Raw genomic sequence first — 56,372 nt, forward strand, 5'->3', positions numbered from 1 at the left:
TCCCCTGTAGTTCAGTTGGTAGAACGGCGGACTGTTAATCCGTATGTCACTGGTTCGAGTCCAGTCTGGGGAGCCATAGCTTATTAGCGTGAAAGTTAAAATGTAAGTTGCGATTCCCCTGTAGTTCAGTTGGTAGAACGGCGGACTGTTAATCCGTATGTCACTGGTTCGAGTCCAGTCTGGGGAGCCATTTATAGCATTTATCGATAGATCTTCTTAATATTAGCAAGATTATCAATACAAATCCTACCCGTTCTTTTATTAGTAACTCACTTGTTTTAAAAGAAAAAATCTCATTTCAACTTATTTAACTCCCTTCCTTACTAAAAATCACTCTGTGCTTATCATAATACTGACTACGACATAACCTATTGTTAATGTTTTCTGACTTCCACCGCTTTTTTAGACTATTTTTGAAGCGAACCTTTAAACCTTGTTCTGAATGTGTTGTTTAACGGGCTGGAAAAGCTGATAATAGAGGCAATATTATCTTAATTATGAAAAAAGATGAGCGAGTATCTTCTACTATTGATCAGCACTGTACTGGTCAACAACTTTGTATTGGTCAAATTTTTAGGCTTATGCCCCTTCATGGGGGTATCCAGTAAACTTGAATCCGCTATTGGCATGTCAATGGCAACAACCTTTGTATTGACCTTAGCCTCGATTTTAAGTTACCTCGTCGATCATTATTTACTACTGCCTTTCGACTTAGATTATTTACGCACGATGAGCTTTATATTAGTCATTGCTGTCGTCGTTCAATTCACAGAAATGCTAGTACAAAAAACCAGCGCGGCATTACATCGCGCCTTAGGCATTTATTTACCTCTCATTACCACTAACTGCGCTGTGTTAGGTGTCGCATTACTCAATACCAATGAACATCATAACTTATTTGAATCAGGGATCTATGGATTTGGTGCCGCTGTCGGATTTTCCATGGTCTTAATCTTATTTTCTGCTATGCGCGAACGGCTTGCAGCGGCTGATATTCCCAGTCCTTTTCGAGGCGGCGCAATAGCAATGATCACCGCAGGACTAATGTCCCTCGCATTCATGGGTTTTACAGGGTTGGTTAAATAGTGTTAACAGGTATTTTATTCGCCGTCATAGTGCTGACATTATTAGCATTGTGTTTCGGTTTTTTACTGGGGTTTGCCGCAGAAAAATTCAAAGTTGATGGGGATCCACTCACAGATCAAGTCGAGGCCTTACTACCACAGACACAATGTGGCCAGTGTGGCTATCCTGGCTGTCGACCTTACGCTGAAGCCATTACCTCTGGGGACAAAATTAACAAATGTCCTCCCGGTGGCACAGCCACAATGGAAAAGCTGGCTGCACTAGTAGGCGTCGAGCCTGAACCTTTAAATCAAGTAGAAGAAAGCAGCGTTAAAAAGGTCGCCTTTATTCGCGAAGAAGAATGTATTGGCTGTACAAAATGTATTCAAGCATGCCCTGTTGATGCCATTTTAGGCGCAGGGAAGTTAATGCACACTGTGATCAGTGATTATTGCACAGGCTGCGATCTTTGCGTAGCCCCCTGTCCTGTAGACTGTATTGATATGATCCCTGTAAAACAAACCCCTAAAAACTGGAACTGGCAACTGAACTCTATCCCAGTCACTGTATTAGAAGAGGATAAGTCATGCTAAGTTTACTAGAACAAATCGATAACGGTACACTATGGCAATCCCCAGGTGGGATCCATCCCCCACAGTTGAAATCCTTATCTAATACAACAAAGATAACAACACTGCCTTTAGCAAAAGAATACATAGTTCCCGTACCTCAATTAGGCGAACAAGCGACTCTCGCGGTCAATATCGGCGAACATGTCAACAAAGGCACAGTACTGACTCAAGGGCACAGTGCAGCTTATCTCGCCGTTCACGCCCCCACCTCAGGTACTTTGGTGGCCGTCGAAGAACGAGCCAGTAACCATGCTTCGGGTCTGCCAGTCTTAAGCTGTATCATTCAAGCAGACGGACTGGATACTTGGCGCGCTCAAGATCCCCTTCCCCATTACCAGTCAATACAAAATGACGAAATATTGGCCCGCATAAAAGAAGCCGGAATTGCGGGTTTAGGAGGCGCGGCCTTTCCAACTCATATTAAACTTAATCCTGTTAGTGATATTGAACTATTGATCATCAATGGTATTGAGTGTGAACCTTACATCACTTCAGACGATCGTTTAATGCGTGAGCATAGCCACGACATTTTGACAGGGATCGCTATCATACAAAAACTGGTTGAACCCAAACGCATCATTATTGCCATTGAAGACAATAAGCCTGAAGCGATTAACGCCATGGAAAAAGCCCTTAAACAGCATTCCATTAATCATCCTCACATTCGTATCACCCCTGTGCCCACTAAGTACCCTTCTGGTGGGGAAAAACAGCTAATACAAATTTTAACAGGCCAAGAAGTCCCTTCTGGTGCCATTCCTGCACAATTGGGCATGTTAGTGCAAAATGTCGGCACCGCCTTTGCTATTAAAGAAGCCATTATCGATGATAAGCCCCTTATCGAGCGTGTCGTCACCTTAACTGGTGGACGAGCTTCAAAGCCAGGCAATTACTGGTTACCCATAGGCACGCCAATCCATCATATATTGGCTTTAGGGCAAACAGGCACTTCCTCACAACCTATCATCATAGGTGGCCCTATGATGGGCTATATGCTGCCTAACATCGACGCTCCCATCATTAAAGGCACCAACTGCCTATTGCTACCTAGCCCGACAGAAATGCAAACAGAGCAACAAGAAAAGCCCTGTATTCGTTGTGGAGAGTGCGCCCAAGTCTGCCCAGCGTTATTGTTACCTCAGCAACTTTTCTGGCATGCTCAGGCAAAAGAATACGAGAAAGCCGCCAGCTATAACTTACAAGACTGTATCGAATGTGGCTGTTGCAGCTATGTGTGCCCCAGTGATATTCCTCTGGTCGAATATTATCGTGTCGCCAAATCAGCCTTACGGGAGCAAGCTAAAGACAAACAAGAAGCCGATTTAGCCAAAGAACGTTTTGATGCCAGAACCCAACGCTTAGAGGCAGAAAAAGCCGCTCGAGAAGCAAAACAACAGCAAGCCGCATCCAAACGTAAGGCTACTATGTCAAGTACAGACAGTGATGTGATTGCTGCAGCCATGGCTCGTGTAAAAGCAAAACAGAATAAAGAAAACTCAAGCGATCCGCACATGGATCAAAATACTCCTGTCAATTCAGCAGACAAGAAAGCACAAATTGCCGCTGCACTTGCACGTGCCAAAGCTAAAAAGGCTCAGGCAAAACAAAGTGTCAACCAAACTGAAGCTGTTGATACTGACGCATCCCAGGCAGCACAGCCAAATACGCCTGCCAGTGATAAAAAAGCGCAAATAGCTGCCGCCATTGCTCGAGCTAAAGCTAAAAAGGCTCAAGCAAACCAAAGTGTCAGCCAAACTGAAGCTCTTGATACTGATGCATCCCAGGCAGCACAGCCAAATACGCCTGCCAGTGATAAAAAAGCGCAAATAGCTGCCGCCATTGCTCGAGCTAAGGCTAAAAAGGCTCAAGCAAACCAAAGTGTCAGCCAAACTGAAGCTCTTGATACTGATGCATCCCAAGCATTTCAGGCATCTCAATCACCACAGCCACATACGCCTGCGCCTGCGCCGTCACTAAATACTGATCCCACCAGTGATAAAAAAGCGAAAGTTGCTGCCGCCATTGCTCGAGCTAAAGCTAAAAAGGCCCAAGCAAAACAAAGTGTCAGCCAAACTGAAGCGCTTGATACTGATGCATCCCAAGCATTTCAGGCATCTCAATCACCAGAGCCACATACGCCTGCGCCGTCACTCAGTACTGATCCTGCCAGCGATAAAAAAGCGAAAATTGCTGCCGCCATTGCTCGAGCTAAAGCTAAAAAGGCTCAAGCAAATCAAAGTGTCAGCCAAACTGAAGCGCTTGATACTGATGCATTCCAGGTATATCAGTCATCTCAGTCACCACAGCCACATACGCCTGCGCCGTCACTAAATACTGATCCCACCAGTGATAAAAAAGCGAAAATTGCTGCCGCGGTCGCTAAAGCAAAGGCGAAAAAAGCACAACTTGCATTACTTGAACAACAAGAAACACAAACTGACATCACTCAAACTGAAAATAACCACCAACCAGCAATACCGTCATCAGCCACCGAGTCACTGACAAAAAACATGTCCGTTGCCAACGGTACAGGAATAGACAGCGGTGTTATCGATAAAAAAGCGCGAATAGCGGCTGCGGTTGCAAAAGCGAAAGCAAAAAAAGCACAAGCTCAACAAGAGAATAAGGATTAACCGATGGCGTTTAAAATAGCCTCGTCACCTCACCTGACGCAACATAATCAAACTCACAAGGTTATGCAACGCGTTCTATTATGCGCTTTACCTGGTGTTGCCGTGCAATGCTACTTCTTTGGTTTGGGGAGCTTGATACAAATTATATTAGCCATGTTAGTGGCTCTCATTTGCGAAGCAGGAGTCCTCTTTCTTCGCAAACGCCCTATTAAATCAACACTAAATGATAACAGCGCCATACTTACCGCGTTATTATTAGCGATTTCCATTCCACCACTCGCCCCTTGGTGGGTTATCGTTATTGGAACCATGTTTGCGATTGTGATAGTCAAACATCTCTACGGTGGACTCGGACAAAATATTTTTAACCCCGCGATGGCGGCTTATGTAATGCTACTCATTGCCTTTCCGGTACAAATGACGACTTGGGTACCACCAAGCTCTATTGCACTCAACCCTGTCGATCTGCTTCAAAGCGCACAGTTTATTTTTACCTCTATGTCACAAAGCAGTATCGATACTTATCAATTAGGCATCGACGGTTTCTCTATGGCCACACCACTGGATACCGTAAAAACCAGCTTATCCAGTGGACACACACTGGAAGAAAGTTTACTCAACCCCATTTTCCATGATGGATTACCCGTAGGCTGGTTATGGGTTAATCTGGCTTACCTTGTGGGTGGACTGACAATGTTAAAGCTGAAACTTATTCGCTGGCAGATCAGCCTAGGTGTGTTAAGTTCACTGTTTATTCTCAGTAGTATCGGCTTTTTACTGAACCCTGATTCACATTTAGGCCCCATAGTGCACCTGTTTAGCGGCGCAACCATGCTCTCGGCTTTTTTTATTGCCACCGATCCTGTCACCGCAGCGACCAGTGTCAAAGGCCGACTCATTTTTGGCGCTCTGATTGGTACACTTGTCTATCTCATTCGTAGCTTTGGCGGTTACCCAGATGCTTTTGCCTTTGCGGTTTTACTCGCGAATCTCTGTGCCCCCTTTATTGATTACTATGTTAAACCTAGGGCCTATGGCCACCGTACGAGTCATTAATGAAACACACCGATAAGAGAATAGCATTGTGAAAAAGTCCATGATCAAAAACGGATTAATCTTAGGCATTTTTGCCTTAATCTGTACGGCATTAGTCGCAGTGGTTAATGAATTAACCTCAGCACAAATTAAACAGCAAGAAACCCAGGAGCTCGGCCGCATTTTACAACAGATCATTCCGGCTAAACTGCACGATAACAGTATTGCAAAATACTGTATTCGTATCACAGCACCAGCCGCATTAGGCACAAGCGATCCCATGCCAGCCTATATTGCCACCTACAAGGGACAAGCAACCGCCATCGCCATGGAAACGATTGCCCCTGATGGATATAACGGTAATATTCGTATTATTGTCGGCATTGATTCAAACGGCGTCGTTTTAGGCGTACGAACGCTAGCGCAACAAGAAACACCCGGTTTAGGGGATAAAATTGAGATAAGAAAATCCGATTGGGTCAATACCTTTAAAGGCAGAGTGTTAAATGCTAGCACTGCCTCACAATGGAAAGTCAAAAAAGACGGTGGCGATATCGATGAATTTACTGGCGCAACTATCACGCCAAGAGCCTATGTCAAAGCCGTCAAAAATACACTCAACTACTTTAACCAACATAAAGCAAGCTTACTCAAACAAGCACCCAACTGCGAGACACAAGAATGATTAAATATCAAGCAGTTATCAAGGTAGCTCAAACGCCTAGAACGGCGATCAAATTAGCCAACAAGACGGCCAATAGTGGAACAGCATACAATTTCGAGACAACACTATGAGTGAATATAAAACAATTGCCTGGCAAGGGCTGTGGAAAAACAATCCAGGACTGGTTCAACTGCTTGGGCTTTGCCCTTTACTTGCAGTCACAGCAACCTTGACCAATGCATTAGGCCTTGGCTTAGCTACATTGTTAGTCCTCATGGGATCCAATATTTTAGTGTCTTTGGTGCGGGATTTTGTACCAAAAGAGATCCGTATTCCGGTTTTTGTCATGATCATTGCCGCTCTGGTGACAACAGTGCAATTACTGATTAATGCCTACGCTTATGGATTATATTTATCTCTCGGGATCTTTCTACCCCTCATTGTGACCAACTGTGTCATTATCGGCCGAGCTGAGGCCTTCGCCTCTCGTAATAACGTCTTCAAAGCCGCTTTTGATGGCTTTATGATGGGATTTGGCTTTACCTTAGTACTGGCTGTTTTAGGAGCAATACGGGAAATATTAAGTCAAGGCACCTTATTTTCAGGCGCCGATCAATTATTAGGCCCTTGGGCCAAAGGATTAACCATTCAACTCTGGCAAGTGGATACCAACTTTTTACTCGCCATGCTACCGCCCGGCGCTTTCCTTGGCATGGGACTATTGATAGCCTTAAAAAATGTCATTGACACCCAATGGGCAAAACGCCATCCCGTCACTTCTCCAGATGCCCCTAAACGCGCACGGATCACAAAAGTAAGTTAATTCAACATGAACAATGAAAAACGCCGAAAAATATTAGAACGGCTAAGAGCGAATAATCCCCACCCTAAAACGGAGCTTAATTTTTCAAGCCCTTTTGAACTTTTAGTGGCTGTCACACTCTCGGCACAGGCCACGGATGTCAGTGTCAATAAAGCCACTGATAAGCTTTTCCCCGTCGCCAATACCGCCCAAAGCATTTATGCCTTAGGCGTTGATGGTCTCAAAGAGTACATTAAAACCATTGGGTTATATAACACTAAAGCCGTTAATGTGATAAAGGCCTGTGGCATGCTCATAGAGTTATATGATGGTGAAGTACCTGAAAATCGAGAAGCCTTAGAAGCCCTGCCGGGAGTTGGACGAAAAACCGCTAATGTAGTGCTTAATACCGCGTTTGGCTGGCCCACCATTGCCGTCGATACTCATATTGACCGCGTGTCTAACCGCACTAAATTTGCCATAGGCAAGAATGTAGTTGAAGTTGAGAAAAAGCTGCTAAAAGTTGTCCCCGCAGAATTTAAAGTGGATGTGCATCATTGGCTGATCTTACACGGCCGCTATACCTGTATCGCTCGCAAGCCCCGCTGCGGCAGCTGTATTATCGAAGATCTCTGCGAATTTAAGGATAAAGTTTACCCTGAGGAATAACGCAAGATCGCCTTAATACGCAAATACACAGACTTGTCTCCCATAAAAAATGCGAGTCTGTGTTTAAAAAGCGACCTGAAATAACCTTCATTTGTTCGCCGCACATTTGCTCACCGTAATAGCCCTGCAGCCTCATTGTTCCTACTTCTAATCAAGCTCAGTATTTTAAAATTGAAACAGCAGTTAAACCTCATATACGCCGAATTTAGAAGCAATGTTCATCATTGGCTGCTTACTCATACTGCATGGCCGCTATACCTGTATCGCTCGCAAGCCCCGCTGCGACAGCTGTATTATCGAAGATCTCTGCGAGTTTAAGGATAAAGTTTACCCTGAGGAATAACGCAAAATCATCTTAACACGTAAATACACAGACTTGCCTCCCATAAAAATTGCAAGTCTGTGTTTAAAGAGTTATTTGACTTAACTCTTGATTAAAACAACGCAGTGAAAAATAGAGAAAAAAGAATCGCAATAAACACGACCGCCCCTATGGCTATTTTAAGTTCTGTTGGCATCACACCCTCCTTATTTATCGTCCTTTACACCAATTCTTGTATTTATGTATTCATGTCCTTTTCTATCCTGACACAGACTCTAACCTATTACGGTACTATGATAAATAAGCCTATAGCCGTAACAATATTCAGCCAGTCATAGCACTTTATAATATACAACCCGTCATAACACTTTAATTTAAATTATCCGTCTTAACCCACTCTGTGGGCGCCATTTAAACTGCTCTTTATTATGCTGATTTTCAACACTCACTTGAGTAAAACTATTAATACTAGAATAAGCTGAAAAAATTTGATTAAGTACCGCGCCAAACAAATACATATCACCAAGACAAGGAAAACCGTCAGGATCTAGCTTAATCTTCACATCAGAGCCTCGAATCATCACCCCTTTATATAGCCGATTAACCGGCTCTATCCACACCTCTTTTATTGCCTCTGTTCTTTTCGTATTGGCCAAGACTTTTGCTCTATCTGCAGTATCAATAAATACGTATAGCTTCAATAATGCCGTTAAGTTTTCAGCATCGGCTAATGTCAACTGATTCAAGTACAAATGTGATAATAAGCGCCAAAGCGTGTTCTTTCCTAATGGGCTTTCAATGGGAGCCGTTGGCGTGAGAATATTGGTAAACTCGACTAAGGCTGGCGACGACTCTGTCGGCAAACAAATATCACCAAATTGTAACTTTTCAGGTAAAGAAGCATTAGAGCAGGTCACTTTTATTGATAGCATTTCTCGATTTATTTTTTCCTCTGACGCCGGATAAGCAACGGATAAAAAGACTTCTGATCCAAAATGTAATCTTGCTTTTCGTCGCCGAAGTGAATAAACAGGCACCAGCTCAGCTTGGGGATTAAACATAGTAAATGGCTGATAGACACGCTCTTTAACACTTCCCTGCACAAAACCAACAACTTTATCAACCGCATAAACTTGATAGCCATCATGTCCACGGGTACTGGGCGTGATCTTATACTCTAAACGCTTATGATCCAGCAAAATACTGCTGGCATCGTGATTGAACAAATTAATTGCCGGCACGCAAAAAAGTAATAAATCATTGGTTGTAAATGAAACGTCATCCACGTCACTTTTCAACATCAATTCTATTGTAAAACCTTTTACGCCATCAAATTCCTTCAACCAATCTAGGCCTAATACATCGAAGAAGAGAAATTTTTGGGGTAATAAAAAATATTCTTGTAAAGAGCGAAAAGCAGGAAAGGAGTTCTTAGGATAGGGAAGCAAAGGTGAATCTTCAAAATCGGGAAATAATTTCAGATGATCTTTAACGCTTAAGGTGCGTTTGGCCCCGCCAGCCCTTAAGGCTAGCCCTCTGACTTTATTGTTTATCACCGAAAATTTATTCACTGCATGGTTATAGGAACCCGCAATATGAAATCGCAGCGACGACAGGTTTAAATCAGCCAAACTCCCCTCATCCACTGTAATATTAATGGAGAGTTTATTACCCTCTTTATTCACACTGCTGACATGTAAAGGGTGTAAGGTGATCTCATCCGTTGTGGTAAATAAACAGCTCACCCCATCCACTTCTTTCGCTGCCAATTCAGTCCCAGACTTCACAGTCACAGTATCAGTGACACCACGTTTAGTATTAAAGCGCATTATCGTCGCTGAGGGTAAGGGGCGCAAATAATGAGGAAAAATAAGCTGGGTTAAACCATGGATCACCTCAGGGAAATCATCATCTAACCTTTCTTGTACTAACCCCGATAAAAACGCACTCCCTTCTAGCAAACGCTCGACATCAGGATCGGCATATTGTCCAGCAAGCATGGGGGCTAATGCGGGATGTTTAAGTGAAAATTCTTTCCCTAACTCATGTAAATAAGATAATTGCTGTTGGTAATATTTATTAATCACAATATTGCTCACCTATCAAAACAGTCATTAAAAAGCTGAGAGCAGCCTGAGTGAAAAAATGCCATCCCTCATAACTTATTTTGCGAATTCAACTTTCAACCATAAAATACTTCACTGATAAGATAAGCCAGTGAGATCCCCATCAAACAGTTAACGGCTAAAATTCACACTCAATGTGTTACCGCTATGGGATACATGAGGTGCGCGAGACATATCAGACTCTCTTAACCACAACACGCTTCGAACAAAACCATCATATTGAATTAAAACTACTTTTTCTACAGGCCCTTTTTCAAAGCGCCAAATATTTTTCGTATCAATTCCCCAATTCCCTTGAATATCTAATACCCAAGCTTTTTTCTTATTCACAAAAAAGCCAGTCCACCTAACTTTTTGATAAGATAATTGAAATTGAATCGTATCCGCCTTATTCGATGCCTTATAAGACACGTTTGTCACATAAGCTCCTTGCTTAACCGGCGCTTTTCCTGCTTGCTCAGCCACTTTATCAGTGACTGTCGATGGCGCTTGCTGAGTCTCAGGCACAGATGCTGCGGGTTCACTAATGGTTTGTTGAGTCACTTCCTCTTGTTTAACCGCATTATTCATCGGTGCACTGGCAACACTTTCTTCTTTCACAGAATGGGTATTTTTCATCACATTCTGACCGAACTCACTATTGTGTTCAGATGCCGTTTGTGACTCTGTTGGCGCCTGTTTGTCACTAGGCGTAATAAAAAATTGTGATTTTAATGCCTCATATTTTTCTGCCACAAAGCCTCTAAATTCCGTCCCCATACCCAATTGAGATTCGATAGCCGACTTTATAGGGATGGTATTTAACCGGTAGCCAGAGCCATAAATAGTGATAAAAACAGTACAGATTACGACAAAAAACCAAACGCCAAATAATACCAATGACACCATACGTTCGTACGTTACTCTCATAGTTACCTCACTGAATCTACTGAACACTCGGCAATAGTCAATGGCACACTTAAACTATTACTTTTTGCCAGTGCGATAATCGGTACGCCACCATTAATCTTATAGCTCAAGGTTAACCACTTCATTCCCATTTGCGTCAACTCCTTCTCATGCACAGGAAAATCAGAGGGTATAAAGGTTTTCTGACCCGTTCTAAAATCAGTCAAAAACTGTTGAAAACCTAACTGTCCTGAATACGTCTTAGTGACATTCAAGCCATCGAAATTAACATCTAAAGTTGTGGTTCCACAATTGGAAGGATCCCAATTGAATGTCTGACTCGCATAAAAATTATAATTATCAAGTGAAATTTCGCCTGACGCGCATTGAAGCTTTAATGTCACAGATTTAGGTTTTAAAGTCGCACTTCCATTAATGCTCATAGGCACATTCGCTATTGTCACATTATAAGAACTTTGGACTTTCTGCTCTAAATAAGCCCCTCTCTCAACAAATTGAAAGAAGTCCGTTTTAAAAGGAATGGATAAACCTTGAAAAGATTTCGGATGCCAACCATCGGCACGACGCTCAACAAAGCCTTTTGCTGGACCATCAATAAACTTCGACAGTAACCCACCTTTAGTAAACAAACGTGACTCTTGTTCATCAGTGGGAATGTATTTTAAAGCACCATAAACATCACTTTCCCAATAATTTTGCAATGCACAAGCGGCTAACTCCATCTCAGCAGATAAGACAAATTGCACGCTATTTCGATAAATATCACCCGCATCAAATTGCGTATTTTTATCCTCTAAAATTCGATCTAAACTATCTGCCGCCATCATAGTTTGCGTAATAGGAGACTTAGGATCGCTATTGGATAAAACCTTTGACGCACTATTGAATGAGGCATTGATGGTACTCACATCAGGCACGATATCAGAGAGTCCCTTTTGAAATTGCTCATAAGCAAGAATACCGTCATTCACTCTCTTAAAATAAACAGGATCGGAGATGTTACTGACCGCACCAATGATGGCATTCACGCCTTTTTGAATATCTTTCGACTCATTCTCTTTTTTCTCCCAATAATCCTTAATAATGGCTTGAGATAACATTAAATCATCAAGATTAACGGAATAAATAGGCTGTATGGCTTGCAATTGTTCAAGCATTTTTTTCTGCATCAGCATATAAGGGTTATCTTTACTCGCCATGCGCTGCATGATCAATCTTTTATCTTCAAGAGTAAGGCCTTTAGTTGATACATTAAATTGCCGTGCAAAAGCTTGCCATTGCTGCACATATTCCGCGCCATATAAACTCCAAAAACGATTGATTTGCACTTCAACGGTTTTATCATTACTGGTTGTCTTTAAAATCCTAATGAGTTTTTGAATCGCGCTATAGCCATCTTTGGTATAGGCCCCCGATAAAGAGCTATTAGATTTAAATGTTTGAGACCAAAAGTCAGCCGCTTCCACTGCCACAGAATTATGAGCCGATCCCGCCCAAGTGGTGATCCAATTCCAATCTTGACGATTTAACACCACATCGCTTAACGCACTGCGCGTCGTTGAAGCCAAGTATTGCAAGGTCTCAGGATCCGTTTGCCACCCGATATATGCATCATACAAAAGGGCAAAAGTAGCCTGGTAAGAAATCTCAATCCCTAACAAACGCTTATCTAAGGTCATCCACTCTTGATAGCCTAATCCATCTTTTTCATGAGGGATTTGGCCCAACTTTTCTTCAATTTCTTTCAATCGCCAAGCGAGATGTACGATCGTATCACCCACAATAGGCGATGACGTTTCTTTTTCCACGTGTTTTAAATGAGAATATAAGATTTTATCCGTTGCAGGCAAGACAGAATCAGCAAAACGTTTCACCAAAAATGCTTTTGACTCTTTAATCGCGCGTTTCAGCGCCCAATCTAAACCAAACTGAGGAATAGGCCAATTATTATAAGCCTGTTCAACATCCGTAATGGTACTGCGCAAGCTTCCCAAAGCCAGAATATCATCTAACACCTGACTATTAGGGGTTTTACTCGCTTGAACTTGTTCCTGTAATTGCGCCATTAGCTCATGATCTTTCGAAAAATTCAAACTGGCAATGGCCACAAAACAAAAAGTTAATAATAGAAAGGTAACCAATGCGATATTGGCACTGATTGTCTTCCACCTTAAAAACTCTTTAATGGGTTTAAAGACATTACGATGGGTTGGTAACACACTAGAGAAAAAGTCATACAAAAATAAACCACTGCCTTTATTCTCATCTTGAATGTCAATCCCTTCCACATCAGGCAGTAATTCACCAATAAATTGACTCTTTTCTTCACCTGGCTGAACCGCACTGGAGAAATACAAGCCTTTCAATAACACCGCTTCATGGTATTTACCGCTACTAAAAGCGCTATTAATAAAAGTATTTAACGCGCCTTTTAAAGCGAATAACTCAGAAGACAATAAAAAGCGTTCGCCACCTTTAATATCATCCAACACTAACAGGTGATTATCCACTTTATTGGTAATATCTGCGACGGCTTTATCCACAAACCCTGTTATATCATCTGTATTTTCAGCCGTATAACCAAAAGCCTGTTTCTGATCATCAGCAGAGAGTTGCTCAGCAAAATCACAAAAGCCGTAAATCATATCGGCTTTAGTCACCATCAAATAAACCGGAATGCGAGCGCCCATAATACGCATCACTCGATTAATTCGACCACCGATATGGCGTCCGTAGTCTCGTAATGCTTGCTCATTATTATCGAGAAGTTTTTCAACGGGTAGAGTGATCACTAAACCATTTAATGGCTCTTTTTTTCGATATTTTAACAATAAGGCTAAAAATTCAGACCACTCTTCATCATCTGATTTTTCCGTTAATGGCACAGCATAACGCCCCGCGGTATCAATGATAATGGCTTCTTCAAAAAACCACCAATCACAATTTTGCGTATGCCTTGCGCCGTGAACAGGCCCGACACCAGAAAGAATGGACGTCAAACCAGAGCGATAAATCGCACTAGACTTACCCGAATCTGTTTCACCAAAGACCACAAACCAAGGCAGAACATAGAGGGGGTTGCCTAAATTTTTTAACCTTGAATCCCTTAATGTATTAACGCCTTCCAGCCAGCGTTCTTGTAATTGTAACTGTCTGAGCCTGTTTTCTTCTTTGGCCGATTCAATCAAACTGTTGTCATATTCAACAACTCGATTGACAAAAGCTCGCTCCCTATGCCTTAAAATATAAACACGAATTAAATAAATTAAGCCAACAATGCCAGCAATTCCAGACAAAATGGCCGCGCCAATCCACCATGGCCACGCCTTTAATGAGACCAAATAGAAAACGCCGCCAGACACAGCCACAATTAAGATAATGATGAATAGAACCTTTAATAAGGTCCATAAGAATTTCCTCATTAAATGCCCTCTCGTGTTGGTAAACTAGTAAAGTACATATTTATCGCATATGGTTGAATATAAATAACAAGACTCATCTTATTCTGCCCCCATAAAGACTAAACTAAGTTAAATAGCAGAACTTGATACAATATAAAGATAAGTGCTGAGCCCAAAACAGCACTCAAAATCAACATCAACATAAAAAAGTCTAACCAACGCCATTGAATTAAAGGCTGACTTTTATCCACTTTCGACAGTGTATTAAATAATGCCCCTTCTGTGTCTGGCGCCAAAGCTTCTACGACATTTTTCTTAATGGACAATAACTCTTTTTTATCACTTTCAAAATATTTACCTTCCACTCCCATCGTTAAACAACGAGCATAAACATGGAGTACATTCTTGATGGCTTGTTTCGAATAGGCGTCATTGGGTGTATCATCAATAGCATAAAACTGACTTAAGATATTATCTAATCGGCTAAAAAATTCTTCACCACCACAATGTGTATTAAAAAATCGTGCTTGTAATGGCACCCAAGGTTGGGATTTTGCCCACTCAGACAAGAGTAATTTCTCATCAGCCCAAGTGTAGATAGCGAATTTCGCATCATCAAAAAAGTCATCTCGACTAAACAACTTCTTGGCTTCTTTATCAGCCTTTTCTCTATAAGTATCTAAATACTCGGCAATGTCATTTTCAGGAATACTATATTGACCATTATGTACAGACAGAACTGCTGACATAAAGGGTTGATAGATACTTAATATGTCCATAATTAGCCTCGAGTGACGTAAAGTGTTGCTTGGCAATCAGCATCACTAACCCAATACATACTTAACTTCTTATCGTCTCGAACCGCATTCCACAAAGGAGAAGAGACATCAATTTCGCAATACACACCTTGCTCATTTTGCGGTAAGCTCATAGGCCTGTCTTCAAGCAGTTTTAGCGGGATCCCTGAGACAGCATGCGCCAATAAAGAGGATAATGATCCGGTAGAGGATAAACGGATCATGCGAGATAATTGTTCATTAAACTGTGATTCTGTCACGCCAGTAAAGAGAATACAGTAGCGATACTCTTCTTTCAGTGAACCATCGGGTAATGAAAGAGACCAAATCCCTTTTTGCTCCTTAAAAGGAAGTACATACTCGGGGCCCACCATAATGCCCTGTAAAGAGCGATCAATTTGCTCAACCAATATAGAAAAAACATAATTGAGTTCAGTATGTTTATACTGAGGCCAACGCTGATTAAGTTCATCATCCGCCACTGAAATATCAACAATAAAACTACTCATTTCAGCGACAATTTCACATAAAGCTGACCACACATCGCGAGGATGAATGACAGGGGTTTCAATCACATTCTGTATTAGCCAAGCACATCGATTAAGAGAACGAATAGCCAACAAAATTTCATATTGACCTTGAGCACTTTGTTGGCCGAGTGTATTAGGCTGTTTAAAACGCTCTAATTGTCTCGCTCTAGAGACGACTTTGGCACTCACTTCTTCCAATAAGTGATCTAAACGTGGCCACAGTCTTGCGTTGACTAAAGGAGGAATAAAGGATTTATGAAAACGAATGTCATTACCATCTTGTTCTAAAACCGCAATGGGCATAAGCATATAATCACCTGCCGCTTCGATTTCATCTTCCCAAAAAAACTTCAATAGATATTTTAAGGGTTGAGTATGACCTTCAACCCCACTTGAATATAAGTCGGGCACGGTTTCAGGCGTTTCATTCACAATAAAACGAGTATCCAGTGTGGGCGATAAAGCTGAGTCATCAACCTCAACAACATTGCTTCTTTCGCTATCCCATTGTTTTAAACCTAAATAAACCTTAAAAGATTGTCCCGTTTTTACCCACTCATCATCAAAATAACGTGAAATGACTTCCGCATTATCAGGAATACTGCACAAAGAACCATCTTGAAAAAGGATTTCGCCACTGGAAAGCACCAAACGCTTATCCAATAATGCATTAGACTGTATTTCTAAGGACAGCACCCCCCACATGTCATTATGGAGTAATTGGGCTGTTCTTGACATTTTTTGCTGATGAAATTGAGACTCCAGCTGGAAATGTTGTGGCTGTAATAATAAGCCCTGATGCCAGTAAACCTGTTTATTCACTTTCAAATGGTGACCTCACTTACTGTTTTTTTTAACTTTATCATTTTGACGTAATGTATCTTCATTAAAGGTCAAAGATACAGAGAGTACTTCGGGGGTATACCAATCTTTAGACCACCACCACATACCCGTTTCAGATTTCTGTACTGGCACATCATAAATCGCTGTCGTATTGGATCCTTTATTGGCATAGCCCGCCACCACAGCAAAAAATTTCGTTTTATCGAAACGATCAAAACTGCCTATCCATTTTGAATCAGGTTGTAAAAAAATACGTTCACTTTGCGTCACACTGTTATCAAAACGATTGCAGGCCAACATAATATTGATACCATTAGCCGTTGAAGCATATTCGACAAATTTCGCCTTATCAGAAAGCTGATAGACACATACCATTAAGCTGTGAGCTTGTCCGTCATACCAGTTCAATTTATCCGTTGATGAAACACTCATTTTTATTGCTTTAGGTTGCCACTGCCACTTTATTGCATCCGGACTAGAGGCAGGTGTACCAGCCGTTTGCGGTTTAGGCTCACTGGCGCACCCCACCAAGAATATTGAGATAAAAAAAATGAGGTATCGATACATAATACTGTTCCTTAAAATATTATTTCTACATCGAGTCTTGTAACATGACTAAAAATAACACCGATACAAGTCTGCATTCTCATTCTTAATCGGGCTTTCGCCAAATAACATCGACTCAGGGATCCCTTTAATTCGAATATAATAACTCTCTCCCGCAGCTAACGGGTTTTCGACACCCCAGCCAACAAACTCAATGCCATCCACTTCCAATTTCATTCCCTTGTAAGGATAAGACAAGATTGCCTTTTGTGGTAGTTTACCTGAAGGCCCCACACCGTGAGCATCAATCTCCGCTCCGTTGAGTGCAACCATAGCACCTGACCACTCTTGATTCATAGGGCCCACTTCAAACCAAGTTCCCACTCCCATCATAGCATGGCAATTAAGTCGATACTCAGGCTCAATCACAGGTAAAGCCTTAGTAGTAGAGGCTAACACTTTTACACCTAAAACCGCGCTACTGACAAATTCACACGCAGAAATATATGTCGATGCCGACACAAGATCCGTTTGCGCGATGCCAGTAATAAACACAGGAAAAGCATCCCCTTTCAACAGCCTTATTTGCATTAAAGTCAAATTCAATGAAAAACGATTCTGTGCATTATTTAATGATGCTGGAGACATCAAAATAACCCAAACATCTGCTGTTTTTAATTCTTCAGTGGGCAGTTCCCACCCTTTTTTATCGTCATATTCAGGCCAAAAATGACCGCTCACATCCAAACCATATTTATGCAGCGCAGTAAACGTCGCTTTAGAGGCAGCTTCATCCCTATCAAATGCACTGATCCAAACTTTTTTTTTCATGAATTATCCCCTAAAACACGTTATTTATATACCAGCACTTTCACCCAGAGTCACCATAGAGGCTTGATGAATTGTCAGCGCCCCTTCCATCAACACATTCACCGTAGCCGTTGCAGGATTACTCATAGTGCCTTTGAATATATTCGAATATGAAATAGAACTCACAGCAGTCCCTACAAGTGTATTACAAACATCAGGAAAACATACATTCATGCCACCTAACGTCGTATTTGCAAACACCATTCTCTCCTAGCTTAATTCAATCCATTAAGCTAGCCTAAATGGATTTTTTCAGCATCCAGCACCATTTGCTCATCTGCAGTAGTCACCACATTTTCAGCATGCACCTGAAGCTCACCTTCCACTAAATGACGACTACTGCCTGTTTGTTTCTCATCATGATCACGAATAACCTGAAAACGTTCACCTAAACGAGAAAGCCACATCTCAACAACATGATCCACTTTATCAGCGACGACATTCATCAATTTGCTGATCACATGGGTTTTATTCGCCACTAAACTCGCATCTTGACTTTGCACTGCTAACGTTTGACTACTACTGGTAATCGCATCCGCTTGCAAATTTATATTATTCATGGCTTGGGTCGACACATCGCTCCCCGATAAGTGTAGATTACCCTTTACACTGAATGATAAATCGCCTTGATGATTGATTTGAGCTTGATTAGGATCTTGCTGTATTAAGACTGACAACAACCAACCTTGATGATTCTTATCGATAGCCACAAGACAAAGATCCCCTTCACTGGGTTGTAATAAACACCCAGCAGCCAACTTAACCGAACAGGGTTTGCCAACCACAGAGACGGTAATATGCCCTCTATCCGTTGCTGTACTTTCAGACAAAGACACAACCGTTCCCGTTTCCATCTCAAAATGACTTAAACTGCCTTTCACAAATGGTATTGCATTCATTTTACACCCCTTTAGACCATTGCTCTGCTTCAGCTCTATCCGGATCTGTCCCAGTCGCACCTAATTTATTTGCATTTCCCCAATACGTATTTTGCATTAACGTCTGGTGAAACTTTGCTCCCATTAAATAAGCCCCGCTAAAATTCGCTTCCGTTAAATTTGCATGGGCAAAATCAACATACTCCGCGGTTATATTTTTGAAACACGTTTGGTAAGCCACCGCCGAAGTCCAAATAGACTGAGATATATTCGCGCCAGTCAAATTTGCTTGAGACACATCAGCACCTTCAAAACAACAACCATTACATACCGCAGCCTCTAAATCAGCCCTCGATAAGTCCGAGCCCATAAAGGCACTAAAACTGGCTTGTACACTACGTAATTTAACCCCCGTCAACACACTTTGATTGATATAACAATGGGCTAAATAACAATCGCTTAAATCCACCTCATGTAAATCACATTCATTCAATTGTAAGGCAAAAAAGTGCACTTTTTCAAAATGGTTTGTCGATAAATCAATATTGGATATCGAAGACTTTTCAAAATGGGTGCGCACAAATATAGAATCAGTCAAGGTCACTTTTTGAAAAGCTGATTTTTGAATGTGGGTATCAATAAAATGAATATGCGAAAGCTGCGTTCCCGTCATGGCTAAGGTTCTTATACGAGTAGCACAAAAATCAATGTGTTTTGCGCTGCCCTCTTTAAACACACTTAAGTGATGTACCGCCCCATTAAAGTTCACTCGCTCTAATTCACATGCCGTGAATGCGACTTGCTTACATTGTATTTCTTCAGCATCGACATTATGGAATCGGCACTCATCAAAAATGACCCCTTTAAGCTGACTTGCTGACCAAACTGTTTGTGCAAATTCACAATTTTTAAAACGGCATTGACTGAAATTAACCCCGAATAAATTAGCTTGAGTAAAATCACAGTCAACAAAAATCACTTTCTTTAATGTAATACCAGACCAATCTTGTCCACTAAAATTGACATTTTGATGATGGCATTGACGCTGCAAATTATCGACAAGTTCAGTCTTGCTCATTCAAGTACTCCTGCTTATTCGCTAATAAGGTTGCCTTGAAGTTACACCCTTTAACTTGAGTACTGCCCACGACCACATTGCGTAAATCACTATTGTATAAATTACTTCGATTTAACGATGCGGCCGTTAAAGTCGAACGCATAAAGTTCGCTTGCATAGCGTTCATGTCATTCATTTGCGCCCCTGTAAAATCACTGCGCATACACATGGCTCGCTTTAAATTAGCACCATTAAAATCAGCTTGAACAGCTTGAGTATTACCCATATAAGAACGGGTTAAATCACTATTACATAAACTGGCATGAGATAAATTAACATCGGCTAAATTCGCCTGACTCAAATCACACTCTTTCATATTGGCATTCACCAAGGACGCAGTGCCAAAACGCGCATTGACCATAGCGGAGCCAGAGAAATTAGCGTCATTCATTGTCGCCCCCCAAAAAAGAGCTGAAGGCAATTTCGCATTTTGCCAATCACTTTTCAACGCAGAAACCTTAAAGCACTTGATCCGCTCAGCATCGACTCGTTTGGCGCTCACATTGTCCATCTTGGCATGTAAAAATGCGCCTTTTGTTAATATGCTATCATCAAATTTGGCCGACGAAAAATTCGCTTTAACCGCCATGATATTCTCTAAATTCGCATATTGAATGCTAGCATCACTAAAATCAGCCGCTTTCACCATCGCATTTTTAAAATTGGCACTGGATAACTGCGCTTCCTTAAATTGACTCTCACCTAGTAAGGCTTTTTCAAATGACGCCCCATGGGCATTCACTTTATCAAAAATAGCCTTACTTGCAATCACATTAGCAAACTGGCACTTTTCTAGATTCGATTGCGTAAAATTCGCTTCATTTAATATTGAACGAGAAAAATCCGCACCAGATAAATCTAACATAGACAAATCCACATTCGATAAATCTTTCTCAAAAAAAGATAAACCTTTTTCATGAAAGTCAATAACTTGTTCTCGAGTCAGTTTTTCAAAACGTTGATTATCGGTTTTTTGCTGTTTTAATTGCGCCAACCTAGGCTCAGCCTCTTCAGCCAAAGCTGACAACTTATCTGTGACACCTGTGAAAGTATCTCCAGCGGCTTTGAGTTTATCCAATGCCGCTTTATCGGTGATCTTTTTACTTCCTGTTGCAATGGCCTTTTGTGCATCACTGCCCATTTTTTTCACTTCAGCCGCAAGAGACAAACCACTTGGTGCAGGCGCTTTGACATTACTCAGTGCATTCAATACTTTTTCACGGGTTGCCGCATTCGGTACATTATCAAACTGAGACTTTGCCTTTTCAAATTGCGAAAGCACCATTTGTTCAGGCGTCATGCCTGCAGGGATCCCCATTTCAGCGGATAATTTATCTTTTTGAAAAGCATATAAGGCGTTAATATCCACTTTAGGTAAAGGCGGTTTCTCTTGCTGCTTATTCGTCGACTCAATCAAAGCCGCCATATCATTATCAACTGGTAATAACTCACTAAACCAAGATAATAAATCAATGGATTTTCGATAAGCATTCTGTATTGAAATATCATCTTTCAAGGCGATCACGCTAAGATCAGGAAAAGCCTCTAACCATGGGGCAGTATCTTCTATGCCTTCTCCATATAAAAACAAGACATGACATTCATCAATAGCCGCCTGAGCCTCATCAGACAAGGTTTCCTGTACACTTGGCATTTCAATCACATTCGCCATCATGTGTAAATCTTGAGCCAATAGCCAGCCCATGGCTCTATCTTGACAAAGGATCACAGGATTACCAGGCACAATATCACTATGCCACCCCTGAGGCTCACTGCCTTCAAGCCAAACGCTATTATCTGCATTGAATAAACTGGGCCGACTCATCAATGCACTGAATTCACCCTTTCGATATTCTGGGATCAGCCACCCCGCAGGCACAGTTAATACTTTTCCAGCTTCCAGCCCCCATTGTTCACTGCGATATAACACCGGTGATGCTAAATAACCTAGCATAAGCTTTTGGCTATTAAGCATACGTAATCCCGCAGAGGTTAATGTTTTTGCTTTCGGCTTCATCCCTTCAATCGCTAACGCAATCAATTGGCTTGCTTCGTCATGCCAAGGGTTATCAGCCAATGGGGACTCAATTTTAGCAATACTCGCTGCAATCTCTTTTTCCGCTTTAGCTAATTTAATGGCTGAATCAGATGTCGTTGCTTTGGGTAATTTAATTGACTTTAATCCCTTAACCGCTTCACTTTGCACATTTTTAATTTGGGCATCCATGGCCGGCATTTGGTACTTCATGGATGCAAACTTTGTGATCCCTCTGTCAATACTCGCAAGTGCATCTGGCGGAACAGGCATAGTGGCCAATTTTGCTTTCATATCGATAAGTTGTTGCATGCTTGCATCAAGACGCTTTGGTGTTTGGGCGATTAAATTGTCAATCGACGTCTTAGGTTTAGGTATCTCACCTTTTGATTGGGCCACTTTAAAGTCAATATAACTGGGTGTGTCTTTTAAGGTTTTCTTGCCATCTTTTAATAAAATTTTCGCTTCTGCAAATTTTTCTTTCGCTGCTTTGACACTTTCCGGCTCCATGGCCTTTGATAATTTATAATTCGCAATATAATTCGCATAATAAGCGAGTGATTTAGGCTCACTTTGATATTCTTCGGAAACCAGAAGTACATCTTTAACATCTAACGCTTCGGCATCATTAACAGCAATCGCCCCTCTAAATATCATCACTCCTAATTGCTTTTCTGGGAAAAACCAAACCGTATCGCTTTGCAATTTAACTTCAGAAACAGCATATTGATTAGCTTCAAGTGCATGGCGAATAAAGGCACGAGGCTGATGACAAGGTAATACCCCTGTGATGGTTTCATACTTAGGATGAAGGTTAATTAAGCGGTAATCTTCCCCACCAACAAAATCAGCCTCAACGCGCTGATCTTGAGAAGACTGATTAAAGAACAACCAATTAAAGTCATTAGGAAAAGCAGGCCACTTCTCTCTAAACCAAGTATCATTGTAAGTGCCCATGCAGGCAGCACGAATAGGATGATCGATGGCTAATGGTAAAAATGAGGCGGGTTGTTGATGCAGGCTTTCAGATACAACCTCTTTATTATTGTCTGCATAAAAAACATTAGCTAAAGGCGCATTTTCAACGTATATTCCTTGACCTATGGGATTTTCGGCAACCTTCTCTCCTCCCCAAGCAGCCTTCCAAGTCAAGGCTTTTTCAGTAAAAGGCTGAGCATCACTTGGGACCAATTTATCTTTAATACGTACCCAGTGCCTATCTCCATACACATCTAATTGTTTTTCTTTACCTGCCAAAGAAGCGGCAACACGAACAACTTTCCTCGGTGTTTCACCACTAAAAGCCTTTCCCGATAATAACCATTCCGCTTGCACTTTAGGTAAGCCTGCGTCAAATATCTCACCATTTAGACTTTCTGTGACAATTGGCCACAATGATTGCTCATCAACAGCTTGATTGGAATTCAATAAATCAAACCCTAAAATCATACTTATGGAAAAGTGCGGTTTACCATTCAACTCAAAGGGAACAAGAAGGATGGCATGTTCATTACTCTTTATTATTCTCATACCTTATAATTTCATACCTTTACGCTATATTATTGATTGAATGCGGTGTGTTATTAATTATGCCCTCTTTAGTGTATTGAGTGATGAAAAAGACTTGCTACCCATTACCAAGAAAGATAACACGCTTATTTTTGACATTCACTATATTCACCTTACTGATGAAATAAAACAACCTGTTATCGATATTTTACGGGCAAAATTTAATCATTACAGTTTCTTTTAACCGAGTATATACACAAGACAAGACTAAAGACGAATAAATACAATTGCATTGCTATAAATTTAAATAAAAATAAACATTTAAATTACAAATACAACAAAAATAAAGCAAAAAAAATATTTTATTCGACGCTAACATCACTATTAATAGCCAATTAACACTCACAACATCATGTATTAAGTAACCTGAACTCGGGATAAGCAGCGCCGCTTAATAGCACTATTTTTGCCCCTATCTGTGTTGTGCTTTCTACTAATAGCCCGCTATTAGATACGAAATCCCGCCTTGATACCGACAAAAATTGCAGTATTAAGCCAAGTCCGAAAATAAAGAATGACCCAATTTTATTCAATTTTTTAATATTAAATGGGTTACCTCACATTTTTGACACTCATTATCCCGAGTTCAGGTTAAGTATTTTAATGCACAGGCAATACACAAAACTGGAGTAATAAAAATGAACAAAAAAGATGAGATACAAAAAATATAAATTGCTTTTAAATAAAACGCATTGAGCAGGGATATTGAGTATTTCTCCATTATCCATTATAAGAAATGACGTTCACTATATCTGTGTCAGTGATATCATTTAAAAAAGGGCGTTCACTATTTCTTGTCAGTAATATCCTTTAAATATCAATCACCTTTATCTAAACACCCTTCAAAATACATGACCCATTGCAATAAACATAAGCGCCAATGATGAAAAATGATTGACCATCAGTTAATGCATCACCCTCAATTTATTGAATACTTTCTTCAATGCAATAAACCGAGGGCTTTTTTATTAAATCAAACGTTATTGTGAGTACACTTTCTCACCAGCAACATAAGTCGCGACGACATTACGATCATCACCCAATAACATTAATGCAAATAGCTTCTCTTCTAACGTGTTAGTATCTTGATAGCGCAGTCGTTGAAAATCAGTGGCCGCCCAATCAAGAACAACAAAATCCGCTTCTTTACGACGGCTAAAATTACCAATTTTATCCTCTAAACTCAACGCTTCAGCGCTACCTAATGTGGCTAAATACAAGCCTTTAAAAGCTGACATTTTTTTAGATTGTAATTGCATAATGCCATAAGCTTCACTCAAAGAACGAAGTTGAGAAAAGCTTGTCCCCGCGCCAACGTCTGTGCCCAATCCCACTCTCACATGATGCTCTTCCGCGACGCCTAGCTTAAATAAGCCACTGCCAAGGAACATATTAGACGTCGGGCAAAATGAAATCACAGAATCAGTGCGTTCAAATTCATCCCATTCTTCATCGGTTAAATGAATACTGTGAGCAAAAACAGATTTATCACCCGCCAAACCATAATGCTGATAAACATCAAAGTACCCATTCCTTGCTGGAAATAACTCATTGACCCAAGCAATTTCATTCGTATTTTCAGATAAATGTGTATGCACATAAACATCAGGATATTCAGCTTTTAACCGACCCGCAGCGGTTAACTGCTCTGGCGTTGAAGTGGGTGCAAAACGCGGGGTAATGGCATATTGCAGGCGCCCTTTATTGTGCCATTTTTCGATAAGCGCCTTGCTCTGCTCATAGCTAGAATCAGCGGTATCCAGTAAATAACTCGGCGCATTTCTGTCCATCATCACTTTACCCGCAATCAGGCGCATATTTAACTTCTCTGTTTCCTCAAATAATGCGTCAACCGATTGCGGATGGACAGTTCCAAAGACAAGCGCACTGGTGGTGCCGTTTTTAACCAACTCATTTAAGAATAACTTTGACACTTCTGTGGCATGTGCCTTGTCCTCAAACTGCCTTTCCGTCGGAAACGTATAGGTCTCTAGCCACTCCAATAATTGCTCTCCATAAGAAGCGATCATTTGTGTTTGTGGATAATGTACATGGGTATCAATGAAACCGGGCATGATCAACTTACCACTGTAGTCTTCGATACGTGAAAAACGCTGAGAATGACGTTGGCGATAAGGCTTAGCGTCCACAATTTTGCCATCTTTCACCACCAGTAAGCCATCTTCAATATATTCATAGCTGTTCTCCACCTCCGTTGTTTGGGCAGGATCACTTAAAAAATGCAGAATACTGCCTCGAACACCATAGGTTTCAGCAAAAGATTGACCCGCAAACAAAGAAGCAACCAGCAGTGCTCCAAATTGAGTACGAAATAACATAATACAACTCCTAAATAACACAAGATAACCCTCTATATTCCACTTTCAGCCCCCTTGCGCAGTCATCACTTTAAGTAGATCAAAGCAAGACAGGCAATATCAAAAAGCGCAACAAGGATACATATGTAACACAAAGTTAAAATAAGACTTTGCTATAGAATGAATAAATTAATACGATATTATTGATAGTTAGCATGACTTTTATTCAATAACGCCAGTCATGACTCCTTTATCCATTGCATTAACCATGGTTACATTTGTAACAATATAGTTATTATCTATTGAAGTGTGTGACTGCTGTCAAACTAATGAACATTGCCACCTCTTTATCGCCACTGCTGAACAATCAAGCTATTAAGTGACATATTCAATGTCATATCACTCAATGCCGTGATCCTTGAGAAAAATGCCCTCCTTGCTTAATCACTCGTTGACGTTTACGCTTTCTCTAACAGATGCTCTGCGACCGCCAAAGGATCCTTATCCTATGCATCACCTTTTAGCTAGCCCAGAAGCTTGGGTAGCGTTAGCCACATTAACCGCATTAGAAATTATTCTTGGAATCGATAATATTATTTTTATCGGTATTTTGGTGGGACGACTTCCCGTTCATCAACGGAATATCGCTCGAAATATTGGCTTATTATTAGCCATGTGTACACGGTTATTATTATTATTTTCTTTAGCCACCATAGCCTCGTTAACCACACCTTGGTTTAGTATTTTTGAACACGGTATTTCGGGAAGAGACATCATCCTCATCGGTGGAGGCATGTTTTTAATGGCCAAATCAACCCATGAAATTCATAATAGCTTTAATGAACATGGAGAAATCACAACCACTCGAATAGCTTCTAGCATGGGGTTGGTCTTATTACAAATTGCCGCACTGGATGCCATTTTTTCATTTGATTCTGTACTCACCGCCATTGGGCTAGTGCAAGATCTGCCTATTATGGCAACAGCCATTATTCTCACTGTCATTGTCATGTTATTTGCGGCTAAAAGGATCAATGAATTCGTGGATGCCCATCCCACCTTGAAAATGTTAGCCTTGTCTTTTTTGATTTTAATTGGACTGACCCTTCTACTTGAAGGGGTCGATATCCATGTCCCTAAACCTTATATTTACTTTGCCATGGCTTTTTCTGTTACCGTTGAAATGCTCAATATTCGTTTACGTAGAAATAAAATCAAACGGCATCAAGTTAAGCACATTAACAACAAAGAAACAGAAAAGTGATCTTGCATCTTCAAGTATCACGGGTATCGACAGTCACAGTTGCTGACAAACCACTGGCTAAATGTTGAGTATGATCAAAAGTGATCCGCACAGGAAGGCGCTGCACAACCTTAGTAAAATTCCCCGTTGCATTATCCACAGGCAACAAAGCAAAGGTTGAGCCTGTTGCAGGAGAGACACTGCTCACTTTCCCATAAAAGGTTTTATCAGGATAAGCGTCAAGATTGATTTTCACATTTTGACCCACTTTCATTTGCGCTCGCTGGGTTTCTTTAAAATTAGCCACAATCCAAACGGGCTTGGCTGACACTATGCTAGCTATCGTTTCCCCTGATTGCACCATAGTCCCCACTTGCTCACTGCGATCACTTATCACACCATCAATTGGAGACACAATACGGGTGTAACTGAGATTTAACTTGGCCTGCTCTAAATTGGCCTTCACTTCAGATAAACTGGCTTGAGACTGTTTCACATTACTTGCCAAGACTTGCAATTGATCTTGCTGCGTTTTTAGACTTTGGCTATCTTTTCGATACTGAATTTTTGCTTGGGTATATTTAAGTTGCTCATTATCAACATCCCCTTGCGCCACAAAGTGCTTTTTCAATAAAGCCATATAACGCTGGTATTGCTGCTGAGTGTAACCTTCATTAGCTAAATCTAACTTTGTTTGTGATTGAAATTCTGCGACTTTACTCAACTGCATTTGATATTCCGCTTTCGCATTGTCAATTTCTGACAAGGCTTGTTCGACATTAGCTTGCATCTTTTGTAAGGCCACTTTTTGATCGCGATCATCCAATACTAATAACAGCTGGCCTTTTTTCACAACTTGATTATCATGAATAAACGACTGCGTGACCACACCCGATGTTCTGGCACTTAACTTAGTGATATCGTTTGTGACATAAGCATTATCGGTTGTTTGAAAATAGCGGCCGTAACTGAACCAATAAACACCACCTAAAGCAATCAATCCTACAAACACCAAAAATGATATTTTTTTTACATTTTTTTTCATGAGCTCACCCATTTTAATCATTTTCACCTACGCAATGGTTTTGCTGACAGTTCCTTGTCAGCAGCGATCCCCTCATATTTTGACCAGTTGTTTTCCCATATTAAGCCCCTCAAATAAATCAGCGAAGGCTTGAGGTGCACTGTCAAGTCCATTATGAACCGTTTCTCGGTATTTTATTTGCCCAGATTCAACGGCATTTAATAACCAAGGATCAGACTCAGGGTAATCTTTAAGCCATTGTGTTACCAAAAAGAATTGTGCATGAGGTGCACTTGGCAATGATTGAAAAAACTGCTCTGGCCCGCCAGCTTGTACATTCGCTTTATTGTATTTTGAAATGTTGCCACAAACGGGAACACGGGCACCTTCATTAAGTAACTGAGCCACAAAAGTGGATACCTTTCCCCCCACGTTTTCAAAATACACATCGACCCCATCAAGACAAGCTTGACGCAACTGCACTTTAAAATCTTTGGCTTTATAATCAACACAAGCATCAAAGCCTAACTCGTCAACCACATACCGACATTTGTCTTCCCCTCCTGCAATACCGACCACATGCGCACCAGCCATCTTAGCAATTTGTCCTGCCACTGAGCCTACTGCACCTGATGCGGCCGAAATCACGACCGTTTCCCCTTTCTGAGGTTTCGCTATTCGGTTCATGCCAAAATAGGCCGCTCTTCCTGCGGTACCAAGAGGCCCTAAAAAAGCCGATTTAGGTAACGCAGTGTCAGGCAAAGGCAAAATAATCGTATTTTTACCATTCGTCACAAAATAACGCTGCCAAGTCGACAGAAGAAAGACCCACTGCCCGGCTTTTACTTGCGGATTTTTAGACTCAAGCACAAATCCAACCGCTTCGCCTTGGATCACCTCACCAAGATGTATGGGGTTGACCATAGACACATCTTTATTCAGTCTAGGCCGAACATAAGGATCGATAGACAACCAATGATTTTCGATTAATACCTCCCCCTCTTTAATAGCAGGAAGCACTTGATCTTCAATACGAAAATCACTGGGTTCAACCACACCTTCAGGATGCTTTGCTAGAACAACTGATTGATTTATTGTTTGCTTCATATTCGTATACCTGTTTAATAATAAAAGAACAACACAGCTTACACTGCACGCTTCCATCGCTTCTTAGGCCATTTCACACTGAACGCTATCAAAACCACTGTATAAGGCCAACTCAATAAAAAGACAATCATATTCAGGCTCTTACTGCCCTCATAAGCCCAGATCAGTACCACGAGTAATTTAAAAAGCTGGGCGATGATCCACACAATTGACACCTCATGCCAAACTCTGTGATATAAAGCCGTTTCCCTAATGGGCAAGGTTTTAAGATAAGGTAATCCTGACTCTGCTAATCCCTTGATCATAGGACGATTCATCAATGAATAAATGCTTAATATGATCAACATACCCAATGCACTGCTCGCCGATAAGAAGACACTTTCTTGTGTGATCCCAAACGGAGTAAACCCTTGGGAGAACGCATAATGGCACCCACCAGAAAATAACAGTAATAACACCACAGACAGTGTACTTTCTCCCTCTCGAAACAGCGCGATACAAACACCATAAATGGCGGTAGAAATCACAGCCCAGCCAGCACCAAAACACCAAAAAATAACGCTATAAAGCACGATAGGAACTATGATATTTTCTAGCGCGCTACGACTGGACAGATAGCGTAACAATATACTTTGCTTAACTTCATTATTCATAACTGCTAACCCTCAATCTAACGAGCTCAATATAATGAGTTGACATGACAGTGACCAGGTCACCAAACAATCTAAAGCATTGATTATATTCATAATAACTAACCCTCTACAGAGTGACTATGACGAAATAACCTAAAATCTCGATTAGAGAGAAAAACCCACACAGCCGTCCCCAACATGAGCCCTCCCATGATGAGAAATAAGTCATTAAATGCCATGATCTCTGCTTGTTGTGTAATGCGCTCTGTTAAAATCGATGAAGCAATTTGCCCCACAGTTCCATTATTTCCTACATGGGCACTGTGCATCACCATATCTTTGACTTGGCTGATAAAATTAGCATAGCCTTGACTGCCAACGGCAATACTGGATTGAATGTTACTGCTATGAATATGCACTTGAGTGATAAAGAATGTGGTCAACATCGCAGTACCAAAAGACCCACCTATGCTGCGAAAAACATTAATGATAATGGCCGAAGAAGCGCTGTCTTGTCGCGTGACATTCTTGGTCGCCAACAAAGATAAAGGCACCATAATAAAGGGCTGGCCTAATGCACGAATAAACAAGGACAAGGTCATTTGCTCACCCATAAAGTTAATGCTCATTTGACTGTCCATAAAAGCACTCAATGCCAGCACACCAAAGCCAAGTGCAATCATATACTTAAGGTTAATAATTTTGACTAATTTTGGAATAAAAGGCAGCACTAACAATTGCGGCAGCCCCATCCAAATCACCACAGAGCCAATTTGAGAGGCATTGTAATCATGTACCATGGACAGGTAATAAGGCACTAAAAATAATGTGCCATAAATTGCCGTACCCAACATGATGAACACCACCATGCAATAGGAGAAATGCAAATCTTTAAACATGGCTAAGTTAATAAGTGGATAATCACTATGGAGCTGATCATAAATAAAAATCACAAAACTAATGACCGCCACCACACTTAAGTAGCAGATCAAGGAACTTTGAAACCAATAATCCGCCCCTCCTTTTTCTAAAACCACCTCCAGAGAACCTAAAAACAACATCACTGAAATAATGCCAACAAAATCACCCGCACGAACCACTTCCCAACGCACCTTGTTAAACAACATGCCTTGATAGATCAATCCAGCAGCCAGCAAACCAGGCAGTACATTCACATAGAAAATCATATTCCAGCTGAAGTGACTGGTAAGCCATCCACCGACAGAAGGACCAATGGCTGGCGCAAACGTGGATACCACACTAAAGAGTGTCATACCCACTGGCCGCTTATCATCGGGCAATAATTCAATAATCAAACGAAAAGAAATGGGAATGAGTGCACCACCACAAAAACCTTGAAGCGTTCGAAAAAGCAACATGGAATCGAGACTCCAAGCATTGGCACATAAAAACGATGCGCCAATGAAACCCATAATACAATAAAGCGCATAACGTCCTGTGCCAAACGCTTGAGTCAACCAGCCCACCAGCGGTATCGCCACAATTTCGGCGGTGAAATACGAGGTCATGAGCCACGAGCTTTGATCTGAACTCATGGATAAGGCCCCTTGGATCACCTTAATGGAGGAATTCATGATTTGAATGTCCAAAATGGCCATGAACCCGCCAATAAGGCCGCCAATAATCACCCACCACTGTGAAGATGACACCGCCTGTTTTTGCTGGGATTCAAGATGCTTAGCAGGCACCTTTCTCTCAACTTCAGCGGACAAGTTTAGCTTATCACTCGCTACTTGGTTCATACTAATACCTGAGACAATGCTTGGGCTAAGGAACCAATATGAGGCGGATTCATCATAGATAAGTGATCGCCTTTTGCTGAAATATGACATAAAGCTTGCTCACTAAACGCATGCCAACCTAATCCTTTCTCAGCCAATTTAACGCGCCCTTTTAAGATCTCCTCAGCTTCAGCCACAATGATCTCTCCAGGATAGGTTCCCCCTGAATAAGCTTCTTTAGCCTCAATTTGTGTCTGTAAGATACGAATAAAATGCGCAAAATCCTCTAACGCCAATGTCTCAGGCACTAAAGCTGCTCGCTTAAACTCGTCAAAGAACAGCTGCGAACGCTGCCTATCATCGAGTTGGCTCAATTGCTCTGCACTGATCATCAGATCTTTGCCCATGAACAAACTCACTTTACTGGCAAAATAAGCCAGCTTTTGTGCATCATCCATTTGATCCGTATTATCCACCTGGATCTGAGGTGCACCTTGATCAAATACCAACAACCTAGGCACTCGCCCTTGATGTAAGTGCAACTGTCGCCCCATTTCAAAAGCAATCGTCGCTCCCAGTGACCAGCCTCCTAATACAATATGGTTAGCCTTTAAGACATCCTTGGCCGCTTCTAGGTATTTACTCGCCAATGATTCAATACGTTTATCTCTTTCATCGACAATCGTAAAGTCAGCAATTTGTATCGCATACACAGGGAAATCAGCACCTAAGGATGTCGCTAACGCCTGATAGCAAAGTACATTACCGCCAGCTGGATGCACTAACAATAAAGTTGGATGCGTGCTGGGTACCCCAGATTGTAGACACACAACTGATTGACGTTCCTCCTGTGAATCGCCATTGAGAAACTGAGCCAATGCTTCAATACTGTCATGCTTGAAAAAATCATTGATATTAATATTCTTATGAAAAACCTGATTGACTTTAATCACTAAATTCAACGCAGTGAGTGAATTCCCTCCCAATTCAAAAAAGCTCATTTTTACATCGACAGCATTTTCCTTTAACATTTCAGCAAAAATGCTATGCAATGATTGCTCAACATCCGTTTGTGGGAGATTGCTCACTGTTTGAGTATGTAATTGAATTTGTCGCAGCTGAGCATAGTCCACTTTTCCACTGAAATTTAAAGGTAAAGTCGCTACCCATTCAATATGATCGGGTTTCATAAAACTGGGCAATTCATGGCTAATGCTTTGTTTTATCTGTGCTTGCTTGACATTATCAACACAAGGAATATAGGCCACCAATTGCCCTTGTTTATCCCTATCCAACAGCGAATTTAAATACAAGACACCAACCGTTTCACCACAAATAGCTGATAATCTATGTTCTATTTCAGCAAGTTCAACACGAAAGCCTCGAATTTTAACTTGCCTATCCATTCTTCCTAAAAATACAAAGGTGCCATCCGCTAACTCAACAGCGCGATCACCACTGCGGTATAAACGGCAACTGGGTAACATTGGGTGATGAATAAAGGCCTTCTCGGTGAGTATTTTCTGATCTAGGTAACCATTGGCCATATGATGACTGGCAATATATAGCTCTCCTGAACGGCCCATAGGTACCATGTTTTGCTGCTCATCTAGAATCAACAGTTGACTATCGGCAAGTGGATGACCAATAGGCACACTTGCCAATCCTTGGGGTAATGTCTTAGGCACCTCATAACACGCCACAGCAACTGTGGTTTCAGTTGGGCCATAATGATTTAAAATACGGCAATCAGACTTGTCTCTAATGCGATTCACTAGGGGCACAGTTAATGCCTCTCCACCCACAACCAATAAATCCTTTGGTAAAATGGCCTCCGCCTTCTCCAGTTGCAGTAAAGCACTTAAATGAGAGGGGGTAATTTTAGCAAAATCAAGTGGGTACAGGGCCAAGTAATCACACAAGGCAATAGGATCATTCAATAATGCCGTTGATATGATCTCTAAACAGCCGCCATTGATTAACGCAGGAAAAATCGCAACATGTGCTGAGTCGGTATTAAATGATGAAAACATTCCATAATGAGCATGGTTTTTTTGCGCTAATTTAGGTGTAATGGCCTCACAATATTGGGCTAATTGGTTATGGGTCACATCCACAGCTTTGGGAGTGCCCGAACTGCCAGAGGTAAATAAAATATATGCCGGTAAGTCAGGATCATCTCCCCAAAAATAATTTTCACAACCAGTGACATCATTAGGGCAATCAAAATGATTCAAATATTGAATAGACGCGCCCAGTCTGGAACGATCTCCTATTAGTAAACTAGCGTTAACTTGCGATAACAAGGGGGTTAATTGTCGATCATTTAACGCCTCATCTAAGGGAAGATAGCAAGCATTGGCTTTCCACAATGCTAAAATGACCACAAGATAATATTCATTTTTAGGCAATTGTAAGGCAACAACATCGCCACTTTCTACGCCTTGTTGCTTCAACCAACAAGCAAGCGTACTGGCCTTAATATCCAACTCCCCATAGGACAGGCTTCGGCCTTCACACCGCACAGCTTGAGCCAATGGTTGTTTAGCCACTTGCGCTTCAAACTGTTGACACACAGTTTTAACACCGACTTTATTAGGCAATATTTTTTGCTTAAAAGCTTGATCTTGAGGTATATCAAGTAACGAAAGGTCTTGTAATTTGGCCTGAGGATGATCGGGGATCCAACTTAAAATTTGAGTGAAATCAGTCATCATTCGCGCAATAAAGTCTGCATCGAATAAAGCCGCATTGTAATACATAGTTAAAATAATGCTGTCACTTTCAGCTTCAACCCATAAATTTAAATCCAACTTTGCAATACCATAATCCACTTTTAACGATTCATATTGAAACTCTTCTGGATCATAAAAAGGAAACACTTGATAAGTCAGCATGGCTTGATAGAGTGGATTGCTTTGTGAAAAGTGTCGCTGCGGTAATGATTGTACTATGTGATTAAAAGGAATATTTTGATAAGCAAACGCTTGGTTACTTTGAGCTTTCGCACCATTGAGCAGATCAGAAATGGTTAACTCTGCCGATAAATGGGCCACCACAGGTAACGCATTAGTAAACAGTCCCATGATGCTTTGGCTATTAGCCAAATTACGATTAGCAAAAGGCACCCCCACCACGACTTCTTTTTGACTACTATAGAGATGCAGTAACCATTGAAACGCCGCAAGCAGCACATGAAATTCTGTGCCATGCACTAGCTTACTGGCAGCTTGAATGCCCTTCCATTGCGAGGCATCTAGCTTAAGCGAATACATTTCACCTTTATCTTTATTGGTCGATGTTTTTATTCTATTGGTTGGAATAAGTAACTGGCCTTCAACATTAGCAAGCTTATCTTGCCAAAATGCCATGCCCTTTTGATATTCATCAGATGTTAGCCAGGCTTTTTCATAATGTGCATAATCAAAAAACTGAAAGGTATCAATAATAGTCGGGATGCGGTCTTGGCTTAATGTCTCATAAGCCTCTAAGAAAGCTTGCAAAAATAAATTAACCGTCCAGCCATCTGAAATAATGTGGTGAAACATCATTAATAATGCACAGCGATGCTCATCCACTTTAATGACACGAAAATTAACTAAGGGTCCTTGAGACAAGTCTAACGGCCTTAACCCTTCTTCAATCGCCGCTTGTTTAAGCCAAGTTTGTTTCTCATTTTCGCTGCCATGACTAAAATCATCATAAGCAAAACGATAGGTTTTACCTGAGATCACTTTTTGTACTGGCTCACCTTTCACTTCAGTAAAAACCGTTCTAAAAATGGCGTGTTGTTTAACAATATGCGCCACCGCTTTTTCAGATAACGCCGCTAGAAAGGGAGTATCAACACGGCACACCACCGCAAAAGGATTATTATAGACAAGATGACTTCCCTGTTTCTGGCTCAGTAGCCAAATACTCTTTTGTGCCTCTGTTAACGGATAATAAGCTAAAGCTTCATCATGCCGCTTGAGGGCATATTCTTTTTTCTTCGGTTTATTGGCAGCCTTCTTTTTCGCTAAGGCTTTTATTTCAGATACACTTAAGGATTGAAGCTGATTTTTAATTGACGACATAATACATTCCTCACCAAAGAAACAAAATCGTCAGGCAACCAGACAGGTTGCCTGACTGCTGTTTTACTCAGCTTCTAACAAGGCTTCAAGCTCTGATAGCACTAAGTTCCCCAAACCCGATATCGTTTGATCTTGATAGAACAAGTCCACTCGAATATCGATTTCAAACAACTCAGATACCGCCGAAATCACTTGCACCGCAAGCAATGAATTGCCGCCTAATTCGGTAAAGTTATCTTTCACACCAATACCGACAATCCCTAAAATAGACTGCCACACTTTAACAATTTCACGCTCAACATCACTGGATGGCTCAACATAATCCACTGAGAGCTCAGGACGACTATGACCCTCTTCGCTAGTAGAAAGCTCAATATCAAGCTCGGCAGTGGTTTTTTCTGGCACAGTTTCACGAATGAGTTGTCCTAAGTCACTTGTGGCCACAACCACTTGCTCAATTTGACTATTTTGCATAAGCCTTTGCACTGAGCTCACACCTTCCTGATAAAGAATATCTTTATCACTCAGATCAACATCGGGCACCTTGATCTCTCCCTTGCTCTCATTGCTACTGGCAACCGGGTTCTCAGCCCCTACCTTAATAAGGGCATAGTTTTCAAGGACGAGTAACACCTCCCCACTGGGTGAGTAAAAAGTAATGTTCATCATGATGGTGGCATCCTCTTTCAAAAAAGGATGCTTTAATGCCACATGCACATAGCAATCGGCTTCAAGTGGCGCAACGAAAGTGATTTTTCCGTAACTAATAGGTAAGAAATTCTCTTCAGATAAGCGATTCACACAAGCAATGGCTGTGGAGTCTATCATCGCAGGATGATAGGGGTATGCCTGTAAATCATCACGATACACATCAGCCAATTGCTTATGAATAATCCACTCATTATCGCCCTCATTCACACTCTCATGATTGTTCCAGCGATCACTCAAGTATAAGAAGCCGCCATCATCCGTTCGTAGGCTTTGACTGAGTTCCACTTCAACAACAGATGTTAAACAGCGCTGCTTGAGTGTTTCCAAGGCCTCTTTATTGTGATCTAAAGGCACAGTTAAGCGATTAATCGTACCAAAGGCATGCTCTTGCCATTCAAGCTCCAATATTCCACGGCTACGCAAGCTATAGTGATAACCTTTTTCTGTTTCTGAGACAAACAAGCCCATATTTTTTGGCCATGCATGTTCAAAGATGATAGGAGAAGTCAACATTAAGCTACCCACTTGCAATAGCTCATTCCCTTTAAAATCAGCCAATAATTCATGTAACATGGCTAAAATAGTGGTTCCTACGAGCGTGGGCTGACCTTTCAACTTATGTTCATCAATCACCCAATCTTGATTAGCCTTCAAGTTAACGCGGTATTCTTCATCACTTCTAATCTTATTGATCAAAGTTAATAAGTGCCCTTCTTGGGCTTCAAAGCCGGACTTCACGCCGATAGCGGCATTATTGCTATCCACTTGCTTAGTCCAATTCACCGCCATGCCGACATCACCCCATTGACCCCAATTGATGGAGCTTGTATTGCCGCCAGTCCGTTGATTTCGATAAGCGGCATAGGCATCCATAAAGGCATTACCAGAGCAATAATCTAAACGAGCTTCATCACCCAGCACCGCCGTAATCGATGAGAACAACATGAAGAAATCCAATGCGTGATCAATCAAAAGCTCATCTAAGATCAATGTGCCTTTCACTTTAGGATCTAAGGTCTTAGCACAATCTTCTTTTTGCTTAAGTGGAATAATGCCACCTCCAGCAATTCCAGCAGTATGGAACACACCATGAATTTGCTCAAAAGGCGCCAACGCCGCTTTCATTTCATCAAAATCGCAAATATTCGCTTGTAATAAATGAACCTTGTTTCCTCTAGCTTCTAGTCGCAATATACTCGCCAATTTCACACTGATAGGATCGTCAATAGCATGACTCACTATCCAATTTTGCCATTCACTCCGCTCAGGTAAGGTTGAGCGATAAGTGAGTAATAAAGTGCAATTTGAAATGGTCGACAAATAATCAGCCATGAGTAGTCCCAATCCACCGACTCCACCTGTAATGAGGTAAACACCGTCTTGACGAACTGAGCTAGGCATACCATGAGACTGTTGATCTAAATAAACGGCTTGATAATCTTCTTCAAAACGTAATTTTCCGCGATAGGCTATCACTTGTCCGTCAGATGGAATAAGGGCTTCAATAATCAATTGCTGAGCAATATCTCCCTCTGAACCCATATTGACCAAGTCAATATCCACCTGATGGCACTGCACTTCGGAATATTCATGATAAAACACACGAGCCGGTCCCATGAGTAAGGCATTTTCAGGTGAATAAACCGTTTCACCGGCCACACTATAAGTATTATTTGACACTAAGACTAACTGTAAATCATCCAATAAATTGGCTTCAATGAGCATTTGCTGTAAATAAAGTGGACTATAGAAACCATCGATTTCATGGATTGACATCCTTTCTCTGGCGGCGGCAATCCCTTCCTGTGTTAATGACTTAGCATCCAATGTTTGAGCGTTTAAATTCCATAAATGCAGCACACGATTAGGTTGAAGGTCGTGCTCTTTTAAGGCATTAAATAACGAGCGATAATCACCCACTTCACTTGGATTAATGCAATAATGATTATCGCCGTCGACTTGTTGAAACCCTTCCCCTTTTGTCACCCAAATAATAGGTTCAGCTCTGGCCATTAACTCGGCCTTAATCATCTCTGATAGGCAATTTTCTTGAGCAAACACCAACCAACAGGAGGCTTGCGGCGTAATATGTTTATTTAAGTAAGATTGGCCTACACGTTTCCAAGAAGGAATATAGAACCAATCCCCGATATCGGCTTTTTTCTGTTTTAAAGCTTTTACAGTACCCAGCTCAGCTCCTTCAGAAGCCGCTTTTGCTTTGGGTAATTTAAATTCTTTACGTTGGAAAGGATAACCTGGCAGTGATAAGCGGTTTCTCACCGCTCCTTGATGCATTTGAGCCCAGGGCAAGCTCACACCATTGGCCCAGAGACTCGCCAATGAGGCAAGTAGTTGCTCAAGCGATGTATTCTGCTCTTTGGCAATAGGTAAAGAAGAGTGCACCACAATTGTTTCACCCGGCTTGACATGTTGCTTAACGGCAGAGTCTAAAGACCGTCCAGGGCCCACTTCAAAAAAGGCTAATTCTGCATCTGTTGCTAACAAGGTTTTCAGTGCATGACTAAATTTTACCGGTTGACGCACATGTTGTACCCAATATTCAGGATCCGTAGCCAATTCATCGGTGATCCAGTCCCCTGTCACTGTCGATACAAAAGGTGTGCTGGGCGCACTTAACGCTATTCCTTCTATCACTTCTCTAAAGGTCTCTAAGATGGGTTCCATCATATAGGAGTGAAAAGCATGGGACGTATCTAAGTGCTTACAGAAAATCCCATCATCTTCGAGTTGATCCTGCAACTCGGCAATTTCATCCAGTTCTCCTGCCAATACACACAGGCCTGGATAATTCATCGCCGCAATGTCAATGCTTGTGCCTTGAATATGCGCGTTCACCTCATCTTCACTCAATAGCACCGCAAGCATTGATCCCGCAGGTAAGCCTTGCACTAACTTTCCACGAAGTGCCACCGCTTTTAATGCATCTTCTACACTGAATACACCGGCTAAACAGGCTGCCACATATTCACCAACACTGTGACCTATCATGACACTGGGTGTCATGCCCCATGATGCTAGCAATTTGGCCATGGCATAACTCACAATGAATAGCGCAGGCTGAGTAAATTGCGTCTCGTTAATTTTATTCAGCTCATGACTATCCGCTTCTTGAAAAATAATCTCTTTAATATCGCGGCCCAAAATCGGTATCAAGTGATCACAACACGTATCAAATGTCTCTTTAAATACGGGATAAGTCTCATAAATAGGCCTTGCCATATTAATGTATTGGTTACCTTGACCTGGAAACATAAAGACCAACTCAGGCGTATCTTTAAAGCTTGATTTAATCACTTGAGCCTGACTGACTTTTTCCAGTAAACTGGCTTTATCATTCGCCACCACAAAACTGCTAAAGTTAAATCGCTCACGGCCCACCTGTAAGGTATAAGCCACATCGGCTAAATTAACGTCAGGATTGGCTTCGAGATACTGGGCTAAATTTCCTTTCATGGCCTCTAACGCTTCTCGATTTTTCGCCGATAATGGAAAGACATAGTTTCCTTTAGCCGGATCACTTGGTCGCTGAATGGGCGCTTCTTCTACAACCACACAAGCATTGGTTCCGCCAACACCAAAGGAGTTAATTAATGCCCTTAGGGGGGCTTTTTTCATGTCTAAACGCGTGAGTTCAGTATTGACTTTAAAAGGGCTGTTTTCGAAATCAATGTTTGGATTAGGAGACTCATAATGCAATGATGCAGGTAATTGATGATGTTTAAGTGATAGGGACGTTTTGATCAAACTTGCCGCACCAGAAGCTACATCGGTATGCCCAATATTACTTTTCACTGAGCCTAACAAACAAAATTGCTTCTTATCGGTATAGCTTTGAAAAGTCTGTGATAATGATGAAAATTCAATGGGATCGCCCAGCGCCGTCGCGGTTCCGTGGGCCTCAATAAAATTAATCTCACTGGGATCGATGCCGGATCCATCAATCGCGCTTTTCGCCACCGCAATTTGTCCATCAATACTGGGGGCAGTAAAACCGGCTTTTAAGTTACCGTCATTATTAATCGCACCACCTTTAATGACAGAATAAATATGATCGCCATCACGCTGTGCATCTTCAAGTCGCTTTAACACCAATACACCAGCACCACGACTGAAGATGGTACCATCGGCTCTTGCATCAAAGGTATAGCACCGCCCCTGAGCTGACTCCATCCCTCCTTGCTTATACTCATAGCCTCTTCTTTCAGGTGTATCAATGGATGCGGCGCCAGCAAGAATGAGATCGCTCTCACCACATTGTAAACTGCGCATGCCCATGACCGTTGCGACTAATGCTGTAGAACAAGCCGTTTGCACATTCACGCTGGGCCCTTTAAGGTTTAACTTATAAGACACACGTGTTGTCACATAGTCTTTATCATTATTCGTCACGATTGATGTACCACTGGCATATTGGTGCACATCAGGGTGGTTATTCACTTCGTTTAAATGCCAAGCCGTACCAGTGCCGCCAAAGACGCCGACTTTTCCTGGGTACTGCTCTGGGACATACCCCGCATCTTCAAATGCATGCCAGCAACACTCTAAAAACACCCTATGCTGAGGATCTAAGGTTTCGGCATCTCTTGGCGTGACATCAAAAAAGTGTGCATCAAAATGTTGGGCGTTACCAATAATGCCACGACGAGGAACATAATTGGGTGAGGCAATTAATGCCTCTTCAATGCCGGATTCTCTTAACTCTTCTTTGGTAAATTGCGTAATACTCTCTACCCCGTTCACGAGGTTTGCCCAAAAGTCGTTTACATTTGCAGCACCAGGTAATCGTGCAGCCATTCCGATAATCGCAATATCTTTATTTTTCGTGCTCGTATTAGACTTCATAGTGTTTACCCCTGTAATAACCGCTAAACTAAATGGATGATGTGACTATTGCTTATCTATGTGTTGACTGAGTTTTTTAATGGTTGGAAATTGAAGCAAATCCATTATTGACACTTTATCCGTGATCTCTTTTTTTATATTTCGATGCACTTTTGCCATGAGTAATGAATTGCCTCCCACATCGAAGAAATTATCACTTAATGAAATATTGTCCTTATTTAATACTGTTTTCCAAATAGCCATGACTTTCGACTCAGTATCATTTTTTAGATTACTTTTAGATATAGGCATAATGTACTCTCTTTTAATTTTACTGATAATTCTTTTTACTGAATCCAACTGCGAATAATCGGTTTTCTCATTATTGAGCGTGGGCATTTTTTCTAACTCAATAAATTGAGATGGACACATATAAAAAGGTAAATATTCGCTGAGGTATTCTTTTATTTCTTGAATAGTTAATTCTGAACCGTCTTTCAATGTAAAATAAGCTTTTAATATTTTATTGTCGACGTCTGAATGATTATTCTCATTCACTTCACTTTCATAACTCACTGCAATATTTTTAATTCCATCAATATTAAAAATAACAGATTCAATCTCACTCAATTCAATTCGATGGCCTCGTATTTTAACTTGCCTATCCATTCTTCCTAAGTATTCCATCACGCCATCTTCACGCTCTCGTACTCTATCTCCGGTTTTATACATGCGAATATCATCAAAAAACGCATCAATAAAAGGATTCTTAACAAACTTAGATTCTGTCATAGACACATTATTAATGTAGCCTTTAGCCAAAATATCTCCCGATAAATACAGCTCACCCGCTCCCCCCTGAGTGACAAGCCCGCCTTGTTCATCTAGCACGTAAGCTTTAGCATGGGGAATAGGCCTACCAATGGGAACATAGCCTTTATCTTTTTTAGCTGTCGCCACCCAATGAAAACAAAATATACTCGCTTCTGTTGGACCGTATAAGTTGTGAATTACCGCTGAGGTTTGTGATGATAGTTGCCTGACTAATGCCTGATCTAAGGCTTCTCCTCCAGAGAAAAGGTGCTTGAGCTGGTGACAATCTTTAAACACTTTTGCATCTGCTATGGTATGTAAAGCCGTAGGCACAAACTGGGCAACTGTCACGCCATGTGTTTGCATAAACTCCATAAGCAATACAGGATCGTATTTCTTTTCATCCGCAATCAGAGCACAACTTGCTCCAATACAAAGTGGCCAAAACATTTCCCAAACCGACACATCAAAACTAAAGGTTGTTTGGGCAAGAACAACATCTTTTGAAGATAGAGAAAACGCATTTTGCATCCACTGTAAATAATTCACCACAGTTCGATGTGAAACCAATACCCCTTTTGGCCGACCTGTTGAACCTGATGTATAAATAACATAACAAGGACAACTATCCTCAATTATTGGTGAGTCAAACCTTACCTTTATTTCCCAATCAATATCAACTAAATTAACATTTAATAATGAATGAATAATGGGAAACGGTTTATTTTGTGTGTCATTAATCACCCCTTTTGCTTCTGAATTTTCTATCATGTATTTCAGTCTTTCTTCAGGAAAAGAAGTGTCTAAAGGTAAATAAACTGCGCCTATTTTCATAATCCCAATTAAACAAGCAATCATTTCTACACTTTTATTTAAATATACACCGATCACATCTCCCGGCTTTATCCCATGAGTAATTAATTCTTGAGCAATAACATCACTCATGGAAGATAACTCTTCATAATGAATATTTCTATTATCCACTTTTATTGCAATATTATTGGAAAACAATGTAAACGATCGCGCTAATACTGAGTGCAATAAACGTTCAAAAGCCATATAATGCCTCCACCTTATTTTAAATGCTAAACTGTCATTCTGATGATATTAATTAAAAATATAAATTAACAAGTATGAGTAATAAGATTAAAAAGAGTTATTGATACACTTCACGATTGATGATGCTTTCAAACACACTTGAAAATTGATTAATGTCATCATTGGAATATTTCTGAATATCGAAACTCAAATACCCCATTAATGAATCTTGATCTTCTTCGACCGTGAGCATGATCCCTTGCCTAACGGCATTAGGTTGTAACTCTTTCACCACCCACGAAGACTTTTCAAGATTAAATTTGGGTAATTGCGTTAAATAGTTAAAATTGGCTGTAAAGGGGATCACTGCAGATTGTTTCTCTTGGCGATAATCATCAACAAGCTCGCCATAGCTCATATACGCATAGGGTAAACGCTTAAAGAAACTGTTTCGACATTGAATGAGTAGCTCATTAAAAGACACATCTTTATCCCCCTGAACACTGAAATTAATCATATTAACAAAGCAACCCAAGGTTTGAGGAAAGTCGGCTAAACTTCGATTAGACACGGGGATCCCAACTTGGCAAGCTTGCTGCCCATGAGTTTGTAATAAAGCGGAATAAAAAGCGGTCAGTAACACCATAGACACTGTCACTTGCTTGCCCATCGCATATTCTTCAACATGCTTTAACGCGCCCAGTCGATAATCCAGTGTCAGTAAATTATCGCTTCTCACTGTCTTGCATAACCTCACGACATCCAGTGTATTGCCATTTGATCTTGACGGTTTAGGGCAATTCCCCTTTTTATCAAAAACACACTCGGCGGATGAAAACCTAAAATCAGTGTTTAACTGCTCACGCCAAAAAGTGAATCCAGCCTGACGATGCTCCTGCATAAAACCTTGTTGATACGCTATATAATGATCATAGTCATCAACTTGCAGAGCAACCTCCTCTTTATTCAGCTCTCGTGCTTGATACTGCTTGATTAATTGATGAGACCACAACTTGATTGATTCATGATCAAACAACATATGATGTACAGTATGCAACAGCACATGATGTTCATTCCCAACGGTTAACAGCTGAAAATGAATCAAGGGACCTGAGTCTATGTCAGCACAAACGAACTGAGCACATTGACGCAACCACTGGGGATCTTCAAGGTTTTTCAGTGACACCTTTTTTTCGATAAAGCTTATGTCATCGAGCGTATAAGGAAGATCAATATAATCAGCTTTATCAAGATCAATTCGAGTCAATAGCACTGGATTTTGTTCAACTAGGCACAACAGACTCTCTTTTAAAGCTTGCTTATTCAATTTACCTTTAATTTCATGAAAAAAATAAATTTGATAATCCGTATTATCACTGAATAAATCGAGCATCATGAAATAGGTTTGCTCATGACTGAGTAATGCCTTAGAAGAAACAGGCTTTATCGCTGACATTGGCTGGTTTTGCCCCATGGACATTAATTTTTTTGATAAGGTCTCAATACTGGGATAATCGAAAAAATCGTTGAAAGACAGCATATAGCCCAGCTTTAACTGAATAAGGGATTGCGCTCGAATTAAATGCAGAGAATTAGCCCCTAATGCAATGATATTATCTTGTAAGCTAATCGCTCCACACTCTAGTACTGCTTGCCAGATAGCCAACATAGATTGCTCAATGGATGCTTTCTCAATGGATGCTTTCTCAATGGATAGTTCATTGTCAAACTCTAGCTTGGCGGTGATCTGGGGATCACTGCCTTGATTACATTTGGCAGCCTGATACTTATCCCCTTTGGGATGAGGCAAACGAGATTTATCCACTTTTCCATTAGGTAGCTTAGGAAATGCACTTAACAAGATAAAATGACTTGGCATTAAAGCATGCACTATTTTTTCTTGTAAAAATGCGCTTAGTTGACTTTGAAGCAAGGTTTCATGCTGGGAAGACTGCAAGGCTTTATCTTCTTCAAGTAACACATAAGCCACCAAGGAGTGAATATCATTATGATTGTGATAGATATTGACAAGACAAGCACTTACACCTGAGTATTGACAGATCAATTGCTCAATATCTTCAGCATCGAATCGAATACCATTCAATTTTAATTGGCAATCTTTTCGCCCTAAATATATCAGCCTACCATCTTCATTTATTTTGACTAAATCACCGCTAGCATGTGCCCATACACCTTGACCTTGTTGATTTAATACCGTGCAAAAACGCTGCTGTGTCCGCTCAGGATCATTTAAGTAACCTCTCGCCACCCCTTCTCCTGCGATAAAAAGCTCTCCCACTTCCCCCTTAGCCACCCTTTTTTTATGCTCATCGAGCAACAAAATATCCGTGCCTTCGATGCCCTGCCCCAAATGCACGGGGATCTCAGGCAAGAGTTCACAGAAGGTCGCATTTGCTGTTGCTTCCGTTGGACCATATAAGTTAAAGAGTCGTAACTCGGGGACTAATTGAAAACTGTCTCTTTTTAACGTTTCAGGAACCGCCTCTCCAGACAATAACACCACTGTGGGTAATGCCAATTCATTGTGATCGTGATTGGCTAATTTAAAGAAAGTCAGCAGCTCTCGCCAAATCGTAGGGACACAATAAAGGGCGGCATGACGGTGTTGACCAAACCAAGTCAGTAAAAATTGGGGGTTACGTAAACAATCTTCAGGCAATACATACAAGACTTCGCCGCGACGTAACGAGTAAAATATTTGACTGACTGCTGCGGCAAAACTCACCGCAGAGGTAAAAGGTAAACAAGGCTTGTCACTTCCCCAAGACTGCTGTGCAAACCATGCAGAATAATAACTCAACTGTGCATGCTCAATCATAACGCCTTTAGGTTTTCCAGTGGAACCCGAAGTATAAAGAATATAAGCAAGATCATTGGATTCAATGTGAGGAGAATGCACCCTAATAGGCGTCTTTTCTGTTAGCATTGCTGCCATATCACAGCTATGCAAACCCAAGTTTTTAACCAACTGATTTTCAATAACTTTATTATCAGTTAATAACATACTCACATTAGCATCGAGCGCAATTGATGTTATTTGTTCACTTGAGTGGAATTCTGATAATGGAATATAGGCTAAACCTGCTTTTAGTATCCCTAATAATAGAATGGGTAAATAAACACTTTTTTCAATATGAACGAGAACAACGCCTCCTTTTTCATATTCACAGTGATGTTGAAAATAATGTGAAACACCATCCGATAAGGTTTTTAATTCTCCATAAGTAACTGATTGCTTGTGATCTTGAACAGCAATCTTATCCCAATATTCCATTGACACATGATCAATGATATGACTTATCGATAAAAACCCCATACGCTCTCACCTTTTGTGCTGGACGCTTCGAAATGAATATGACAACAAAGAAAAAGTCAATTGCCCTCTTATTCAATGCGCCACACCAATCAATCCAAAATATTATCGCTATAGATAACCGTAACTATTATTAATAACCATGTCATATCGATATCATTGTCAGCATTTAATAAAGACTAACATCATTATGTTTTATTGATTGAACAAGTCTCTTAATGACACGCTATTATCTGCATTCGAATTTATCGACAAATGCATTCTAAGAACAAAGATACAGACTGTCAGGTTATAAAAACCACACCTTGAATATTGATCACTGTTATGTTAGAGCGATATGATTTAAATTATATAGAAAGTTTTTACTACATAAAAATGATTAACTAATATAGATTCTTTATTTATAATAATATTAACGTTCGCAAATTGACAATGAAGCACCAAGAGCAAAATAAACAGAAAATAGAACAAACCCAATAAGTTAATGAGAAAGTGAGAAATCAACAATAAATAAATATTATATCTAAAGTGTGTGACTTAAATATTCCAACATCATGATATAAAAATACACTAAAGAAATAATTAACGGCAATTAACAAAATAAACGTCAATAGAGAGACACAAGAATGAATATTCAAGAAACAAAGGTAAATGACTAATCTAAACTGTAAGTTAAAAATAATTCAGTTATTTAATTTAACAAATAATGAATCAATATTAACGTGATCCCATTGAATTGAGTGAGTAGAATACGTGCAAGTTTTTATCATAATAGCAAACATGAATAATCAATTTAAAGGATTAAAGGATTAAAGGATTAAAGGATTAAAGGATTAAAGGATTAAAGGATTAAAGCATTGAAAGAAAGTCTATTCATGATTACTGTTTATTAGGACTATTTAAAATCCTATATCGTATCAAGCGATACTCAATATATGCCCGTCTTAATAAGCTAAAAAAATCAGAATGCACATATTAAAACAACAGCATTCTATTTTAGGGGAAAGTATGAACATTCATTCAGAAGAAATAAAACAAGCATGCGATTTTTTCAAAAAACAATTAATACAACAAAAAGAAGATATCATCCACGCATTCTTTAGTAAATTAAACATAAAAAATCAAACAATCTACCCTATTTCAACCGATTATGATTGGTTAATCCAATACTGGTCATCGGGCCTCTATAAAAAAATCGGACAAAGGCTCAATACAGGAATAAAATCATGGAGTCATATGGATGATGACCATCAACAGGTATTAAAAAATCAGAATATAAAGTATAAAACAGATATCACTGACAATTATGGAAATATTGTTGATATTTTCTCTGTCGCAACCAAAAGGAGCCTAAAAGACAAAGATCTTATCTCTTTATACGCCAAAAAACCTATCATTAGCAGTATTGCTAGCTCAATTTGGTGTAAATTCAACATAAAACCGCTTCCTTTAGAGAAACTAGAATGCCCTACCATACTGAAACCCTTAGATATTGATGTCAAACATGAGTGTTTTCAATTTGGCAAAATTAAATTCACCAGTAAAGAAATGGAAACCATACATTGGCTATTAGAACTCAATTCATTAAAAGAAATTGCTTGGAAACATCAATGTAGCCAAACAGCGGAACGCAAGCGAATCGATACCATTAAAGCTAAGCTTAACTGCCAAGGGTTTTCCTCTTCGGCCTTGTTTATTGCATTAAAAGAAAATGGCATTACTGCAGCCTGTTTAAAAGATTATGTGATGCCCCCTTAATCTGTGCTGGCATCCTCCCGTTAAAAAGACACATTAATCACAGACACTCATTCTAATGCCGTTCAACGAAAAACGGCAATCCCATAGAGAATATACACATGAAACTGAAGCGCCACACCTTATGTCTTTCTTTGATCTTATTGGCTTCCACTCAAACCGCACATGCCACCAGCTTACTCGATGTCTACTCGCAAGCACTCCACAATGATCCCATCGTATTACAAGCTAAAGCGAAACGTGACTCACTCTATGAAAATATTAACCAATCTAAAGCCGATTTATTGCCCAATATCAGTGGCACGCTTAGCGCCTCTCGTACTTGGGATAATCAATATTCCAGCCTTAGTGAAAGTGGTAATGTCGCCTCAGTCGGTTTAACCTTATCGCAACCTATCTACGATAGTCGCCTCTGGTCCAAACTAACCATTGCCGAGAAAACCGCTGCTCAAGCTGATATTACCTATGCCGCAGCACTGCAAAACCTGATTGTAAGAGTCAGTAAAGCCTACTTTAATGTACTCACAGCTCAAGATGATTACCGTTTTAAAATGGCGGCAAAGCAGGCTTATAAGCGACAACTGGCGCAAACTCAAGCCAGGTTTAAGGAGGGTCTTTCACCCATCGGAGACGTGCAATCTGCTCAAGCAGAATACGACCTTGCCACAGCACAATCCATTACGGCAAAAAACACCTTAACCAACAATTATGAAAGTCTACGAGCGATTACTGGCGTGGATGATAAACATCTCAACATTCTCGACACCGCCCATTTTGAAACTCACTCTATCTTACCTATTAATATTCAAGATTGGGTAAAGATAGCGAACAACAAAAATCTCTCGCTACTCTCAGATAGTGTGGGCAAGACAATCGCAGAAGAAAATATTAATTACTATAAAGCAGGTCATTTACCAACCTTAAGCTTAGATGCCAGTGCCAATAAATACAGTGAAAACATAGATAACTCTTATTATCCAGATCAGTATAATTATAATACGGGTACCATTGCCCTTGATCTAAATGTACCTATTTATTCTGGAGGAAAAATAAACTCTCAAGTAAGACAAGCCCAAGATGATTACGTTAACGCTTGCCAAGTATTAGAACAAACCCATCGAAGCGTCATTCAAAATGTACGCAGTGACTACAATAATGTGAACGCGTCCATCAGCACAATAAAAGCCTACAAACAATCGGTTGTTTCTGCCAATATAGCAGCCAAAGCCACACAAGCGGGTTTTGAAGTGGGTACCCGTACCATAGTCGATGTGCTTAATACCACCAGCACCTTATATAATTCAAAAAGTGAATTAGCACAAAGTCGCTACGATTACATCGATTCAGTACTAGCGCTAAAACAAGCGGCAGGAACACTCACCAAAAAAGATTTAATTGAAATCAATAAAGGCTTAATCTCCTCGACTCAATCCAGTACACAATAGAGTTAAGGAAGTCACATTGAAAATAACCACAGGTAACAAATGTCTTGATAACCGTCTTATGGTTCGACAATTTTGGCTTGCTTGATGTCATAAATGTCATTTAATTCAAAGTCACATTGAGACAACACATTGGCGATAACCTCACTTTCACCTCACAATGCCAAGCCAAATTGTCAGGAAATTTGGCTTTCAAGGCTTATTTTAAATTCTATGGCCGTATTCTCATGATGCCTAGGTCATCCCTAAAAGGGTTTTTACCCTATATGGCACTGCCAAGCATCTGGTACGATGAGTTTTTAGGCTTTTGATGATAAAAATGATAGCCATATTCTGACTCTCCCACTTACTATTTATTTATTGTTTGCTAATATAATGACTCTCAATGCAATCTCCTTTCCTAAAACAGGCATGATTGACTAGCTATAAAAAACACCAAAATAATAAGTAAACTTAAAAATTTACAACAATAAAATTAACAACAATATGTTATAGCAAACTTTGCTACCTAAAGGGTGATAATGAAAAGTAGTACAAAAATGACGCCTGATCTCAAACAGCTCGCAGATGCTATACAACGAGCCATTGGCGAGCATCAAACCCAAGCTGACTATAATGGTATAACGGACACTGAACTCGATAAAGTTCACGAAGACGCCCTTGAACATTATCAAGCTCAAGACATGCAATCAGCCCTAGTATCCTTCACGTATTTAGTCATGAAGGATCCTTGGAAGCGAGCCTATATTCTTGGATTCGCCTCTTGTCTACATGCACTCGAACAATTTGAAAATGCGCTGTCTTTCTATGGGTTCGCAGCCTTAATGGATGCTTGTGATGCTGGCGTGACCTTTCGCATTGCCCAATGTTACTTCTCTATAGACAGGCCCACGGAGTCTATTGAAGCGTTACAAACCTGCATTGATCAAAGCTTTATCGATCCTATTCAGCCAGAAATTAGAACACTAGCACAAAATTTTCTTCAAGAAATCCTTAGCTAGTTATCCCCCATATTAAGGAGAGTGTTCATGACTCAACATGTTGATAATATAACTAGAAGTAGTTTGGCTGCATTAGACCTCGCTACCCCTCAAAAAAAACCAACAGTTTCGATCGGTCAATTTGATAGCACACAAGTCCCCCTTTCTAATATCAGTTCAGATTGGGTACATGTGGCGCCCGCTATTAACAGAACAATAGATGCATTAGACTTAGCAGAGATCAGTGATTCGGGAAGAAAAAAACTCGAATCAATGGATTTAATTAATCGTTCAACAGAGCTAGATCAAAAAGCAAAAGATAATGGCGTCGACCTTGCAAAAAAGAATTTTTTTAAAAACTTATTTAGTGTGGCTTTAGCCGGAGTTGGATTAGGATTGTCCATTGCAGCCACAGTATTAACTGGTGGAGCAGGCGTACCTGTGATGGCTGCATCAGGCGTGGCATTTGCCCTTACTGTCGCCGATGCAGGTTGTGCATTTGCCGATTGGCGCAGTAAAGCTAGCGGAGGAGAAGGCCTTAAAATGGGGACTGACGCCATAGGCAATGCCGTTTTTGCCATGCTAGATAAAATGGGGATGGATGATGAAAACGCCAATTATTGGGCCAATACAACATCTGTTGTATTGAAAACAGCGCTAACTGTCAGCACATTATGGTGCAGTGCCACATCGTCAGCCAGTGTTCCGGGAGCCGTAGGCAGTGCCCTTTCCATGATAAAAATGGGCAGCAGCACGACCAGTAGCGTTGCAGGTATGGGGATCGATCTTAATATCACAGATAATGAGAATGAAGAGAGCAAACTGAAAACTGCGGCAAAAAACGCAAAACAATTTGAGTCCAATATGGACAATACAAGAAAACTAGAACAAGCAGAGCAAGAGTCTAATCAACTCAAATTAAAACTAAAAAAACTGACATCCATATCCGATCTCCATCAAGTTGCTAGGCAGCGAACTAACACGCTACATAATAATGCCAGTAATGAATTAGCACTGATCACAGAGCGGATCCGTCTGTTAGCCGATACTGGAAACATAGACAAAGAAATCGCTGAAGTCTTATTAGCATAAAATAAAGCCTTACTTACCTCAGCCATTTGAACGCACCTTTTTCAAATGGCTTTACACACCTTCTTAACAAACACCAAATTTCTGCCTACATTACTTAACCTGAACTCGGAATAAGCAGCGCCGCTTAATAGCGCTATTTTTGCCCCTATCTGTGTTGTGCTTTCTACTAATAGCCTGCTATTAGATACGAAATCTCACCTTGATATCGACAAAAATTGCAGTATTAAGCCAATTTCGAAAATAAAGGATAACCCAATTTCATTTAATTTGCTGATATTAAATGAATTTCATAATATTGTTGACACTCATTATCCCGAGTTCAGGTTAATTAGCTTATTGTGTGATGGAATGCGTTTGTAATAATTTCGCTTCAATAATATTTATTTGCCATTGATTCGCATACTGGTTTTTCGCGAGATTAAGTGCTTTTTGATAATAGTCAAAAGCCAACTCTTGATTATCAGCCTTCTCATAGGCCACGGCTATCGCCTTAATATATTCAATTGAATGATCAAACTCTTTTTCTCTACTCAATAAAAGCGTAATACCTGCTTGAGGTGACTCAAAATGCCCTCGATAACTGGCCAACATGATCACAAAAGCCGCTTCTGAGCTTGGCAACTCTTGCTTCACTTTTTGCATAAAATCACTAATATCAGCTTGTTTTTCATTTCGATAAAAATAACGAATAGCAGCTCTGATACTGGCAGTTGGAATCGCTTGTTTGATATTAAATTGAGCCAATAATGATTTATAGTGATCAATAATCTCATCGGCAGACTGAATGTTATTCAGTTCTTTTTCTGGAATAAACCAGCCTTTAAAAATCTGCTTAAGACTATTGCGCAAACTGACCAAAGCCACAGAAACGTGGTTCTCATTCGAGTAATGCGTAAAGTGCCACGCAATATTCTTAGGCTGCAAATCATCTAATACATCAATCAAGCCATATTGTCCCATGCGCGTCTCATCTCCTAAGGATAAATACAGGGATACAGGATGATGTTGGCTCTTCGCCATCACTTTTTTAGCCCGTTTAACAAAGGCATAATCATTTAACCAAACTGATGGACTCGATGATAAATAACTATTAAAACGATTTGGTGATTCTAGTAATGCATTTAATACAAACAATCCCGCAATCGAATGACCAAATAATATCGCATTGTCAGCAATGCGGTAATGTTTTGCCATATAAGGCATCAATTCTGAATGAATATGAGCTAAAAACTCAGATGCTTTGCCTTTACTATCCTCTTTCCTAGGTGTGCTTAATCCTTGAGGCGTCATATACTGCCGATATTTATCCGTCCCTTTATCTGCCACTCCCACCAAGATAATATCTGGGATCATTTGCCCTTTATTGGCTAATAAGTCTAACATACCTGATGCACCATGAAACAAATAATCCCCATCCAAAAGATAAAGAACAGGATAACGGGTTAAGTCATCAGCATGATAATTTTCAGGTAAAAGTACCTGAACTAAACGCTCCTCATTAAGTAACGAAGATTGAATCGCAATTCTTTCACTCAACGTATTCTGAGCAGAATGTCCCCACTGAGAAAAGAATAAAACAGTAAAACATAGGAGGGTATTGATTGATTTTATCATAATCCATTTCTATTATTGTTAGCTCACTCTAGAGCCTGTTTTGTATGGTTTCTATGCACAGTTCATCCAGATAAACCGAACACTTCCTTCATGCAAGATAACATTGACTATCAATAAACAACAGAAAATAAAAACAAATGATCAACAAAATACATAGCCACTTGAGTATGTATGGAAGCACCTATGTCGTTAAAGTAAAGTGCCTTTCATTGACATTAAATAACCCGCCCTCTCTTTTCTAACGCCTTAATGCACATTGAAGAATACTTTGAACCTGTATTTGACGCATCTAATTCAAAATTAATACTTCTAATAATATTATGTTCATCCGTTAATACCAAAAATTGACATTGTTGGGGCGAATTAAGCTTTGCTTTATTCGAAATGAACGGACTCACACCATTGCGGCTCTGTTTATTCTGTTGAAGCGCTTGAGTAAACAACCACTCATACTCTCGGTCACCATTATACTCAGCCCATTCAGCCTGAGGCCTTCCAATATCACTGATCAGCTTATCTATCGGCTTGCCGTGATAAACTTGATTCTCAGTACGCTCTGTTAGCGCTGTATTAGCACATGCCTGTAACAATAAAAAAGTGAATAATACGACAATGACTTTAAAAAACTTACCCATACTTAATCTTCTATTTAATTTCGGCCATGAAGTCTACCATAGCTAACAGTTCTCAACCTATCTTTACACTCCTAATTAAAAGAAGATTAATGACAATACTCTGATGATAAAACGAGTACTAGATTAATATTTGCAATTTCAATTTGATAATGACAAAGTGCCACCATTTTATCTAACTAAACCTTAATCAGTAATAAAAAAACCAGTGGCTAAGACACTGGTTTTTTACTCGAATAACCCTATCACTCTTTTAAATTGTTTAGGTTAATGGAATAGTTAGCTTTAGGTAATACTTGACTTTCCCATAGCGTCGACCACTTATAGGACCCAAAAATATCTCTGTCAGTCAACCTTCTTTCTTCTAATGTGACATCAGTCACCACACTAAAAGAAAATTGCCCTGATACTTGCGCCAACCTACCACTCCAAAACGCTTCCGATGAATACTGAAGCCCATAACGCGAAATATCGGGTACATTAGCTAATTGCGGTAACTCAAAAGCACTATGTGATACCCAAGCATTATCATTAGAAAACTTACTCAAGCTATATTCCCAAGTGAGATTTTCGCCTTGGCCTGCAGGATTACTTGAAACAACTTTCCAATCAGGCAGGCTCATGGACTCAGAATTGCTTTCACTGTAACCAATAGAGGTTTTTCCACCTATCTTTCCACTTGTATCATATGAGATATCCGTCGACAGACTCATACCTCTAGAAGTACTCACCGTCGTTGAATTATTTGCATTTTGTGGTATCCAACTCGTCAACTGTAATCCAGCAGCATTGCTCACTTCTACTGCAGACGTCACTGAGTCTAAATAATAACCACGTCTAGATCTTGAATTATTTTCCATCGTCGGCGTGACATGTCCGTAAGGTGCAATAAAAACATCCATATGGTCCGTTTGCGTATTACGATAAGCACCGACTGAATAACCTCTTACGGCAGTAAAAATTGATTTTCTCCCATCATCAGGAGAGGTATAGCGATTCATTCGATTAGTCACTGTATAACACAGCTTAGCTTCTTGAGCTTCTGCCGAGCATGGATAACCCGATTCAGCCCCCGTCACCCCCGATGAGATTGTCAAAGCTGCTATTTTAGGCATAAAAGAAGCATCAATAGCATCAGTCACTTGGGTTAATGCATGCTCTCGTTGATAGTCAATCATATCATGATAAGAGTCTGCTACTGGATAAGATGCGAGTTTATGGCCATGAGACACAGTCGTTAATTCATTCGAAGTGCTACTTTGTGTCACTTCTTCATATTCTATCGGCGTATCACCACCACCAAATGTCGTGACTATATCTGGCTCACCTTTTTTGGGTTCAATAATCACAACTTCAGCATCAAAGCTCATAAACAAGCCATCAATGACTTGATTATTCATATTTTCAATAACAATTAATTTATTCTGTTTGACAGCTTCAGTGATATATTCACTAATTAAATGCCTATCTTTCACTTCATTCATGTCTAGATAAACAAAATCCGTATTACGTATTTCATTGGCAATTTCATTTACCTCTTCATTCGACATAACGCCACTGAAAGAATGAGTATTATAACGTTCTAAAATCACATCTGATAAATAAGTATGATTCCCAGTTAAATTCAAAACTGACCTTTTATTATCATTAAAATCTGCCAAAGCATTAAATGATAAGGCACTAATAGCAATACCCAACAAACTTTTTTTAATCGACATTTTCATCATAAACTCCCAGGATTGAGTTATTGCGGACGTTATTAAATAACAAAAAAACTACAGTAAAAATAAATACCATTTAAATACAGACCATTAGAAATTCAAAGAGCATCAATTACACGCTCATTGTGTTATGCCACACATCATATCAATCGAAAAAATAAATTTCAAAAATAAATCTTAAAAGACAAAACAGATCGAAATTACAGGCTTAAAATTAACATTAATCATGGAACAACAAAATCGCCAACCAAAATAAAAACCCTTTATTTATATATATTTAATAAAAATACACTCTTAATATAGCTACAAAACCACAGATCAAACCTATTTACACTTACACTCAACAATGAAATATAAAAACAAATAACTTCACCTATAAATGCAAAATGAAAATATTAAAAACACAAATTTAAAAACAAATTAACCATTTTCCCTTAGCATTACTTTAATTCATTAGAACAATCGCTTTATTCGATTAAATCATTATTGACCTAGATTTAATGTAATGAACAACAGCTCTTTAAAATAAAAATTGAAAAACACAAACACAAACACAAACACAAACAAATAAAATCACATGACTTAAACTTGCATTAATAAAATCAATAAGGCCAATCTAAAATAGATATTAATCGTAACTATCCAATTAAATACAAAACATTAGCTCCTTTCAGATCCAGTTTTAAATAAATAAAAATTTTGACTTAAAAATCTATTCAGCAAATATACAGCTAAGCTTAGGTGTCCCCTTATATAAAGCAGCCACATCAAGGGTTTTGAGGTAAAATACTCCAAACAACCATAATAAGCTCA

At 40.2% G+C, this 56,372-nt stretch carries 36 protein-coding genes, 2 tRNA genes and 1 pseudogene; 16 read left to right on the plus strand and 23 right to left on the minus strand.

The genetic code is table 11. The features are described 5' to 3' along the window. The 10 genes and pseudogenes from Q0791_RS09720 to Q0791_RS09765 all read left to right on the plus strand — a co-directional run. Nucleotides 1-76, plus strand: a tRNA-Asn gene (locus Q0791_RS09720). A gap of 38 nt (nt 77-114) precedes the next feature. After that, nucleotides 115-190, plus strand: a tRNA-Asn gene (locus tag Q0791_RS09725). Between the two features lie 317 nt (nt 191-507). Further along, the gene (gene rsxA, locus Q0791_RS09730; RefSeq protein WP_299005428.1) at nt 508-1,086 is read left to right on the plus strand and encodes an electron transport complex subunit RsxA; all 579 of its coding nucleotides are present in this window, start codon (nt 508-510) and stop codon (nt 1,084-1,086) included. Then, complete coding sequence (gene rsxB, locus Q0791_RS09735) at nt 1,086-1,658, plus strand: electron transport complex subunit RsxB (protein ID WP_299005431.1); 573 nt, start codon at nt 1,086-1,088, stop codon at nt 1,656-1,658. The genes rsxA and rsxB overlap by 1 nt, the downstream gene beginning before the upstream one ends. After that, entirely contained in the window at nt 1,652-4,330 is a 2,679-nt protein-coding gene (gene rsxC, locus Q0791_RS09740; protein ID WP_299005434.1) for an electron transport complex subunit RsxC, read from the plus strand. The genes rsxB and rsxC overlap by 7 nt, the downstream gene beginning before the upstream one ends. A gap of 3 nt (nt 4,331-4,333) precedes the next feature. After that, nucleotides 4,334-5,386, plus strand: a complete 1,053-nt coding sequence (rsxD, locus tag Q0791_RS09745; RefSeq protein WP_299005437.1) for an electron transport complex subunit RsxD — start codon at nt 4,334-4,336, stop codon at nt 5,384-5,386. A gap of 28 nt (nt 5,387-5,414) precedes the next feature. Next, a complete protein-coding gene (gene rsxG, locus Q0791_RS09750; RefSeq protein ID WP_299005440.1) occupies nt 5,415-6,050 on the plus strand; it encodes an electron transport complex subunit RsxG in 636 nt (211 codons plus the stop codon). A gap of 106 nt (nt 6,051-6,156) precedes the next feature. Next, nucleotides 6,157-6,852 carry an electron transport complex subunit E gene (locus Q0791_RS09755; protein ID WP_299005443.1) on the plus strand — a complete coding sequence of 232 codons (696 nt, stop codon included), beginning with the start codon at nt 6,157-6,159 and terminating at the stop codon, nt 6,850-6,852. 6 nt (nt 6,853-6,858) lie between these two features. Beyond that, on the plus strand, nt 6,859-7,500 hold the full coding sequence (gene nth, locus Q0791_RS09760) for an endonuclease III (RefSeq protein ID WP_299005446.1): 642 nt from the start codon (nt 6,859-6,861) through the stop codon (nt 7,498-7,500). 177 nt (nt 7,501-7,677) lie between these two features. Further along, a pseudogene (locus tag Q0791_RS09765) lies at nt 7,678-7,843 on the plus strand (endonuclease III); the annotation flags it as partial. 353 nt (nt 7,844-8,196) lie between these two features. Here Q0791_RS09765 and tssF read toward each other — a convergent pair. The 11 genes from tssF to Q0791_RS09820 all read right to left on the minus strand — a co-directional run bounded on the left by tssF (nt 8,197) and on the right by Q0791_RS09820 (nt 23,404). After that, entirely contained in the window at nt 8,197-9,909 is a 1,713-nt protein-coding gene (tssF, locus tag Q0791_RS09770; protein WP_299005449.1) for a type VI secretion system baseplate subunit TssF, read from the minus strand. A 150-nt stretch (nt 9,910-10,059) separates the two neighbouring features. Beyond that, nucleotides 10,060-10,857, minus strand: a complete 798-nt coding sequence (locus tag Q0791_RS09775) for an AMIN domain-containing protein (RefSeq protein ID WP_299005452.1) — start codon at nt 10,855-10,857, stop codon at nt 10,060-10,062. 2 nt (nt 10,858-10,859) lie between these two features. Then, on the minus strand, nt 10,860-14,279 hold the full coding sequence (locus Q0791_RS09780) for a type VI secretion protein IcmF/TssM N-terminal domain-containing protein (RefSeq protein WP_299005455.1): 3,420 nt from the start codon (nt 14,277-14,279) through the stop codon (nt 10,860-10,862). A 98-nt stretch (nt 14,280-14,377) separates the two neighbouring features. Continuing rightward, nucleotides 14,378-15,037 (minus strand): DotU family type IV/VI secretion system protein, encoded by a 660-nt coding sequence (locus Q0791_RS09785; RefSeq protein ID WP_299005457.1) that lies wholly within the window; start codon nt 15,035-15,037, stop codon nt 14,378-14,380. A gap of 2 nt (nt 15,038-15,039) precedes the next feature. After that, the gene (gene tssK, locus Q0791_RS09790) at nt 15,040-16,407 is read right to left on the minus strand and encodes a type VI secretion system baseplate subunit TssK (protein ID WP_299005527.1); all 1,368 of its coding nucleotides are present in this window, start codon (nt 16,405-16,407) and stop codon (nt 15,040-15,042) included. Nucleotides 16,408-16,422: 15 nt separating this feature from the next. Further along, a complete protein-coding gene (gene tssJ, locus Q0791_RS09795; protein ID WP_299005459.1) occupies nt 16,423-16,995 on the minus strand; it encodes a type VI secretion system lipoprotein TssJ in 573 nt (190 codons plus the stop codon). A 48-nt stretch (nt 16,996-17,043) separates the two neighbouring features. Then, on the minus strand, nt 17,044-17,805 hold the full coding sequence (locus Q0791_RS09800; protein ID WP_299005461.1) for a hypothetical protein: 762 nt from the start codon (nt 17,803-17,805) through the stop codon (nt 17,044-17,046). A 24-nt stretch (nt 17,806-17,829) separates the two neighbouring features. Then, nucleotides 17,830-18,048 carry a PAAR-like domain-containing protein gene (locus Q0791_RS09805; protein WP_299005463.1) on the minus strand — a complete coding sequence of 73 codons (219 nt, stop codon included), beginning with the start codon at nt 18,046-18,048 and terminating at the stop codon, nt 17,830-17,832. A 29-nt stretch (nt 18,049-18,077) separates the two neighbouring features. Continuing rightward, nucleotides 18,078-18,743: a DUF3540 domain-containing protein gene (locus Q0791_RS09810; protein ID WP_299005465.1), complete on the minus strand. Its 666-nt coding sequence runs from the start codon at nt 18,741-18,743 to the stop codon at nt 18,078-18,080. 1 nt (nt 18,744) lies between these two features. Further along, nucleotides 18,745-19,800: a pentapeptide repeat-containing protein gene (locus tag Q0791_RS09815; RefSeq protein ID WP_299005468.1), complete on the minus strand. Its 1,056-nt coding sequence runs from the start codon at nt 19,798-19,800 to the stop codon at nt 18,745-18,747. Beyond that, nucleotides 19,787-23,404 (minus strand): DUF2169 domain-containing protein, encoded by a 3,618-nt coding sequence (locus Q0791_RS09820; protein ID WP_299005470.1) that lies wholly within the window; start codon nt 23,402-23,404, stop codon nt 19,787-19,789. The genes Q0791_RS09815 and Q0791_RS09820 overlap by 14 nt, the downstream gene beginning before the upstream one ends. 40 nt (nt 23,405-23,444) lie before the next feature. Between Q0791_RS09820 and Q0791_RS09825 the strand changes: the two genes are divergently transcribed. Next, nucleotides 23,445-23,627 (plus strand): hypothetical protein, encoded by a 183-nt coding sequence (locus Q0791_RS09825; protein WP_299005474.1) that lies wholly within the window; start codon nt 23,445-23,447, stop codon nt 23,625-23,627. 796 nt (nt 23,628-24,423) lie between these two features. Here Q0791_RS09825 and guaD read toward each other — a convergent pair. Then, a complete protein-coding gene (gene guaD, locus Q0791_RS09830) occupies nt 24,424-25,782 on the minus strand; it encodes a guanine deaminase (RefSeq protein ID WP_299005478.1) in 1,359 nt (452 codons plus the stop codon). Between the two features lie 487 nt (nt 25,783-26,269). On the opposite strand from guaD, the gene Q0791_RS09835 reads away from it, so the two are divergent. Further along, the gene (locus tag Q0791_RS09835; protein ID WP_299005481.1) at nt 26,270-27,025 is read left to right on the plus strand and encodes a TerC family protein; all 756 of its coding nucleotides are present in this window, start codon (nt 26,270-26,272) and stop codon (nt 27,023-27,025) included. Between the two features lie 10 nt (nt 27,026-27,035). On the opposite strand, the gene Q0791_RS09840 is transcribed toward Q0791_RS09835, so the two are convergent. The 8 genes from Q0791_RS09840 to Q0791_RS09875 form a co-directional block, all read right to left on the minus strand. Beyond that, entirely contained in the window at nt 27,036-28,049 is a 1,014-nt protein-coding gene (locus Q0791_RS09840; RefSeq protein ID WP_299005484.1) for an HlyD family secretion protein, read from the minus strand. 72 nt (nt 28,050-28,121) lie between these two features. Then, the gene (locus tag Q0791_RS09845; RefSeq protein WP_299005487.1) at nt 28,122-29,135 is read right to left on the minus strand and encodes an NADP-dependent oxidoreductase; all 1,014 of its coding nucleotides are present in this window, start codon (nt 29,133-29,135) and stop codon (nt 28,122-28,124) included. 38 nt (nt 29,136-29,173) lie between these two features. Next, the gene (locus Q0791_RS09850; protein WP_299005489.1) at nt 29,174-29,788 is read right to left on the minus strand and encodes a hypothetical protein; all 615 of its coding nucleotides are present in this window, start codon (nt 29,786-29,788) and stop codon (nt 29,174-29,176) included. A gap of 98 nt (nt 29,789-29,886) precedes the next feature. Continuing rightward, on the minus strand, nt 29,887-31,530 hold the full coding sequence (locus Q0791_RS09855; protein WP_299005492.1) for a DHA2 family efflux MFS transporter permease subunit: 1,644 nt from the start codon (nt 31,528-31,530) through the stop codon (nt 29,887-29,889). Beyond that, a complete protein-coding gene (locus tag Q0791_RS09860) occupies nt 31,527-35,585 on the minus strand; it encodes a condensation domain-containing protein (RefSeq protein WP_299005495.1) in 4,059 nt (1,352 codons plus the stop codon). Before Q0791_RS09860 ends, Q0791_RS09855 begins: the two co-directional genes overlap by 4 nt. Before the next feature lie 63 nt (nt 35,586-35,648). Further along, nucleotides 35,649-41,159: a type I polyketide synthase gene (locus tag Q0791_RS09865; protein WP_299005498.1), complete on the minus strand. Its 5,511-nt coding sequence runs from the start codon at nt 41,157-41,159 to the stop codon at nt 35,649-35,651. Nucleotides 41,160-41,204: 45 nt separating this feature from the next. Next, nucleotides 41,205-43,010 carry a non-ribosomal peptide synthetase gene (locus tag Q0791_RS09870; protein ID WP_299005501.1) on the minus strand — a complete coding sequence of 602 codons (1,806 nt, stop codon included), beginning with the start codon at nt 43,008-43,010 and terminating at the stop codon, nt 41,205-41,207. Between the two features lie 97 nt (nt 43,011-43,107). Beyond that, a complete protein-coding gene (locus Q0791_RS09875) occupies nt 43,108-46,326 on the minus strand; it encodes a non-ribosomal peptide synthetase (protein WP_299005504.1) in 3,219 nt (1,072 codons plus the stop codon). 1,005 nt (nt 46,327-47,331) lie between these two features. Between Q0791_RS09875 and Q0791_RS09880 the strand changes: the two genes are divergently transcribed. The 4 genes from Q0791_RS09880 (at nt 47,332) to Q0791_RS09895 (ending at nt 51,592) form a co-directional block, all read left to right on the plus strand. Beyond that, on the plus strand, nt 47,332-48,081 hold the full coding sequence (locus tag Q0791_RS09880; protein WP_299005508.1) for a hypothetical protein: 750 nt from the start codon (nt 47,332-47,334) through the stop codon (nt 48,079-48,081). 98 nt (nt 48,082-48,179) lie between these two features. Continuing rightward, nucleotides 48,180-49,523 (plus strand): outer membrane channel protein TolC, encoded by a 1,344-nt coding sequence (gene tolC / locus Q0791_RS09885; protein WP_299005511.1) that lies wholly within the window; start codon nt 48,180-48,182, stop codon nt 49,521-49,523. A gap of 518 nt (nt 49,524-50,041) precedes the next feature. Continuing rightward, on the plus strand, nt 50,042-50,521 hold the full coding sequence (locus Q0791_RS09890; protein WP_299005514.1) for a CesD/SycD/LcrH family type III secretion system chaperone: 480 nt from the start codon (nt 50,042-50,044) through the stop codon (nt 50,519-50,521). Between the two features lie 27 nt (nt 50,522-50,548). Next, on the plus strand, nt 50,549-51,592 hold the full coding sequence (locus Q0791_RS09895; RefSeq protein ID WP_299005517.1) for a hypothetical protein: 1,044 nt from the start codon (nt 50,549-50,551) through the stop codon (nt 51,590-51,592). Between the two features lie 333 nt (nt 51,593-51,925). On the opposite strand, the gene Q0791_RS09900 is transcribed toward Q0791_RS09895, so the two are convergent. The 3 genes from Q0791_RS09900 to Q0791_RS09910 form a co-directional block, all read right to left on the minus strand. Next, nucleotides 51,926-53,206 (minus strand): alpha/beta hydrolase-fold protein, encoded by a 1,281-nt coding sequence (locus tag Q0791_RS09900; protein WP_299005520.1) that lies wholly within the window; start codon nt 53,204-53,206, stop codon nt 51,926-51,928. A gap of 215 nt (nt 53,207-53,421) precedes the next feature. After that, complete coding sequence (locus Q0791_RS09905; RefSeq protein WP_299005522.1) at nt 53,422-53,841, minus strand: hypothetical protein; 420 nt, start codon at nt 53,839-53,841, stop codon at nt 53,422-53,424. A gap of 242 nt (nt 53,842-54,083) precedes the next feature. Continuing rightward, nucleotides 54,084-55,556, minus strand: coding sequence for a hypothetical protein (locus Q0791_RS09910; RefSeq protein ID WP_299005524.1), 1,473 nt, complete (start codon nt 55,554-55,556; stop codon nt 54,084-54,086). Nucleotides 55,557-56,372: the final 816 nt, after the last annotated feature.

The organism is uncultured Shewanella sp. (assembly GCF_947495455.1).
Taxonomy (GTDB): domain Bacteria; phylum Pseudomonadota; class Gammaproteobacteria; order Enterobacterales; family Shewanellaceae; genus Shewanella.

Bases quoted from the DNA above. Each gene is read 5' to 3' on its own strand.
- Q0791_RS09800 (WP_299005461.1), bottom strand. From the start codon at position 17,805: ATGAAAAAAAAAGTTTGGATCAGTGCATTTGATAGGGATGAAGCTGCC.
- nth (WP_299005446.1), top strand. From the start codon at position 6,859: ATGAACAATGAAAAACGCCGAAAAATATTAGAACGGCTAAGAGCGAAT.
- guaD (WP_299005478.1), bottom strand. From the start codon at position 25,782: ATGTTATTTCGTACTCAATTTGGAGCACTGCTGGTTGCTTCTTTGTTT.
- Q0791_RS09835 (WP_299005481.1), top strand. From the start codon at position 26,270: ATGCATCACCTTTTAGCTAGCCCAGAAGCTTGGGTAGCGTTAGCCACA.
- Q0791_RS09780 (WP_299005455.1), bottom strand. From the start codon at position 14,279: ATGAGGAAATTCTTATGGACCTTATTAAAGGTTCTATTCATCATTATC.
- Q0791_RS09910 (WP_299005524.1), bottom strand. From the start codon at position 55,556: ATGTCGATTAAAAAAAGTTTGTTGGGTATTGCTATTAGTGCCTTATCA.
- Q0791_RS09900 (WP_299005520.1), bottom strand. From the start codon at position 53,206: ATGATAAAATCAATCAATACCCTCCTATGTTTTACTGTTTTATTCTTT.
- Q0791_RS09775 (WP_299005452.1), bottom strand. From the start codon at position 10,857: ATGAGAGTAACGTACGAACGTATGGTGTCATTGGTATTATTTGGCGTT.
- Q0791_RS09890 (WP_299005514.1), top strand. From the start codon at position 50,042: ATGAAAAGTAGTACAAAAATGACGCCTGATCTCAAACAGCTCGCAGAT.
- Q0791_RS09895 (WP_299005517.1), top strand. From the start codon at position 50,549: ATGACTCAACATGTTGATAATATAACTAGAAGTAGTTTGGCTGCATTA.
- rsxD (WP_299005437.1), top strand. From the start codon at position 4,334: ATGGCGTTTAAAATAGCCTCGTCACCTCACCTGACGCAACATAATCAA.
- Q0791_RS09815 (WP_299005468.1), bottom strand. From the start codon at position 19,800: ATGAGCAAGACTGAACTTGTCGATAATTTGCAGCGTCAATGCCATCAT.
- Q0791_RS09820 (WP_299005470.1), bottom strand. From the start codon at position 23,404: ATGAGAATAATAAAGAGTAATGAACATGCCATCCTTCTTGTTCCCTTT.
- rsxA (WP_299005428.1), top strand. From the start codon at position 508: ATGAGCGAGTATCTTCTACTATTGATCAGCACTGTACTGGTCAACAAC.
- tssJ (WP_299005459.1), bottom strand. From the start codon at position 16,995: ATGTATCGATACCTCATTTTTTTTATCTCAATATTCTTGGTGGGGTGC.
- Q0791_RS09850 (WP_299005489.1), bottom strand. From the start codon at position 29,788: ATGAATAATGAAGTTAAGCAAAGTATATTGTTACGCTATCTGTCCAGT.
- Q0791_RS09855 (WP_299005492.1), bottom strand. From the start codon at position 31,530: ATGAACCAAGTAGCGAGTGATAAGCTAAACTTGTCCGCTGAAGTTGAG.
- Q0791_RS09825 (WP_299005474.1), top strand. From the start codon at position 23,445: ATGCGGTGTGTTATTAATTATGCCCTCTTTAGTGTATTGAGTGATGAA.
- Q0791_RS09880 (WP_299005508.1), top strand. From the start codon at position 47,332: ATGAACATTCATTCAGAAGAAATAAAACAAGCATGCGATTTTTTCAAA.
- Q0791_RS09865 (WP_299005498.1), bottom strand. From the start codon at position 41,159: ATGAAGTCTAATACGAGCACGAAAAATAAAGATATTGCGATTATCGGA.
- Q0791_RS09755 (WP_299005443.1), top strand. From the start codon at position 6,157: ATGAGTGAATATAAAACAATTGCCTGGCAAGGGCTGTGGAAAAACAAT.
- rsxC (WP_299005434.1), top strand. From the start codon at position 1,652: ATGCTAAGTTTACTAGAACAAATCGATAACGGTACACTATGGCAATCC.
- Q0791_RS09870 (WP_299005501.1), bottom strand. From the start codon at position 43,010: ATGGCTTTTGAACGTTTATTGCACTCAGTATTAGCGCGATCGTTTACA.
- Q0791_RS09810 (WP_299005465.1), bottom strand. From the start codon at position 18,743: ATGAATGCAATACCATTTGTGAAAGGCAGTTTAAGTCATTTTGAGATG.
- Q0791_RS09860 (WP_299005495.1), bottom strand. From the start codon at position 35,585: ATGTCGTCAATTAAAAATCAGCTTCAATCCTTAAGTGTATCTGAAATA.
- Q0791_RS09805 (WP_299005463.1), bottom strand. From the start codon at position 18,048: ATGGTGTTTGCAAATACGACGTTAGGTGGCATGAATGTATGTTTTCCT.
- Q0791_RS09845 (WP_299005487.1), bottom strand. From the start codon at position 29,135: ATGAAGCAAACAATAAATCAATCAGTTGTTCTAGCAAAGCATCCTGAA.
- Q0791_RS09840 (WP_299005484.1), bottom strand. From the start codon at position 28,049: ATGAAAAAAAATGTAAAAAAAATATCATTTTTGGTGTTTGTAGGATTG.
- Q0791_RS09875 (WP_299005504.1), bottom strand. From the start codon at position 46,326: ATGGGGTTTTTATCGATAAGTCATATCATTGATCATGTGTCAATGGAA.
- Q0791_RS09905 (WP_299005522.1), bottom strand. From the start codon at position 53,841: ATGGGTAAGTTTTTTAAAGTCATTGTCGTATTATTCACTTTTTTATTG.
- Q0791_RS09785 (WP_299005457.1), bottom strand. From the start codon at position 15,037: ATGGACATATTAAGTATCTATCAACCCTTTATGTCAGCAGTTCTGTCT.
- tolC (WP_299005511.1), top strand. From the start codon at position 48,180: ATGAAACTGAAGCGCCACACCTTATGTCTTTCTTTGATCTTATTGGCT.